57 protein-coding genes, 1 tRNA gene and 1 pseudogene (1 of these 59 cut by a window edge) are annotated in these 56,443 nt (G+C 50.8%); 37 read left to right on the top strand and 22 right to left on the bottom strand.

From position 1 onward, the window contains the following. Both gcvH and gcvP read left to right on the top strand, forming a co-directional pair. A protein-coding gene (gene gcvH, locus HMPREF3119_RS08185) for a glycine cleavage system protein GcvH (RefSeq protein WP_004238339.1) crosses the window boundary here: on the top strand, positions 1–232 show its 3' portion. It extends 164 nt beyond the left edge of the window; only the last 232 of its 396 coding nucleotides appear in the window; its start codon lies beyond the left edge, outside the window; its stop codon occupies positions 230–232. Positions 233–316: 84 nt separating this feature from the next. Then, on the top strand, positions 317–3,193 hold the full coding sequence (gcvP, locus tag HMPREF3119_RS08180; protein ID WP_070579286.1) for an aminomethyl-transferring glycine dehydrogenase: 2,877 nt from the start codon (positions 317–319) through the stop codon (positions 3,191–3,193). A 53-nt stretch (positions 3,194–3,246) separates the two neighbouring features. Here the strand turns inward: gcvP and HMPREF3119_RS08175 are convergent, their stop codons facing one another. Together HMPREF3119_RS08175 and ygfZ are read right to left on the bottom strand one after the other, a co-directional pair. Further along, a complete protein-coding gene (locus HMPREF3119_RS08175; protein ID WP_032098838.1) occupies positions 3,247–3,852 on the bottom strand; it encodes an HD domain-containing protein in 606 nt (201 codons plus the stop codon). A 79-nt stretch (positions 3,853–3,931) separates the two neighbouring features. Next, positions 3,932–4,915, bottom strand: coding sequence for a tRNA-modifying protein YgfZ (gene ygfZ / locus HMPREF3119_RS08170; RefSeq protein WP_070579283.1), 984 nt, complete (start codon positions 4,913–4,915; stop codon positions 3,932–3,934). A 276-nt stretch (positions 4,916–5,191) separates the two neighbouring features. Between ygfZ and sdhE the strand changes: the two genes are divergently transcribed. Both sdhE and HMPREF3119_RS08160 read left to right on the top strand, forming a co-directional pair. Next, positions 5,192–5,479 (top strand): FAD assembly factor SdhE, encoded by a 288-nt coding sequence (gene sdhE, locus HMPREF3119_RS08165; RefSeq protein ID WP_004240904.1) that lies wholly within the window; start codon positions 5,192–5,194, stop codon positions 5,477–5,479. Between the two features lie 151 nt (positions 5,480–5,630). Then, positions 5,631–6,038 (top strand): protein YgfX, encoded by a 408-nt coding sequence (locus HMPREF3119_RS08160; RefSeq protein WP_004240903.1) that lies wholly within the window; start codon positions 5,631–5,633, stop codon positions 6,036–6,038. A gap of 5 nt (positions 6,039–6,043) precedes the next feature. Here the strand turns inward: HMPREF3119_RS08160 and fldB are convergent, their stop codons facing one another. Further along, entirely contained in the window at positions 6,044–6,562 is a 519-nt protein-coding gene (gene fldB, locus HMPREF3119_RS08155; RefSeq protein WP_004238332.1) for a flavodoxin FldB, read from the bottom strand. A gap of 133 nt (positions 6,563–6,695) precedes the next feature. Here fldB and xerD point away from each other — a divergent pair, with 133 nt between their 5' ends. The 12 genes from xerD to HMPREF3119_RS08100 all read left to right on the top strand — a co-directional run bounded on the left by xerD (position 6,696) and on the right by HMPREF3119_RS08100 (position 20,357). Continuing rightward, positions 6,696–7,610, top strand: a complete 915-nt coding sequence (gene xerD / locus HMPREF3119_RS08150; protein ID WP_004240901.1) for a site-specific tyrosine recombinase XerD — start codon at positions 6,696–6,698, stop codon at positions 7,608–7,610. A 12-nt stretch (positions 7,611–7,622) separates the two neighbouring features. After that, positions 7,623–8,315: a bifunctional protein-disulfide isomerase/oxidoreductase DsbC gene (gene dsbC / locus HMPREF3119_RS08145; protein WP_004238330.1), complete on the top strand. Its 693-nt coding sequence runs from the start codon at positions 7,623–7,625 to the stop codon at positions 8,313–8,315. A 22-nt stretch (positions 8,316–8,337) separates the two neighbouring features. After that, positions 8,338–10,071: a single-stranded-DNA-specific exonuclease RecJ gene (recJ, locus tag HMPREF3119_RS08140; protein WP_070579280.1), complete on the top strand. Its 1,734-nt coding sequence runs from the start codon at positions 8,338–8,340 to the stop codon at positions 10,069–10,071. Between the two features lie 104 nt (positions 10,072–10,175). Beyond that, positions 10,176–11,274, top strand: a protein-coding gene (prfB, locus tag HMPREF3119_RS08135; protein ID WP_139144841.1) for a peptide chain release factor 2 whose coding sequence is annotated in 2 segments (ribosomal slippage) — positions 10,176–10,250 and positions 10,252–11,274 — 1,098 coding nt in all. Because the reading frame shifts where the segments join, the coding sequence is not laid out codon by codon here. A 9-nt stretch (positions 11,275–11,283) separates the two neighbouring features. Beyond that, positions 11,284–12,801: a lysine--tRNA ligase gene (gene lysS / locus HMPREF3119_RS08130; RefSeq protein ID WP_070579275.1), complete on the top strand. Its 1,518-nt coding sequence runs from the start codon at positions 11,284–11,286 to the stop codon at positions 12,799–12,801. A gap of 104 nt (positions 12,802–12,905) precedes the next feature. Continuing rightward, positions 12,906–12,979, top strand: a tRNA-Gly gene (locus HMPREF3119_RS08125). Positions 12,980–13,606: 627 nt separating this feature from the next. Further along, the gene (gene speFL / locus HMPREF3119_RS19115; RefSeq protein WP_107678959.1) at positions 13,607–13,714 is read left to right on the top strand and encodes a leader peptide SpeFL; all 108 of its coding nucleotides are present in this window, start codon (positions 13,607–13,609) and stop codon (positions 13,712–13,714) included. Between the two features lie 379 nt (positions 13,715–14,093). Continuing rightward, complete coding sequence (gene speF, locus HMPREF3119_RS08120) at positions 14,094–16,256, top strand: ornithine decarboxylase SpeF (protein ID WP_070579272.1); 2,163 nt, start codon at positions 14,094–14,096, stop codon at positions 16,254–16,256. 63 nt (positions 16,257–16,319) lie between these two features. Continuing rightward, positions 16,320–17,648, top strand: coding sequence for a putrescine-ornithine antiporter (gene potE, locus HMPREF3119_RS08115; protein ID WP_032098853.1), 1,329 nt, complete (start codon positions 16,320–16,322; stop codon positions 17,646–17,648). Between the two features lie 134 nt (positions 17,649–17,782). Further along, positions 17,783–18,403, top strand: a complete 621-nt coding sequence (locus HMPREF3119_RS08110; RefSeq protein WP_225806388.1) for an acrylate utilization transcriptional regulator AcuR — start codon at positions 17,783–17,785, stop codon at positions 18,401–18,403. A gap of 84 nt (positions 18,404–18,487) precedes the next feature. Then, a complete protein-coding gene (locus tag HMPREF3119_RS08105) occupies positions 18,488–19,909 on the top strand; it encodes a DKNYY domain-containing protein (RefSeq protein ID WP_070579270.1) in 1,422 nt (473 codons plus the stop codon). A gap of 181 nt (positions 19,910–20,090) precedes the next feature. Continuing rightward, on the top strand, positions 20,091–20,357 hold the full coding sequence (locus tag HMPREF3119_RS08100) for a DUF2798 domain-containing protein (protein WP_004238319.1): 267 nt from the start codon (positions 20,091–20,093) through the stop codon (positions 20,355–20,357). On the opposite strand, the gene HMPREF3119_RS08095 is transcribed toward HMPREF3119_RS08100, so the two are convergent. From HMPREF3119_RS08095 to HMPREF3119_RS08080, 4 genes are all read right to left on the bottom strand, one after another. Next, entirely contained in the window at positions 20,358–21,053 is a 696-nt protein-coding gene (locus HMPREF3119_RS08095; protein ID WP_070579267.1) for an ArsR/SmtB family transcription factor, read from the bottom strand. Positions 21,054–21,067: 14 nt separating this feature from the next. Further along, a complete protein-coding gene (locus HMPREF3119_RS08090; protein ID WP_004240892.1) occupies positions 21,068–21,376 on the bottom strand; it encodes an antibiotic biosynthesis monooxygenase family protein in 309 nt (102 codons plus the stop codon). Positions 21,377–21,455: 79 nt separating this feature from the next. Beyond that, the gene (locus HMPREF3119_RS08085) at positions 21,456–21,884 is read right to left on the bottom strand and encodes a DMT family transporter (protein ID WP_083297264.1); all 429 of its coding nucleotides are present in this window, start codon (positions 21,882–21,884) and stop codon (positions 21,456–21,458) included. Beyond that, a complete protein-coding gene (locus tag HMPREF3119_RS08080) occupies positions 21,884–22,336 on the bottom strand; it encodes a DMT family transporter (protein ID WP_032098830.1) in 453 nt (150 codons plus the stop codon). Before HMPREF3119_RS08080 ends, HMPREF3119_RS08085 begins: the two co-directional genes overlap by 1 nt. A 113-nt stretch (positions 22,337–22,449) precedes the next feature. On the opposite strand from HMPREF3119_RS08080, the gene HMPREF3119_RS08075 reads away from it, so the two are divergent. After that, on the top strand, positions 22,450–23,388 hold the full coding sequence (locus HMPREF3119_RS08075; protein WP_004238312.1) for a LysR family transcriptional regulator: 939 nt from the start codon (positions 22,450–22,452) through the stop codon (positions 23,386–23,388). Positions 23,389–23,462: 74 nt separating this feature from the next. Beyond that, positions 23,463–23,997: pseudogene (locus HMPREF3119_RS08070) on the top strand (glutathione S-transferase). 32 nt (positions 23,998–24,029) lie between these two features. Here HMPREF3119_RS08070 and HMPREF3119_RS08065 read toward each other — a convergent pair. Further along, positions 24,030–24,320: a putative quinol monooxygenase gene (locus tag HMPREF3119_RS08065; protein ID WP_004238308.1), complete on the bottom strand. Its 291-nt coding sequence runs from the start codon at positions 24,318–24,320 to the stop codon at positions 24,030–24,032. 133 nt (positions 24,321–24,453) lie between these two features. On the opposite strand from HMPREF3119_RS08065, the gene HMPREF3119_RS08060 reads away from it, so the two are divergent. Further along, on the top strand, positions 24,454–25,194 hold the full coding sequence (locus tag HMPREF3119_RS08060) for a cyclase family protein (protein WP_004238305.1): 741 nt from the start codon (positions 24,454–24,456) through the stop codon (positions 25,192–25,194). A 9-nt stretch (positions 25,195–25,203) separates the two neighbouring features. Here the strand turns inward: HMPREF3119_RS08060 and HMPREF3119_RS08055 are convergent, their stop codons facing one another. The 3 genes from HMPREF3119_RS08055 to HMPREF3119_RS08045 form a co-directional block, all read right to left on the bottom strand. Then, a complete protein-coding gene (locus HMPREF3119_RS08055; protein WP_004238304.1) occupies positions 25,204–25,578 on the bottom strand; it encodes a hypothetical protein in 375 nt (124 codons plus the stop codon). Positions 25,579–25,728: 150 nt separating this feature from the next. Further along, entirely contained in the window at positions 25,729–26,226 is a 498-nt protein-coding gene (locus HMPREF3119_RS08050; protein ID WP_228342918.1) for a hypothetical protein, read from the bottom strand. A 335-nt stretch (positions 26,227–26,561) separates the two neighbouring features. Continuing rightward, entirely contained in the window at positions 26,562–27,371 is an 810-nt protein-coding gene (locus tag HMPREF3119_RS08045) for a helix-turn-helix transcriptional regulator (RefSeq protein ID WP_004240888.1), read from the bottom strand. 661 nt (positions 27,372–28,032) lie between these two features. On the opposite strand from HMPREF3119_RS08045, the gene modA reads away from it, so the two are divergent. From modA to HMPREF3119_RS08020, 5 genes are all read left to right on the top strand, one after another. Further along, positions 28,033–28,776: a molybdate ABC transporter substrate-binding protein gene (modA, locus tag HMPREF3119_RS08040; RefSeq protein WP_370531222.1), complete on the top strand. Its 744-nt coding sequence runs from the start codon at positions 28,033–28,035 to the stop codon at positions 28,774–28,776. A 14-nt stretch (positions 28,777–28,790) separates the two neighbouring features. After that, the gene (locus HMPREF3119_RS08035) at positions 28,791–29,579 is read left to right on the top strand and encodes an ABC transporter permease (RefSeq protein WP_004238298.1); all 789 of its coding nucleotides are present in this window, start codon (positions 28,791–28,793) and stop codon (positions 29,577–29,579) included. Then, on the top strand, positions 29,566–30,189 hold the full coding sequence (locus HMPREF3119_RS08030) for an ABC transporter ATP-binding protein (protein ID WP_004238296.1): 624 nt from the start codon (positions 29,566–29,568) through the stop codon (positions 30,187–30,189). Before HMPREF3119_RS08035 ends, HMPREF3119_RS08030 begins: the two co-directional genes overlap by 14 nt. A 420-nt stretch (positions 30,190–30,609) precedes the next feature. Then, positions 30,610–31,323, top strand: coding sequence for a bactofilin family protein (locus HMPREF3119_RS08025; protein WP_004240884.1), 714 nt, complete (start codon positions 30,610–30,612; stop codon positions 31,321–31,323). Between the two features lie 71 nt (positions 31,324–31,394). Then, a complete protein-coding gene (locus HMPREF3119_RS08020; protein ID WP_070579262.1) occupies positions 31,395–31,949 on the top strand; it encodes a GNAT family N-acetyltransferase in 555 nt (184 codons plus the stop codon). Here HMPREF3119_RS08020 and HMPREF3119_RS08015 read toward each other — a convergent pair. Beyond that, positions 31,940–32,296, bottom strand: a complete 357-nt coding sequence (locus HMPREF3119_RS08015) for a nitrous oxide-stimulated promoter family protein (RefSeq protein WP_004240881.1) — start codon at positions 32,294–32,296, stop codon at positions 31,940–31,942. The genes HMPREF3119_RS08020 and HMPREF3119_RS08015 overlap by 10 nt on opposite strands. A gap of 119 nt (positions 32,297–32,415) precedes the next feature. On the opposite strand from HMPREF3119_RS08015, the gene HMPREF3119_RS08010 reads away from it, so the two are divergent. Then, positions 32,416–32,667, top strand: a complete 252-nt coding sequence (locus HMPREF3119_RS08010) for a DinI family protein (RefSeq protein ID WP_004238291.1) — start codon at positions 32,416–32,418, stop codon at positions 32,665–32,667. 75 nt (positions 32,668–32,742) lie between these two features. Here the strand turns inward: HMPREF3119_RS08010 and HMPREF3119_RS08005 are convergent, their stop codons facing one another. Further along, entirely contained in the window at positions 32,743–32,991 is a 249-nt protein-coding gene (locus tag HMPREF3119_RS08005; protein ID WP_004240880.1) for a YecH family metal-binding protein, read from the bottom strand. Positions 32,992–33,134: 143 nt separating this feature from the next. Beyond that, a complete protein-coding gene (locus HMPREF3119_RS08000; protein ID WP_004238289.1) occupies positions 33,135–33,347 on the bottom strand; it encodes a DUF465 domain-containing protein in 213 nt (70 codons plus the stop codon). Between the two features lie 323 nt (positions 33,348–33,670). Here HMPREF3119_RS08000 and eco point away from each other — a divergent pair, with 323 nt between their 5' ends. Beyond that, positions 33,671–34,195: a serine protease inhibitor ecotin gene (gene eco / locus HMPREF3119_RS07995; protein WP_004240879.1), complete on the top strand. Its 525-nt coding sequence runs from the start codon at positions 33,671–33,673 to the stop codon at positions 34,193–34,195. Positions 34,196–34,333: 138 nt separating this feature from the next. After that, complete coding sequence (psiE, locus tag HMPREF3119_RS07990) at positions 34,334–34,735, top strand: phosphate-starvation-inducible protein PsiE (protein WP_004238582.1); 402 nt, start codon at positions 34,334–34,336, stop codon at positions 34,733–34,735. 49 nt (positions 34,736–34,784) lie between these two features. Here the strand turns inward: psiE and HMPREF3119_RS07985 are convergent, their stop codons facing one another. Next, positions 34,785–35,222: a universal stress protein gene (locus tag HMPREF3119_RS07985; protein WP_004238583.1), complete on the bottom strand. Its 438-nt coding sequence runs from the start codon at positions 35,220–35,222 to the stop codon at positions 34,785–34,787. A gap of 447 nt (positions 35,223–35,669) precedes the next feature. On the opposite strand from HMPREF3119_RS07985, the gene HMPREF3119_RS07980 reads away from it, so the two are divergent. After that, positions 35,670–36,617 (top strand): cation diffusion facilitator family transporter, encoded by a 948-nt coding sequence (locus tag HMPREF3119_RS07980; RefSeq protein WP_070579259.1) that lies wholly within the window; start codon positions 35,670–35,672, stop codon positions 36,615–36,617. A 130-nt stretch (positions 36,618–36,747) separates the two neighbouring features. Beyond that, positions 36,748–37,620 (top strand): GNAT family N-acetyltransferase, encoded by an 873-nt coding sequence (locus tag HMPREF3119_RS07975; protein WP_046024880.1) that lies wholly within the window; start codon positions 36,748–36,750, stop codon positions 37,618–37,620. 38 nt (positions 37,621–37,658) lie between these two features. Here HMPREF3119_RS07975 and HMPREF3119_RS07970 read toward each other — a convergent pair whose 3' ends face one another. After that, positions 37,659–37,859 carry a hypothetical protein gene (locus tag HMPREF3119_RS07970; protein ID WP_032098823.1) on the bottom strand — a complete coding sequence of 67 codons (201 nt, stop codon included), beginning with the start codon at positions 37,857–37,859 and terminating at the stop codon, positions 37,659–37,661. Positions 37,860–38,086: 227 nt separating this feature from the next. After that, positions 38,087–39,064 carry a glyoxylate/hydroxypyruvate reductase GhrB gene (gene ghrB / locus HMPREF3119_RS07965; protein WP_015422905.1) on the bottom strand — a complete coding sequence of 326 codons (978 nt, stop codon included), beginning with the start codon at positions 39,062–39,064 and terminating at the stop codon, positions 38,087–38,089. Positions 39,065–39,172: 108 nt separating this feature from the next. On the opposite strand from ghrB, the gene HMPREF3119_RS07960 reads away from it, so the two are divergent. Together HMPREF3119_RS07960 and HMPREF3119_RS07955 are read left to right on the top strand one after the other, a co-directional pair. After that, positions 39,173–40,477 (top strand): uracil/xanthine transporter, encoded by a 1,305-nt coding sequence (locus HMPREF3119_RS07960; protein ID WP_004238591.1) that lies wholly within the window; start codon positions 39,173–39,175, stop codon positions 40,475–40,477. Between the two features lie 94 nt (positions 40,478–40,571). Continuing rightward, positions 40,572–41,069, top strand: coding sequence for a hypothetical protein (locus HMPREF3119_RS07955; RefSeq protein WP_032098821.1), 498 nt, complete (start codon positions 40,572–40,574; stop codon positions 41,067–41,069). Between the two features lie 211 nt (positions 41,070–41,280). On the opposite strand, the gene HMPREF3119_RS07950 is transcribed toward HMPREF3119_RS07955, so the two are convergent. The 4 genes from HMPREF3119_RS07950 to ebgR form a co-directional block, all read right to left on the bottom strand. Then, a complete protein-coding gene (locus HMPREF3119_RS07950; RefSeq protein WP_004238594.1) occupies positions 41,281–42,747 on the bottom strand; it encodes an amino acid permease in 1,467 nt (488 codons plus the stop codon). 16 nt (positions 42,748–42,763) lie between these two features. Beyond that, complete coding sequence (locus HMPREF3119_RS07945; protein ID WP_070579256.1) at positions 42,764–43,213, bottom strand: beta-galactosidase subunit beta; 450 nt, start codon at positions 43,211–43,213, stop codon at positions 42,764–42,766. Further along, a complete protein-coding gene (gene ebgA, locus HMPREF3119_RS07940; protein ID WP_070579253.1) occupies positions 43,210–46,272 on the bottom strand; it encodes a beta-galactosidase subunit alpha in 3,063 nt (1,020 codons plus the stop codon). Before ebgA ends, HMPREF3119_RS07945 begins: the two co-directional genes overlap by 4 nt. Before the next feature lie 265 nt (positions 46,273–46,537). Then, entirely contained in the window at positions 46,538–47,527 is a 990-nt protein-coding gene (gene ebgR, locus HMPREF3119_RS07935) for a transcriptional regulator EbgR (protein WP_036416830.1), read from the bottom strand. Positions 47,528–47,769: 242 nt separating this feature from the next. Here ebgR and galE point away from each other — a divergent pair, with 242 nt between their 5' ends. From galE to HMPREF3119_RS07915, 4 genes are all read left to right on the top strand, one after another. Beyond that, positions 47,770–48,786, top strand: a complete 1,017-nt coding sequence (galE, locus tag HMPREF3119_RS07930; protein WP_004242315.1) for a UDP-glucose 4-epimerase GalE — start codon at positions 47,770–47,772, stop codon at positions 48,784–48,786. A gap of 73 nt (positions 48,787–48,859) precedes the next feature. Further along, a complete protein-coding gene (locus tag HMPREF3119_RS07925) occupies positions 48,860–49,912 on the top strand; it encodes a UDP-glucose--hexose-1-phosphate uridylyltransferase (protein WP_070579249.1) in 1,053 nt (350 codons plus the stop codon). A 13-nt stretch (positions 49,913–49,925) separates the two neighbouring features. Further along, the gene (gene galK, locus HMPREF3119_RS07920; protein WP_004904314.1) at positions 49,926–51,080 is read left to right on the top strand and encodes a galactokinase; all 1,155 of its coding nucleotides are present in this window, start codon (positions 49,926–49,928) and stop codon (positions 51,078–51,080) included. An 11-nt stretch (positions 51,081–51,091) separates the two neighbouring features. Continuing rightward, entirely contained in the window at positions 51,092–52,162 is a 1,071-nt protein-coding gene (locus HMPREF3119_RS07915; protein WP_070579246.1) for a galactose-1-epimerase, read from the top strand. A gap of 51 nt (positions 52,163–52,213) precedes the next feature. Here HMPREF3119_RS07915 and HMPREF3119_RS07910 read toward each other — a convergent pair whose 3' ends face one another. Then, positions 52,214–52,546 carry a tRNA-binding protein gene (locus HMPREF3119_RS07910; RefSeq protein WP_004242310.1) on the bottom strand — a complete coding sequence of 111 codons (333 nt, stop codon included), beginning with the start codon at positions 52,544–52,546 and terminating at the stop codon, positions 52,214–52,216. A 98-nt stretch (positions 52,547–52,644) separates the two neighbouring features. On the opposite strand from HMPREF3119_RS07910, the gene HMPREF3119_RS07905 reads away from it, so the two are divergent. Both HMPREF3119_RS07905 and HMPREF3119_RS07900 read left to right on the top strand, forming a co-directional pair. Further along, the gene (locus HMPREF3119_RS07905; protein WP_004904318.1) at positions 52,645–53,649 is read left to right on the top strand and encodes a substrate-binding domain-containing protein; all 1,005 of its coding nucleotides are present in this window, start codon (positions 52,645–52,647) and stop codon (positions 53,647–53,649) included. Between the two features lie 292 nt (positions 53,650–53,941). Continuing rightward, a complete protein-coding gene (locus HMPREF3119_RS07900) occupies positions 53,942–56,023 on the top strand; it encodes a TonB-dependent receptor domain-containing protein (protein ID WP_070579243.1) in 2,082 nt (693 codons plus the stop codon). Positions 56,024–56,443 lie beyond the last annotated feature (420 nt).

Below are 56,443 nucleotides of genomic sequence, written 5' to 3'. Positions count from 1 at the left end.
TGAGGCATTCGGTACCGTTGAGTCGGTAAAAGCGGCATCTGACCTGTATGCGCCGGTGACCGGCACCGTTATCGCCGTGAACGAAGCACTGGAAGACAGCCCGGAACTGGTAAACAGCGAGCCGTATGAAGGCGGCTGGATGATCCGTATTAAAATCACGGATCCGGATGAGTTTGCCGGTCTGATGGACGCAGCCAAATACGCAGAACTGCAGGCTGAAGAAGAAGACTGACGGATTGCGGAACCCTGTTTGTAAGTAAACAGGGTTTTTTTTCGGGTTTTTATTGAATCAGACAATGTCAGGAACCGGAGAACAATGACTCAAACTTTAACGCAGCTTGAAAACCGGGGTGAATTTGTCCGCCGTCATATCGGCGCATCCCCTGAACAACAGCAGCATATGCTGAAAACGGTCGGTGCGGCATCACTTGAAGATCTCACCCGCCATATTGTCCCTGATGATATTCAGCTGGATATCCCGCCTGCCGTGGGCGAAGGGGCAACCGAACAGGATGCGCTGGCAGAACTGAAAATCATTGCCGGGCTGAATCAGCAATTTACCTCTTACATCGGCCAGGGCTATGCACCGACCATTCTGCCGCCGGTAATTTTACGCAATCTGCTGGAAAATCCGGGCTGGTATACCGCGTACACGCCGTATCAGCCGGAAATCTCCCAGGGCCGCCTGGAAGCACTGCTGAATTTCCAGCAGGTGACTATCGACCTGACCGGTCTGGAGCTGGCATCCGCCTCACTGCTGGATGAAGCGACCGCTGCGGCGGAAGCGATGGCGATGGCAAAACGCGTCAGCAAAAAGAAAAATGCCAACCGCTTTTTCATTGCGGATGATGTGCATCCGCAAACCCTGGATGTGATCCGCACCCGCGCTGAATATTTCGGTTTTGAACTGATAATCGATAGTGCGGAAAAAGCCCTTGATTACGATGATGTGTTCGGTGTGCTGTTGCAGCAGACCGGCACCGGCGGGCAGATCCATGACTACCGTGACCTACTGGCACAGTTACATCAGCGTCAGGTGATCACCAGTGTGGCAGCCGATATTATGGCGCTGGTTCTGCTGGAAGCACCGGGTAAACAGGGCGCGGATATCGTCTTCGGCTCAGCCCAGCGTTTTGGTGTGCCGATGGGCTACGGCGGCCCTCATGCTGCCTTCTTTGCCTGCCGTGATGCTTACAAACGTGCGATGCCGGGCCGTCTTATCGGGGTATCCATTGATGCCGCCGGTAACCGTGCTCTGCGTCTGGCGCTGCAAACCCGCGAACAGCATATCCGCCGTGAAAAAGCGAACTCCAATATCTGTACCTCTCAGGTTCTGCTGGCAAATATCGCCGGGATGTATGCGGTCTACCACGGGCCGGAAGGTCTGAAACGGATTGCCGGCCGCATTCACCGCCTGACCGATATTCTGGCGAAAGCGCTGACAGATGCAGGTCTGCGTCTGCGTAACACCACCTGGTTTGATACTCTGACGATTGAAGTGCAGGACAAAGCTGCCGTTCTGGCCCGTGCCAAAGCGGCGCGTATCAACCTGCGTACCGATCTGCCGGGTGCCGTTGCGGTCACCCTGAGCGAAACCACGCAGCGTGAATGCCTGGAAAATCTGTACGCGGTACTGACCGGACAGGAAGCACAGTGGGATATTGATGCACTCGATGCACAGGTTGCCGCTTCTTCTGAATCCATTCCTGCCGCGCTGCGCCGCGAAGGGGAGATTCTGAAGCATCCGAACTTCCGCCGCTATCACAGCGAAACGGATATGATGCGCTATCTGCACAGTCTGGCCCGCAAAGACCTGGCGCTGGATCAGGCGATGATCCCGCTCGGCTCCTGCACCATGAAACTGAATGCGGCTGCGGAGATGATCCCGATAACCTGGCCGGAATTCGGTAATATGCATCCGTTCTGCCCGCCGGAGCAGGCTCAGGGCTATCATGTGATGATAGAACAGCTCTCCCGCTGGCTGGTGCTGCTGACCGGTTATGACGCCATGTGCATGCAGCCGAACTCCGGCGCACAGGGGGAATACGCCGGGCTGGTGACTATCCGCCGCTATCAGGAAAGCAAAGGTGAAGGGCACCGCACTATCTGTCTGATCCCGCAGTCTGCTCACGGCACTAACCCGGCCTCAGCCAATATGGCGGGAATGGAAGTCGTGGTGGTGGCCTGTGATGAAGACGGTAACATTGATCTGGCGGATTTACGGGCGAAAGCAGAACAGCACAGTGAAAATCTGTCCTGTGTGATGATCACCTATCCGTCCACCCACGGGGTGTATGAAGAGGGTGTGCGTGAAGTCTGTGATATCATTCATGAATTCGGCGGCCAGGTGTATCTGGACGGCGCGAACATGAACGCACAGGTCGGTGTGACTACACCGGGCTTCATCGGCGCGGATGTTTCTCACCTTAACCTGCACAAAACCTTCAGTATTCCGCACGGCGGCGGCGGACCGGGCATGGGGCCGATTGGTGTGAAAAAACACCTCGCACCGTTTGTGCCGGGACACACCATCGTTACCTCTGAGCTGCTGACCTCTCAGGGCGCAGTATCCGCCGCACCGTTCGGCAGTGCCTCCATTCTGCCGATCAGCTGGATGTATATCCGCATGATGGGTGCTCAGGGACTACGTCAGGCCAGCCAGGTGGCGATCCTCAATGCCAACTATATCGCAGCACGGCTGAAATCCGCTTACGATGTGCTTTATACCGGCCGTAACGGCTATGTGGCGCATGAATGTATTCTGGATATCCGTCCGCTGAAAGCGAAGTTTGGTATTACGGAGATGGATATTGCCAAGCGTCTGATTGACTACGGTTTCCATGCACCGACTATGTCTTTCCCGGTCGGCGGCACACTGATGGTTGAGCCGACAGAGTCCGAAAGCCAGACGGAGCTGGATCGCTTTATTGATGCGATGCTGGGTATCCGTGCGGAAATGGAGCGGGTCGGCAGTGGTGAGTGGACAGCGGAAGATAACCCTCTGGTGAATGCCCCGCATATCCAGACTGAACTGGCAGCGGAGTGGTCACACCCGTACAGCCGTGAAGTGGCGGTATTCCCGACTCAATCCACCCGTGACAACAAATACTGGCCGACGGTTAAACGGCTGGATGATGTCTACGGTGACCGTCACCTTCAGTGCTCCTGTGCACCGATGAGTGATTACGAGTAAACGGTAAACGATAAAGAAAAGGCCGGTTGTGGTAACACAACCGGCCTTTTTTATCAGTGCAGCCAGCCTTTCTGCTTCGCGGTATCCAGTTCGGCACGTAACCACGCCCAGAATGCCGGATGCACATCCGCAATAAATTTCGTGCGGTCAATTACCTGTTCCAGTGAAATATTGTTTTCCACCCAGCTCTGACCATTGTTGTGCAGATTCATCAGCACCGGCATCACGCGGTCGATCATATTGGCGATACGGGCTTCGCGGGTCTCTGCGGCGTCATACTCATTCCACAGCGCCTGAAACTCATCCGCCTGCGGCTGCGGCAGCAGGCCGAAAATCCGTTTTGCGGCAGCCACTTCTTTTTCCGCAATCGCTTCGCGGGCGGCCAGATCAAAGACCAGCACGTCCCCGGCGTCAATTTCCACCACATCATGCAGCAGTGCCATTTTCAGGATCCGCAGCATATCCGCATCTTCAACATACGGCGCAAACGCCATTGCTGTCATGGCAAAATGCCAGCTGTGTTCAGCGGAGTTTTCCTGACGTTCATTGTTCAGCAGGCGGGTTTTGCGGTAAACGCTTTTGAGCTTATCCAGCTCCATAACAAAGGTGATTAACTGAGAAAAAGGAATGACTTCCTGTGCGGGAACAGCTGATGACATAACAACCTCAATACGGATTTATACAGAATACCTCCGGGCGCAGAGACAGGGTATCTCTGCGCCCGGGGATGACGGGAAATCAGGCTTCTTCAGTAAAGGAGTACGGCAGCGGGAAAAGGCTCAGGCGGCTTTCTTCATCTTCACGGATACGGAAGACAGCATCTTCCTCCGTATCATTATTCATCACAATCTGCACCAGAACGCGGTCATCGCTCAGGCGGACAGCCGCGAGAATGGTACCGGTGCGGCGCCAGTTTTCACCCAGTTGGCGTTCAGCATCATCACCGGCGACCGGCACATGGCGGCTGTGACCAATCAGTGTGAACATGGCGCGTTTGTTGGCACCGCGGAATTTGGCGCGGGCGACCATTTCCTGGCCGGTATAACAGCCTTTCTTAAAGCAGATACCCCGGGGAAGGGATTGCAGATTTGTTGCCTGCGGCAGAAATTCACCGACGGTTGCCGCATCAATTACGGCGTAACCAGCTTCAATATCCAGTGCGGTCCACTGAGTGTCAGACGCGTCCGGCAGAGACAGGGCATCAGATAAAGCACCGGCCTGTTCAGCGGTTTGGATCAGAATAAAACGCCCCTGCGGCAGCGGCAGATACAGCAGCGTGGTGTCATCGCTGCTGACAACCTGAGTGTCCGCATCCGGAACTGTGCTGAAATGTGCCAGTAAGACTTCTGCCGCACCGTGACCGGCGATCCCGGTCAGGACAGCACTATCATCAGCGGCAATCGTCACTTTGGAAAATACCGCGTATTTTTTCAGTTCCGCGAGCTGGGTATCCAGCGCACTGCGGCGGATAAGGTAGGCGTAACCGTCTTTATAATGAAACAGACGCAGATCACTCCACATCTTCCCTTTGGCATCACAATGGGCACACAGCACATGCTGATCATCAGCCATAGCGTCGATATCAGCGGTGACCTGTCCCTGAAGATACTTCTGACTATCCGGGCCGGTGATGGTCACCAGCGCCAGATCGCTGAGGGAAATGCGTGTCAGGGGGAGAGAATCACTCAGTTGCGGGAGTAATGTATTTGTTTCTGTGTTCATGATGTTTTACCTGTCCGGAGAGCTGTGCAATGTATGGTAAAAGAGATAACAGACATTGCAAGAGAATATTATTGACCCTTTGTGTGATGCGGTACGTGCGGAGTGACAATGAAATCCTCAGTTGCGGATTTCATTTATTTTTCCGCCTGAGACGCATTTTTCTCCGGCATGTGCGGCAGACGATTTTCTTTATTGTCAGGGCTTGGTAGGCTACGCTGGTATCATCAGTTATGTTTACCGGTCTGATAAACCGCTTCTTATAAAAAGGATATACCGGTGTTAGATATTGAAAATAAAGCCCGCATCCACTGGGCCTGCCGTCGCGGCATGCGGGAGCTGGATATTGCGATTATGCCGTTTTTTCAGCATGAATATGACACGCTGACCGATGCTCAGAAACAGGATTTTGTGCAGTTGCTGAACTGCCCGGACCCGGATCTGTTTAACTGGCTGATGAATAAAGGCCGTCCGGATGATGAGGCGCTGTATCAGATAATCCGGCTGATTCAGGAACGTAATCAGGCACGGATGGCAGCACAGAACGCAGCGTATTATCCGGACTGAGCGGCAGAAAAAGTCATAACCGGTCACAGTTATTTCATAGGAAACCGGGAAGGAATGCCGTATATTTTCCGGCTGACGGACGCGGGATAACCGGGTTCTCAGCCGGACAGCGGGTGCTGTCATTATGTCAGGATACAGAGGGGGCAGACCGGTGGTTTTATGGAAATCAGTATTACGTGTCTCATTTAATACTCAGGTCTTCTCAACACTGATTTACGGTGTGCTGGCGCTGAGTGTATTATTTGCGCCCTGGCCCGGCAGAACCTCATTTATCTGGCTGCCGCTGACATTGCTGCTGATCGCAGGCTGGGGGCGGACACAGTATAAAATCAGCAAACGCGCCGGTCCCGCCAGTCTGCAGAATCAAAACCGGATTTTATGGCGTAAAAGCGAGTGGGAGATCACTAAACCGCCATATATTACCCGGCTGGGTATCCGTCTGCATCTGCGCTCACTGACCTCCGGGCGGCAGAAATACCTGTGGATAGCCTCTGACAGTGTCCCGAAAGAGGCATGGAGCAGCCTTAATCAGCTGCTTTTACAGTACCCGGATATCTGATCGGCCTACAGCAGTTCCTGAACTTCCTCAAGTACCTGCATACACCATGTGGCGATGCGCTCTTCGCTTTCGTCATACTGATTGACATCATCAAGTGCCAGGCCGACAAAGTGTTTGCCGTCCGGGGTCAGGGCTTTCGGGCTGGTGAAGGTATAACCGTCCACCGGCCAGTAACCGGCAAATTTTACCCCGGATGATTGCAGCTGCTGATGCAGATAGCCCAGTGCGTCCAGGAACCAGTCGCTGTAATCCACCTGATCACCCATGCCGTACATAGCGACAATTTTTCCCGATAAATCAAGCTGCGGCAGTTGCTCCCACACCGCCAGCCAGTCTTCCTGGATTTCACCGAAATCCCAGGTCGGAATGCCGAGGATCAGCACCGGGTAGCTTTCCATCAGTTGCAGATCTGTCTCTTTCACATCATGGAGTTCAACGAGATCATCACCTAAAATATCACGGATTTTTTCAGCTGCCATTTCGGTATAGCAGGTGCTGGAACCATAAAAAAGACCAATTTTCATCTGTTTATTCTGCTGTGTATCGGGTAAAAAATGAAAGCCCGCCGCCTCTGTGCGCTGCTTTCATCACAGGATTACGGTATTGTAACAGAAGATAAGTTAATTCTGACACGGGAATTCAAACGGGAGGTCAGCGGTGAAGGACGCCGTACAACACAGCGAAAGTGATGCACTGACAGAGCAGTTTCTTGATACTATCTGGCTGGAACAGAATTTATCGGAAAACACCCTGGCATCCTATCGCCTGGATTTACAGGCACTGGCGGACTGGCTGGCGCCGCAGGATCTGGACTGGTTATCGCTGACCACCCTTGATTTGCAGGCTTTTCTGGCCGGCCGGCTGGATCGCGGTTACAAAGCTACCAGTTCGGCGCGGATGCTCAGCTCGCTGCGCCGGTTTTTCCAGTATTGCTACCGTGAAAAACTGCGGACGGATGACCCGACTATTCAGCTGGCGGCACCCAAACTGCCCGCCCGGCTGCCGAAAGATTTGAGCGAAAGCCAGGTGGATGACCTGCTTGCGGCTCCGGATGTTACCGATCCGCTTGAACTGCGCGATAAAGCCATGCTGGAAGTGCTTTATGCCTGCGGACTGCGCGTGACAGAGCTGGTGTCACTGTCGCTGCCGGATGTCAGTCTGCGCCAGGGCGTGATCCGTGTGATCGGTAAAGGTAATAAAGAGCGTCTGGTGCCGATGGGGGAAGAAGCGGTGTACTGGCTGGAGGTTTATCTGGCACAGGCCAGACCGTCACTGCTGAACGGACAGGCTGCGGACGTGCTGTTCCCGAGCAAACTCGGGCGGCAGATGACGCGGCAGACATTCTGGCACCGCATCAAACACTATGCGGTCGTAGCCGGGATTGCGACTGAAAAACTCTCGCCCCATGTGCTGCGCCATGCCTTTGCCACGCATCTGCTCAATCACGGGGCGGATCTGCGGGTGGTGCAGATGCTGCTGGGGCACAGTGATTTATCCACCACACAAATTTATACCCATGTCGCGACGGAGCGGTTACGCACGCTGCACCAGCAGCACCATCCGCGCGGCTGATAAGGAAACAGTATGCTGAAAATTGTATCATCCGCACTGGCGCTTCTGCTTGTGTTCAGTCACGGCGCGGTTGCCGGTGAAAGCGAAATCAAAGCGGCACTGGGCAAAATGGATATGACCGCCACCATGATCCGCCCGTCACCGGTGCCGGGTGTCTCGGCGGTAGCCACCCCGCAGGGTGTTTTTTATATCAGCGATGACGGCCGTTATCTGCTGCAGGGGCCGATGTTTGATATGAGCGGCAAAACCCCGAAAAATATCACCAATAATGTGCTGCTGGATGAGCTGAACAGCCTGGAAAATGAGATGATCATTTATAAATCTCAGCGCGGCAGCCACGTTATTACTGTCTTTACGGATATCACCTGTCCGTACTGCCTGAAGTTACATAATGAAAATAAGGCGCTGAATGATAAAGGCATTACGGTCCGTTATCTGGCGTTTCCGCGCAAAGGGCCGGATTCAGCTGTCGGCCGGGAAATGCAGTCAGTCTGGTGTAACGGGTTCAAAACCAAAGCGCTGGATAACGCGTTCCGTAATGAACCTATCCCGCAGATAGACAGCTGTAACATTGATATCAGTAAACACTATAATCTCGGCCTGAAATTCGGCATCACCGGCACTCCGGCGATTGTCCTTGAGGACGGAACGCTGATTGCCGGTTACCTGTCAGCGGATAAAATTGCTGAATTAGTAAATAAATAATTAATAGTATAATCAGGTTGTTATGATAAAAACAGAACTCCGCCGCCGTGATGCGGGGGATTATACAGCACTGCTTTCTCCCGATCGCCCCGAACTGTTATGCCGTCTGTATGCTGCCAGAGGAATTACCTCTGCGGAGCAACTGGAGCGCGGTGCACGCGGGCTGCTTAATTACGGTCAGCTTAACGGCATTGACCAGGCCGTTGTACTGCTGAAAGAAGCACTGCACCAGAATCAGCGGATTGTGATTGTCGGCGATTTTGATGCTGACGGCGCAACCAGCACTGCACTATCAGTCCGCGCACTGCGCCGGATGGGGTTCCGGCAGGTGGATTTCCTTGTCCCCAACCGTTTTGAGGACGGCTACGGGCTCAGCGCTCAGGTGACAGAGCAGGCCCGCCGCAAAGGGGCGGAACTGATTATGACAGTGGATAACGGCATTTCCTCCCATGACGGCGTGGCTGCCGCTCATGCTGCCGGGATCCGCGTGATTGTGACTGACCACCATCTGCCGGGAGAGATTCTGCCGCCGGCGGAAGCGATTATTAACCCGAACCTGGCAGACTGCGGATTTCTCTCCAAATCCCTCGCCGGTGTCGGCGTAACCTTTTATCTGATGTCCGCGCTGCGGGCATCACTGCGGGCGGACGACTGGTTCGCACAACAGAATATTGCCGAGCCGAACCTGGCTGAACTGCTTGACCTGGTCGCACTGGGCACAGTGGCAGACGTGGTGCCGCTTGATCAGAACAACCGTATCCTTGTGCATCAGGGGCTGAACCGCATCCGTGCCGGACGCTGCTGTGCCGGGATCACCGCGCTGCTGGAGATCTCCAAACGGCAGGCTCCCGCACTGGTGGCGAGTGACCTGGGTTTTGCGCTCGGGCCGCGTCTGAATGCGGCGGGCAGACTGGATGATATGTCAGTCGGTGTTGAACTGCTGCTGACGGATGATATGGCGAAAGCACGCATGCTGGCACATGAACTGGATGGCCTGAACCAGACCCGGCGCGAAATAGAGCAGGGAATGCAGCAGGAGGCCCTGACACTGTTCAGCAAAATTGAGCACAGCACCACGGAAATACCGTCAGGGATAGCTCTGTATCACCCTGAATGGCATCAGGGCGTGGTCGGTATTCTCGCCTCGCGTATCAAAGAGCGTTATCACCGTCCGGTGATTGCCTTTGCTCCTTGCGGTGATGGTCTGCTGAAAGGCTCCGGGCGCTCGGTAAGCGGCCTGCATCTGCGGGATGTGCTCGAGCGGCTTGATACGCTCAATCCGGGAATGATGGCCGCATTCGGCGGCCATGCGATGGCGGCCGGGCTTTCTCTGCCGGAATCGTATTTCCCTGATTTTCAGCATAAATTTGCCGCGCTGGTGGATGATATGATTGACCCCGGCTTGCTGCACGGGGTTATCTGGAGCGACGGCGTGCTGTCACCGCAGGATATGACACTGGAAACCGCTGGTTTGCTGCGTGAAGGCGGGCCGTGGGGGCAGGGGTTCCCGGAGCCGTTGTTTGACGGCACATTCCGGCTGCTGCAACAGCGCATCGTCGGCGAAAAACATCTGAAAGTGATGATTGAACCGGAAGGCGGCGGTCCGCTGCTCGACGGAATCGCCTTTAATGTGGATGTAAATTACTGGCCGGACAACAGTGTGCAGCGGGTTCGTCTCGCGTATAAACTGGATGTGAATGAGTTTCGCGGACAGCGCAGTGTGCAGTTACTGATAGAACATATCTGGCAGGATTAATTTTAGTCCGAAAGGGTTTTGCGGTGCTGTCATGATGAGCGGATTTTCGCTACAATGTGCAGTTCTCACATTATTACCTGACAATCAACAAAAGATAAAAAGACATGTTTGAAATTAACCCGGTAAAAAATCAGATCCAGGATTTGACTGAGCGTACTTCGGTGCTTCGGGGGTATCTTTGACTACGATGCCAAGAAAGAGCGCTTAGAAGAAGTTAACGCCGAGCTGGAACAGCCTGACGTCTGGAACGAACCTGAACGTGCCCAGGCACTCGGTAAGGAACGCGCCTCTCTGGAAGCCATCGTGGAAACCATTGATGACCTTGACCAGGGGCTTGAGGATGTCAGCGGTCTGCTGGAACTCGCCGTCGAAGCGGATGACGAAGAGACCTTTAACGAAGCGGTTGAAGAGCTGAAGGGACTGGAAGACAAACTCGGTCAGCTGGAATTCCGCCGGATGTTCTCCGGTGAATATGACAGCGCTGATTGCTACCTTGATCTCCAGGCCGGTTCCGGTGGTACAGAAGCTCAGGACTGGGCAAGCATGCTGCTGCGTATGTATCTGCGCTGGGCAGAAAGCCGCGGCTTTAAAACCGAAATTATTGAAGAATCTGACGGCGACGTGGCCGGTCTGAAATCGGCAACGGTTAAGATCATGGGCGAATACGCCTACGGCTGGCTGCGCACCGAAACCGGCGTTCACCGCCTGGTGCGCAAGAGCCCGTTTGACTCCGGCGGCCGCCGCCATACCTCGTTCAGTTCCGCGTTTATCTATCCGGAAGTGGACGATGACATTGATATTGAAATCAATCCGGCGGATATCCGTATTGACGTTTACCGCGCCTCCGGTGCCGGTGGTCAGCACGTGAACAAAACGGAATCTGCGGTGCGTCTTACCCATATTCCGACCGGTATCGTCACACAATGTCAGAATGACCGCTCGCAGCATAAGAATAAAGATCAGGCTTTCCGTCAGATGAAAGCAAAACTTTATGAATATGAAATGCAGAAGAAAAACGCCGATAAACAAGAAATGGAAGATAACAAATCCGACATCGGCTGGGGCAGTCAGATCCGTTCTTATGTACTTGATGATTCCCGTATTAAAGATCTCCGTACCGGTGTGGAAACCCGCAATACGCAGGCTGTATTAGACGGCGATTTGGATAAATGTATTGAGGCCAGCTTAAAAGCGGGTTTATAAGGATTAAAAATGTCACAAGATCAACACAGTGCTGAGCAGGCACCTGATTTAAATAACGAATTAAAAACACGCCGTGAAAAACTGGCACAGTTGCGTGAGAAAGAAGCCGTTGCATTCCCGAATGATTTCCGCCGTGACGCGGTATCCGGTGAGCTGCATGAAAAATATGGTGAAAAAAGCGCGGAAGAGCTGGAAGCCCTGAATATCGAAGTGGCGATTGCCGGCCGTATGATGACCCGCCGTATCATGGGTAAAGCCTCTTTTGCCACCTTACAGGACACTGCGGGCCGTATTCAGATTTACGTTTCCCGTGATGATCTGGCTGAAGGTGTGTACAACGAATCCTTTAAAAAATGGGATCTGGGCGATATCCTCGCGGCACGCGGTAAGTTATTTAAAACTAAAACCGGTGAGCTGACTGTTCACTGTACCGAAGTCCGCCTGCTGACCAAAGCACTGCGTCCGTTACCGGATAAATTCCACGGTCTGAGTGACCAGGAAACCCGTTACCGCCAGCGTTATCTGGATCTGATTGCCAACGATGAATCCCGTCATACCTTTGCGGTGCGTTCACGTATTCTGGCTGAAATCCGTAAATTCATGGTGAACAAAGGGTTTATGGAAGTTGAAACCCCGATGATGCAGGTGATTCCGGGCGGGGCAAGTGCGCGTCCGTTTGTTACCCATCATAATGCGCTGGATATCGATATGTATCTGCGTATTGCGCCGGAGCTGTATCTGAAGCGTCTGGTGGTCGGTGGTTTTGAGCGCGTGTTTGAAATCAACCGCAATTTCCGTAACGAAGGGGTTTCCCCGCGTCACAACCCGGAATTCACCATGATGGAACTTTATATGGCGTATGCCGATTATAAAGACCTGATTGTACTGACCGAAGAGCTGTTCCGCACCATCGCTCAGGATGTGCTGGGTAACTCGGTCGTGAAATACGGTGACCAGGAATTCGATTTCGGCAAACCGTTTGCCAAACTCACCATGAAAGAAGCAATCTGCAAATATCGTCCGGAAACCAACATGGCTGATCTGGATGATATGGATAAAGCAGTTGCTATCGCGAAATCCCTGAACATCAAAATTGAAAAATCATGGGGTCTGGGCCGCGTACAGTGTGAAATCTTCGAGGAAGTGGCAGAAAGCCATCTGATCCAGCCGACATTCATCATTGAATATCCGGCAGAAGTCTCTCCGCTGGCGCGTCGTAATGACGACAATCCGTTTATTACTGACCGCTTTGAATTCTTTATCGGCGGCCGCGAAATCGGTAACGGTTTCTCCGAGCTGAACGATGCGGAAGATCAGGCAGAACGTTTTGCCGAGCAGGTCCGCCAGAAAGACGCTGGTGATGACGAAGCGATGTTCTATGACGAAGACTATGTTGTCGCGCTGGAGCACGGTCTGCCGCCGACAGCGGGTCTGGGTATCGGGATCGACCGCATGGTCATGCTGTTTACTGACAGCCATACCATCCGTGACGTTATCCTGTTCCCTGCGATGCGTCCGGGCAAATAATTGCTGCAGTAAATGAACACGGAGCCTCACAAATTTGTGGGGCTTTTTTTTCACTATCCTCTTGATAAACAAGATGACCGGCGTATAATCTCACACATCCTGACGCGGGCGTAGTTCAATGGCAGAACGAGAGCTTCCCAAGCTCTATACGAGGGTTCGATTCCCTTCGCCCGCTCCAATTTTCTTCGTTAACTTCCTGTGTTATCAAATATTCCGGCAACTGAATCTCTCCGGTGCATCTCATCCCGTATGTCTGAAACTCTGATTCAGCCACACATGTGTCTGTGTCAGCATAATGGCGCTTGTCATTGCGCTCCGGCTTCGTACTGTTTTATATATTTACCGGCCCGGAGAAATATTGTGACTGAAATGAATAATTATTCAAAAATAATACTTTATTAATTTTACGAGTTTCCCGGTCATAAAATAGTATTTTTTATAACTTACTGTTATTGCACCTTAATTTAAAATTAAACTATTAGTGCGATTTGATTAAATATATATGTCGTGATTATATTTTATTATCTTATAAATAATGATTATAGACCAGGTCACTATATTATCAGAGGATTAGTTATTATCTATAATATAGACGTAGTAACTATATTAAATATGTATTTGTTTTTTTAATTTGCGCCAATAATATACACAACACAGTATTAACAAAATGTATTTTTATACTAACTGATATTGGTTAAATATATTTTTAGGATTATTATTTTGATGTATATCACGGTATAGTATTTATACTTGGTTATATTAATAATTGTTCGTCAGATAGTCTTAATTTTAAACAGGTGCAAAAATGGAAAACAATAACCGATTTTGGCCGCATATAAGACGTGTTACACACCTTATGATGTTCTCACATCGTTCGTGTTTTGATTTTAATCGTTTTAATGCACAAAGGTAGTCCCTCTACTGACATCCATGACGTTGTCTGCATATTGCCATCGTATGGATCGTCGACCTCTTTCTCATTATATCCCGCATTTATGTGTGGATATGCTGAATTCTGATTGATAATTCATACTCTGGTTTTCATGCATATCAATATGCAGGTAAACAGCTTTCGTCATTCCCGGTTGCGGTAAAAAAAGCCCTTGCTGAGATAGTGAAAACTGTCAGTCCTGAATATTGTTTTGGCATACGTAATGGCATAAAGAGAAATGTGATTTTTTAACTCAATAGTATATTGAGGGAACAAGCTCGCATTTATGAAAATAAATAACTGAAATATTTTTTCTGAATATTTCAGCGGGAATTTTTTGCCAAAAATAAAAGGTATGAAAATGAAAAGTTATAAAATCGCTGTCAGCTATGATATGTCTGACTATATTTCAACACACCGGGAATGTGTGGATATCCTGAATACAGATTTTACGGATGTTGCTGTCATCGTTATTTCACTTGATGATATCCGCGACGGAAAGCTGGATTTTATTGAGCAGCACAGTTTTGAACAGCCGGTTTTTGCTGTAATCAGTGATCACGAAGTCATTCCGGCAGATGTCATTACACGGTTAACCGGCGTGATTGATTTAAATAAAAAGAACGGTGAATTATACAGTAAGCAACTGGAAACAGCGGCGCTGAAATATGAAGAAAGTCTGTTACCGCCATTTTTCGGCAGTATGAAAAAATATGTTGAGCAGGGCAATTCAGCTTTTGATTGTCCCGGACATCAGGGCGGGGAGTTTTTCCGCCGTCACCCGCTGGGTAACCAGTTTGCTGAATATTTCGGCGAAAATTTATTCCGTTCTGATTTATGTAATGCGGATGTCTCCATGGGGGATCTGCTGATTCATGAAGGGGCTCCGTGCGCGGCACAACAGCATGCGGCGAAAGTTTTTAACGCGGATAAAACCTATTTCGTCCTTAATGGTACGTCGTCTTCAAATAAAGTGGTGCTTAATGCCTTATTGGCGCCGGGTGACCTGGTATTATTCGATCGTAACAACCACAAATCAAATCATCACGGCGCATTAATACAGGCGGGGGCAATACCGGTTTATCTGGAAGCTGCGCGCAACCCGTTCGGATTTATCGGCGGGATTGATGCTCATTGTTTTGAAGAGGATTATCTTCGCAGCTTAATTAAAGAAGTCGCACCTGAACGAACCGGCGAAAAACGTCCGTTCCGTCTGGCGGTTATTCAACTGGGTACGTATGACGGAACAATTTATAACGCACGCCAGGTTGTCGATAAAATCGGTCATTTATGTGACTACATTTTATTTGATTCTGCCTGGGTTGGTTATGAACAGTTTATTCCGATGATGAAGGATTGTTCTCCGCTTTTGCTGGAGCTGAATGAAAATGATCCCGGAATTCTGGTCACACAATCTGTTCATAAACAACAGGCCGGTTTCTCTCAGACATCTCAGATCCATAAAAAAGACAGTCATATTAAAGGCCAGAGCCGTTATGTGAATCATAAGCGTCTGAATAATGCCTTTATGATGCATGCCTCCACCAGCCCGTTCTATCCGCTGTTTGCCGCGCTGGATGTGAACGCCAAAATGCATGAAGGGAAATCAGGTAAGCGTTTATGGATGGATTGCGTGAAAACCGGGATTGAAACCCGTAAGTTGCTGCTGAAATCCTGTAAACATATCCGCCCGTTCATTCCGGAAACTATTGATGGCCGTTCATGGGGCGATTTTGAGACTGATGTGATTGCCAATGATCTCCGGTTCTTCAATTTTGTGCCGGGTGAGCGCTGGCATGCCTTTGAGGGATATGAAGAAAATCAGTATTTTGTTGACCCGTGCAAATTACTGCTGACAACGCCGGGTATTAATGCCAAAACCGGTAATTATGAAGCGTTCGGTGTGCCGGCAACGATTCTGGCTAACTATCTGCGTGAAAATAATATCATTCCTGAAAAATGCGATCTCAACTCCATTCTGTTCCTGCTGACACCTGCTGAAAGCATGGCAAAAATGCAGCATCTGGTGGCTCAGATTGCCCGTTTTGAGCAATTACTGGAACAGGATGCTCCGCTGAAAGAGGTACTGCCGTCTGTATATCATGCGCATGAAGCCCGTTATCAGGGGTATACCATCCGTCAGTTATGTCAGGAAATGCATGATATGTATGTGAAGTTTAATGTGAAACAACTCCAGAAAGAGATGTTCCGCAAATCACACTTCCCGCAGGTCAGCATGTTACCGCAGGCAGCGAATATTGCGTTTGTACGCGGCAACGCGGAATTGGTTGCGGTGGATCAGATTGAAGGCCGTATTGCGGCTGAAGGTGCTCTGCCTTATCCGCCGGGGGTTCTGTGTGTGGTTCCGGGGGAAATCTGGGGCGGCTCCGTGCAGCAATATTTTCTGGCGCTCGAGGAGGGGATTAACCTCTTCCCGGGATTCTCACCGGAATTACAGGGTGTGTATATCCGCTGTGATGAAGATGGCCGTCAGCGGGCATACGGCTATGTAATTAAACACTGAGTTCGTTAATTCGTGCATGGCGGAGCGCGGATGAGCGTGCTCCGTCAGCCGGGGAGAAATATGATGAGTGCTTCAAAGAATAAAATGAGCGTATTACAGCTCACTATATTAACCGCAGTGAATATGATGGGATCCGGCATCATTATGCTGCCGACAAAACTGGCGGAAGTGGGGACGGTTTCTATTCTGTCATGGCTTGTGACCGCCGTCGGTTCTATGGCTCTGGCTTATGCATTTGCCAAGTGCGGTATGTACAGCCGCCGCAGCGGCGGGATGGGAGGTTACGCGGAATACGCATTCGGTAAATCCGGTAACTTTATGGCGAATTATACCTATGGTGTTTCTCTGCTGATTGCAAACGTTGCGATCGCGATTTCAGCCGTCGGTTATGGGGCTGAACTGATGGATGCGGCGATGACGCCGCTGGGTATCTGTATTGCCACAATTGTTGTGTTGTGGATTTGTACGGTGGCAAACTTCGGCGGTGCACGGATCACCGGACGGATCAGCAGTGTGACTGTCTGGGGGGTCATTATTCCGGTTGTTGGTATTTCGGTTATCGGCTGGTGGTGGTTCAGTCCTGAACTGTATGTTAATTCCTGGAACCCGCATAATTTTCCGCTTTTTGAGGCGGTCGGTTCCTCTATTGCGATGACATTATGGGCATTTTTAGGAATGGAGTCAGCCTGTGCTAACAGTGAGGCGGTTGATAATCCTGAGAAAAATGTGCCGATAGCAGTATTGGGCGGAACATTAGGCGCAGCGGTTATTTATATCGTATCAACAAACGTCATTGCCGGTATTGTACCGAATATGGATCTGGCAAACTCTACTGCACCGTTTGGCCTGGCATTCTCACAAATGTTTACGCCGGGTGTGGGTAAGGTTGTTATGGCGCTGATGATTATGTCCTGCTGCGGTTCATTATTAGGCTGGCAGTTCACCATTGCGCAGGTATTTAAATCATCATCCGATTCCGGTTATTTCCCGAAAATCTTTTCTGCTGTTACCAAAGCGGATGCCCCGGTAAAAGGTATGCTGGTTATTGTTATTATTCAGTCTGCACTGTCGCTGATGACCATCAGTCCGTCACTGAATAAACAGTTCAATGTGCTGGTTAACCTGGCGGTTGTTACTAATATTATCCCTTATATCCTTTCCATGGCTGCCATGATTATTCTGCAGAAAGTCGCCAATGTGGATCCTAAGAAAGCACGGACAGGCAATGTGATTGCATTTATCGGTGCTGTTTATAGTTTCTATGCGCTGTATTCATCCGGTGAAGATGCTGTGATGTGGGGGGCGCTTGCCACCTTCCTCGGCTGGACACTGTATGGTTTTGTTTCCCCGCGGTTTGAAATGAAACAAAACCAGGACGTAATGATGAAATAACGAACACTCTCCGGTGGGTTCCTCCCGTGCAGTAACGGCGGGAGGATTTTTTCCTGCAGCGAAACAGCCGGAATGTATACGAACAGCAATCTGTATATTCCGCATAACAGAGATAAAACGTAATGACAGCAATAATGACAAAGCCGAAACGGGGACGACCGCCGAAAAACCATGATGCAGGTACCGATGTAAAAGAAATATTGATCCGCAGCGGTACGGAGGTGTTTACCGAAACAGGATATATGACGTCAGATATCAGCAGAATATTAACAAAAGCAGGTATTCCGAAGGGATCTTTTTATTATTACTTTGGCAGTAAAGAAAATTTCGGTGTGAAAGTGATACGTCATTATGACCGCTGTTTTTCTCATCTGCTGGATAAATGTCTGTCTGATACCACATTGCCGCCACCGGAAAGATTACTGACATTTTGCAGGATTGCCAAATCCGGAATGGAAAAATATCACTGGCAGCGCGGGTGTCTGATCGGCAATCTCGGGCAGGAAGTTATCAGTCTGCCGGCCGGGTATTGTGAATTACTCAATGACATTATTACCGGCTGGCAAAAGAAAGTGGAGAATTGTCTTCTGGAAGCACAGGCGCAAAATCTTATTTCCGGAAATACTGACTGCAGGCAGATGGCGGCTTTTTTCTGGGCGGGCTGGGAAGGGGCGGTCATGCGTGCCAAACTGACCCGTAATGGTGAACCGCTGGATCTGTTTATTACAATTTTTATGAAGCAGATACTGGTATAACAGCCGGAAAGATGATGATTCCGGGCTGAAAAATGGTTTTCTCTGATAGCAGACGGCAATGCTTTCGGATACTATTTCCATCCTATGAAAGCCCGCAAACGCCTTGTTCTTATCATTATGTCCGGCATTATGCTGGTCTCCGTCCTGTTTATATCCGGGATCATTCTGGCCATGGATAAAACACCGTATTACGATATTGACCGGAACGGGAAATCATTCGGGCACTCCGTTTTTACATTGTATGACGGTCGGGTGTATGCCGCTGCTCCGTCTGACGGGTATTTTTTAATCCCCGGTGCGGACCCGGACAGTTTCAGATTATTGCCTGACAATAACAACCACAATGGCCGGCAATTTGCAGCCGATAAATATCACGCCTGGTGCGGTAATCTTCCCGTCGCGGATTTTAATCCTCAGACGGCGGTTACTATCGGGAATGGCTATTTTACGGATGGTAAAAATACGGTTTTCTGTGCCCCTTATACGCGGATAAATAATGAACTGACCGGCCTGCAAAAGCTGTATCAGCAATGGCGTTACGGCTGGGGACTGAGTGATAAGCCTCTGACTTACTATTATCCGCAGCAACAGTTGCCACCGTCTGCCACACCTTACCGGATATCAGCGGATTCCGGGCTTGTCAGTAACGGAGAACAGGTTTTCTTTGACGGTAAATTAATGCCGGCGGCAAACCCGGAGACATTGCGTCCTGTGGCTGTCCGGCAGAATGATAAATCAGTGCGTGAGAGCCGGGTATTTTATCACGACGGGGAACATGTTTATTATCAGCGCCATTTATTACCGCTGAAAGATACAGAATCACTGTATGGTTTTTACCTCGGTAATTTATTTCAGGAAGCCTATTTATTTGATCCGCAAACCGGTCAGGCGGCCATGAATAATGTCATGTTCCCGCCGGAATATGCGCCTTACCGCGTGATCAGTTACTATGGTCAGCATGTAAATCAGGGATTGTTTTTATCCCGGAATGGCGTTTACTTTTATGACCGGAAAAAAGAAAAAATCCGCCGCGCCGGTGATAATCCGCCATTGCAGGATAGTTGCCGGGAAATATCACCGCTGATTTTCACCTGCGGCAATGAAACCCGGTATTTGCAGGGTTCAGAATCATGGGGCGGCCGGAAATCACCGGGTCTTATTTCCCGCAGTACTATACTTTATCGTCTCGGTGATAATACAACGGATAACTGGGAAAAAATCGGCGATATTACTTCTCACCATTACGGGGAGGTCTGGCAGAAAGGCGGACAATATTATTATTTTGACCGGCTGGGCGCATCACAGCTTATGCGCGGACCGATCTATTTAATTCCGGATAATATGACGGTACGCGCGCTGCTGAGTGATGACCTCCGGGTTGATGACCTCCGGAAAATGGCGCATGACGGGCGTTTGCAGGATATTTCTGGTACAGAAATGCTGAAGGCCACTACCCGTTATAAAGAGAGTATGTTCAGTTTCCTGAATTTTTCTGATGATGACTGAGTAACCGCAATTATTTTTCTTATTGAGAATAAATTGCATTTGACAAACACATTCAGATTCATAGAATAGCGCCATCAAAGGTCAATTCTCTGACCCGTAAGCGTTTACGTTAATCAACGCATGTAACTTTGTGCATTACAACAGTTATGTGTTGTTGTGTCGTCACTATACGGAGTCGTCTATGTCTTTTCAGGACAAAAACTATATTTTAGGTTTTCCGAAGCTGCCTCAGCGCGCGTTAATCTTCCTGGTGCCTTTTTTCTTATCGCTGGTTATGAGTGGTATTGTTTCGTTTATCAGTACCGTCAAAGCGCTGGGATTCTCCTGGCTGCTGGTTTCTCCGTGGCTGACGTCATGGGGTATATCCTGGGCCATTGCATTCCCGACCGTCTTATTTGTTCTGCCGTTCGCCCGTAAATTATCGTTATTACTGGTCAGAAGTTCATAATTACGGGATCTGAATCCCTAACCATTGCCGGAATTGTTTTTTTCCTTTTCCGGTAATTGTCACTTCACGGTAGCCCGGTGTGCGGGTCAGCCAGCCCTGTTGCTCACAGTGAGTGAAGAGGGCGGCGCCCAGATAGCCACCGAGGTGAAACCGGCGTTCACTCCAGTCCAGACAGCCGCAGCAGAAAACCCGTTTTACCGTGTGAGCGGCAGGCAGCCCGAGTGTGGTCAGTGCAGATTCTCCCACCGTTGTCAGCATAGTACCGTCAGCGGTTATCCACCCTTTTTCCTGCATCGCATCATACACAGCCACCGCCGTTTCCCCGGCCAGATGGTCATAACAGGTTCTGGCCTGCCGTAAATGCGGCGGGGCGGAGGATTTGCGGATGGCGGCTGTTACCGGAATACCGGTGAGATTCATCATTTTTTCGATGATTTCGGCCACGTTTAATCCGGCCAGCTGATAATAGCGGTGACGCCCCTGCGGAATACAGATGATCAGCTTTCCGGCGACCAGTTTTGCCAGATGGGCGCTGGCGGTGGAGGCACTGATATCCGCGGCAATGCTCAGTTCAGTTGCTGTCCAGGCTCTGCCGTCCATCAGGGCGCAGAGCATGCGGATACGGGACGGATCAGCCAGTGCCGCAGCCACACCGGCAAGCGCGGTTTCTAACTCAGGTGCGTGTTTTTCTGACATATCAGCTCCGCCGGTTATTCCTGCCCGAAGTCATATTCACGGGTGATTTCAGCAATACGGATGCGGTAAAAAGAGAAAATATCCGCTTTACCTTCTTCCTGAGCCTGCCGGTGCTGCAGGTTTTGTTTCCATTTCAGCAGAGAGGCTTCGTCTTCCCATAATGAGAGCGACAATAATTTACCGGGTGTGCTCAGGCTGGCAAAACGTTCAATGGAGATAAAGCCCTCTGCGTCACTGAGCAGCGGGCGTAATCCGGCAGCGATATCCAGATAGCGGGATTGTTTGTTTTCCGGCATAGTTACTTCAAAAATTACAGCAAACATGGGATTCTCCTTATGCAGTCCGGCTAATCATATCGGAAGCACAGAGAAAACACTTCGCTGAGTAACGAAATAAGAAAAATTACTTCCGGTAGCGGACAGCGATAGCCAGCAGGATTAAGATGACACCGGTTATCTGCATCAGCAGATGTGACGGCATGCCGTGCTGTATGATATCGATAATAAAGCCGGATAATACCTGGCCGCAGATAGCCAGAATGGTGGTCAGTGTGGCGCCGAGCAGCGGCAGAATATAACTGTTTATCACCACGAAACAGGCACCGATAATACCGCCGGTGAATGTAATCAGCGGAATACTGTTCAGTGTGATGGGGAACTGCGGCAGGTAAAACAGTACAACCACACTCAGAAAGATAAAACCGGCAATATGATTAACCAGCGAGGCATAAAACGCATTGCTGCTCTGAGATAATCTGCCGTTAATACTGCGGCTGAAAATAATACAAATGCCATTTGTCAGCGCGATAGTAATATAAAACAGTAACATCATTATTTTCCTGCAATGATCAAAATACAGCCGCTGAATAACAGCAGCAGTGTCAGCCCGTCGCGGCTTGTCACTTTGCGCCGTGTCAGTCCCATCAGACCAAAATGGTCGATAATCAGCCCGGTCACTATCTGCCCCGCAAGCATCAGTACAATCGAGCCGGAGAGTGACAGCGGGCTGTTAACGGTGATCGCCGCCAGCAGTACGGTAAACGCACCGGGTATCCCGCCGAGATAGCACCACAGCGGCATTTTTGTACCGGCGTGGCGTGGCGGCAGGTGCTTTTTCACTGTCAGCCAGATAATCAGGGCAACAATGGCACCGATGCCGTGTGTCAGCCAGGAGGCGTGCAGCGGAGAAGTAAAGGTGGATAAATAGCTGTTGCTCATAATCATCAGGGTGAGTAATACCCCGGAAAGTAAGGCTATCAGCGGTAACAGGATCTCTTTTTTCATCGTTATTTTCACTTTATTGCGGACGGAGAGAGTATAGAGATTGCCGGGGCCCGGAATAAACGCTATAAACGGAAAAACAGAGTTTCCTGTGAGTTGACAATAAAGGAGCTGAGATGGATTTTTCACTTTTACCGGTGTTTATTGCGATCACCGAGCAGGGAAGCCTGACAAAAGCAGCAGAATATCTGCATATGACCAAATCGGCGGTCAGTAAAAAACTGGCGGCGCTGGAGACTCAAACCGGCATCCGGCTGGTCACCCGTTCCACGCGCCATTTACAACTGACTGAAGCCGGACAGCTTTATTACACCTATCTGAAAAAAGCCCATCAGGCGGTGCTGGACGGGCAGGATGCGTTGTCACATTACAGCCGTGAGGTTGACGGCACACTGAAAATCAGTGCGCCGGCGGTGTTCGGCAGTCTGCATCTGGCTAAATTAATACCTGAATTTTTACAGCGCTGGCCGTCATTACAGGCGGAAATGGTATTTGATGACAAACTGACGGATTTGGTCGGGGAAGGGTTTGATCTGGCTGTCAGGATCGGTGAATTACAGGATTCCTCTCTGATTGCCCGCGTGTTATCTCCCTGCCGCAGCGTGTTGTGTGCGTCTCCCGCCTATCTGGCACAACATGGTACACCTCAGAATCTGACTGACCTGAAATCTCATAATTGCCTGTTTTACAGCTATTTTCAGGCCGGTCAGTCATGGACATTTCTGCACCGGGGAGACGTGGTGCGTTTTACCCCGCAGGGCACTCTGCGTGCCAACAACAGTCTGGCGCTGCATCAGGCTGTTTTACAGGGAACGGGGATCTGCCAGCTGCCGCAGTTTATCGCGGCACCGGATATCCGCGCCGGGCGGCTGATCCCGCTGCTGCCGGAATACCTGCTGCCACGGCATCACATCTATGCGGTTTATCCGGATCGTGAATATCTGCCGAAAAAAGTCTCCGCATTTTTACATTTTTTGCAGGATACGCTGGGTACGGAAGGGCACTATCAGAAAGAATATGAACAGGATTTATCCTTTTTTAAGGCAGCGGAATAAAAACCGGATACATTGGATAAGGCAATCAGCCTGCTGTTTATATCATTTATTTTAATTTCACTGAGAGGGGTTATATGTCTCTGCAATTGTGGATCGCCAATAAAAATTACTCTTCCTGGTCGCTGAGACCCTGGTTTTTACTGAAAGCCCTGAATATTCCGTTTGATGAACAGCTGGCCACCTTTGTACCGGGCGGCAGCAGTTATGAGAAATTTCTCCGCTTTTCCCCGTCCGGGCTGGTGCCGTGCCTGGGCGCGCTCTGCCGCGGCAGAAATGCATTCCGGGTTTACCACGCTGCGCCGTGAGTGCCCGCTGAACTGCTCGGAAAGCCGCCCGGCCGCAGAGATGACACCGGAATTACAGAAAGAGTGTCAGCGTCTGGATAAGATCTGGTGTGAGGGATTAACCCGGTTCGGTGGCCCGTGGCTGGCAGGGGAAAATATCAGTGCGGCGGATGCTTTTTATGTGCCGGTGGCCCTGCGGGCACGGACTTATCAGCTGCCGTTTTCAGCGGCGGCACAGACATGGATTGACCGGATCCTGGCGCATCCTGCCATCATTGAGTGGTGTGAGGCGGCAGCGAAAGAAGCGAAAATCGACCACGACTGAATCAGGAAGGGCGGGGATATCCGCCCTGATTATTACTTAACGGCGCTGTCCATCAGGATAAAACGCGGTTCGGCACGCTGATATTTATTAATGGCGGGTACCAGGCGGCGGAAGTGCTCACTGGCACAATGGGCATCCAGCGCGGCCTGATCCGGCCAGGTTTCGATAAAAACAAAATGCCCCGGGTCTTTCTGATCGACAAACAGATCATAACTGATACACAGCGGCTCACGGCGGGTGGCGGCAACCAGTTCTTCATACATCGGCATCAGGATCTCAACGGCATCCGGCTGCATAAAATCTTCAGCAATCACTTTTAACATTGTGTTCCCCTTGTCCGGTGCGGACAACAACATGAAATATCTGCAAATGACTTCCCCGGCAAGCCGTGTAAATTCTGACTGATAACCAGAGCATAAATCACAACAACTACCGGTATAACATTGAGGGGGCAGAATGTCATTATCATTAACTGAAGCCGTGAATCTGTTGAAATCCAAAAAATGGATTGACCTGACACATGCATTTAATGCGGATTCACCGCACTTTTTTATGTTTGAACCGGCGGAGTTTAAAACACTGTTTGATTACCGTGACGGCTTTTTTGCCCAGCAGTTCACGTTTCCCGGCCAGTACGGCACCCATATTGATGCGCCGTGCCATTTTGTACAGGGGCGGCGCTTTGTGCATGATCTGGAACTGAAAGAGCTGGTGTTGCCGCTGGTGGTGATTGATCAGTCCGCCAGAGCACAGAAAGATGCAGATTTTGCGCTATCCGCAGACGATGTACTGGCTTTTGAACAGATTCACGGACGTATTGAAAGCGGCAGTTTCGTGGCATTGCGCACGGACTGGAGCAAACGCTGGCCGTCACAGGCACTGATGGATAATAAAGATGCGGAAGGCAACAACCATATTCCGGGCTGGGGAATGGACGCACTGGAATTTCTGTTTCGTGAGCGCGGGATCAGCGCCGTGGGGCATGAAACCTTTGATACCGATTCGGCGCAGGATTTCCGCAAAAATAGTGCACTCCGGGCGGAATATTTTGTATTGGATCAGGATGCGTATCAGATAGAGCTGCTGACCAATCTCGATAAAGTCCCGGCCAAAGGTGCGGTGATTTTTAATATCGTGGCAAAGCCGGACAATGCAGGCGGGTTCCCGGTCCGGTCATTTGCCATTTTGCCGGATTAATGCGGCGTATCAGCGGAGATTAAACTGAGAGAAAGTCAGTTGGTTATTCACATAGAGCAACTGATTGATTTCGGTGGCAATCAGTGATTTCAGGTCACTGTCAGATAATGACGCCGGCAGTGACTGCCACAGCCGGGACAAAATAAATTCCTGCTGTTCGCCGTATTCATCATAGTGGGACAGGATTTGTAAGAGTGAGTCTCTGGTGATTTGTCCGGTATGTTTTGTTTTTTTCAGATCACAAATCACCGGAGCCAGTAAACTTACACAGATATCCCGGTATTCCTGACTTTCGGCAGGGAATGTCTCCAGTGTCTGCCATAACAACCGGCGTTCATCGGTAAACACAGGTGTGACAGCAGTCGTTTCAGTGTGACGGTACATAAATATCAATCCTCTTGAGGTTGTCAGGCAAATGCCGTTCGTGTGTTATTTCCCGTCGTAGTCACTATTTTATTTTTATCTGTTATTGCTATATGCAGTCAGATAAAAGGGATATTGCTATCCCTTTATCCGGTATATTTGCCGGTGCTGTCAGCACCAGTGTATTTTATCTGTCGTCAGACAGATATTGCGGCTGTTCAGCCACTGATACAGCCGGTCATCATCATTGTTGTTTTTCAGCTGCAAAATCAGCTGTACGGCAGTACGGAAATAGTCCGGAATGCGGTTGTCCTGCAAGGACTTATGATGATAAATAACATCACGGAACAGATTAACAAAATGACGCAGCGTGAACGAAATTTCTCCCCGGAGAGTGTGAATATTATGCTCTGTCCGGGAAAGATCCTGTGCGGACTCCGCGAAACTGTTTTTGATATCTGACAGCTCTGACTGCTCCGTCTGCGGATAATATGCACTGTACAGCGCATGCAGGGCAGCCAGCTGACGGTTTATTATTCTGCGTCGATTATATTCTTCTTCCAGATCCCACAGCTCACGGTGTGTGTCTTTTATCCAGTATTCATACGTTTCGTTTAATAATCCGTCAATCCAGTAACGGGACGCAGATAATATAATTGTGTCAGACAAACAGGCATCCCAGTTATCAGGGTAAGTCTGTATTGTCTGTCTGATCATGGTCAGGTCATGATACTGAAAAGGAATATTCCATTTCTTTCTGCGGCGGAACCAATCTGTTGTTTTTAAGTTGTCTGCCTGCTGACGTGTAAGATATTCAGATAATAAATCATTTTCTTTACAGGCGTCTTCTGAGTTATATATTCGATCATCTGACAGATAAAGATGATACATCGTTTTATTAAGCATAAATCCCTCTGGCGAATAAAAGTGAAGCAAAGGAACGCAGCTTAACAGACCCGTTTTTTTCCGGTATTATTTTTGTTTTCTGTTTTTATCACAATTCGTCAGTTTATATGATTACCCCGGGCTTTGCTGGGCGTAAATCCGAAACGCTTACGGTAGCTCTGGGTAAAATACGACTGACTTGAGAACCCTGCTTCCATTGAGACATCAACGATACTCATCTGGGTATTAAGCAGAAGCTGATGGGAAAATAACAACCGCCGTTCGCTTATCCATGCCCGCGGAGATGTACCGTATACCGAGCCGAACAGCTCTTTGAATGTTGTCAGGCCCATACCAAATTCTCTGGAAAATTCATTTAACTTCCAGTCTTTCAGATAGTGCTTTTCCATGAAGCTCTGCAAACGTTCTGCCTGGCGGTTACTCAGCTGACGCAATACCGACATCAGACGTGTGCCTTCTTCACTCAGGGCGATAATTAATAATAATTCCTCCAGCTTCAGCTTTATCAGCGGTGATGGCGCATTATTACAATAAGCATCATAAAACCCGCTGATACTGTTTTTCAGCATAGCGGACTGCGGAAAATAAATGAGTCCGGATGTCGGATCAGTAACACGGTGAAGGTGGCTGAGAGTATCAGAAAAACGGTGAAGAAAATCCCGCAGAAAATGGTTGTTCAGCGGAACCCATAATAAGTTAATTTCGCCGGAAATATGCTGGTATGCATAGCTTCCCTGATTGGAGAAAATAACTTCATTGTCATTAAGTGTGTATGAGTTTATGCAATCCTGCCATTTCATTTTTCCGGACATCAGAAGGTAAAGACCTTTTTCCTGTTGTTCGGTAATATTGAAAATATCGGGCTCAACAATAACAGATTGTATCTCTTTATTATTGTCAGATGTCAAAGTACGTGAGTTCATGGGCATCTCAGAGTGAACAATATGGCTTAATTTTCGGAAATTAAATAACAGGGACAGTGCCAAACCATCCGGTATAAATAATTATATAACTAATATCGGGCTTTTCTACTTGATAATTAGTTTTTATGACATTAACGGCTTTATTTATTGGTTTGGGTGCTATTTTATTTACATGATGAATAACTTCACTGAATAACAAGTAATGTCATTATGAATTATGTTTCTAAAATGATGCTGTTTTGTTGTTATTATGTTTTTTGCGGGTGGGGTGTATATACAGTTCATTATCATTGAATCTGTTTTATTGATGGATATATTGAGCGGATATTAATTAATACTGTTGTTACCGGCGAAGGGCAGAGTATTACTCTGCAAAAATGTAATGATTGTTTCTGTTATGATTATTGATGTTATCACTTTTAATTTTATGTTTTTATTATGCTGCATATAGCTGATTAAAATTTTCCTGGTGAATATATAATTTATATATTATTTGTATCGCGGATTATTTCCGGCGGGTAACGCCACCGGACATGACAGATGATACGCCGTTTCGTGATGACTGTCCCTTGCACCACTCACCGTTTTTAATCATTATATAAAAAAATATATAACGAGTGAGGTTACTATGTCGTCCCGTCGTCTGATGCTCTCCGCATTACTGTTCTGTTGTTCCGTACCGGCCGCGGTGGCCGCTGAGTTACATATGTATGCCGGCGCCGGTCTGCGCCCGCCGGTTGAAAAGGTGATCAGCCAGTTTGAAAGAGAGACCGGTAATACGGTAACGGTGGAATATGGCGGTTCCGGACAGATCCTGACCCGGTTTGAACTGACAAAGCAGGGTGATCTGTTTTTCCCGGGATCAGCGGATTACGTGGAAAAGCTGCGGAAAGAAAAACAGGTGACAGACAGTTATCCGATTGTCCGGCATATTCCGGTGATTGCAGTACGCAAAGATAAAGCAGACGGAATTAACAGTATTGCAGATCTTGCCGCAAGTAATCTGCGTATCGGCATGGGGGACCCGAAAGCCATTGCGCTGGGCCGCAGCGGTGAAGTTTTACTGGATGCCAGCGGTTACGGTGATGCACTGCGGGAAAAAGTCATTGTCCGGGCGGCAACGATTAAACACCTGTCGATGTATCTGCTTAACGGTGAGGTGGATGCTGCGGTTATCGGCCGCGCCGATGCCATGAAAAACCACGATAAACTGATTATTCTGCCGTCACCGGAAGGCAGCCCGGAAGAGGTGGCTACGCTGGCGGTACTCAGCACCAGTGCATCCCCGGCAGAAGCAAAACAACTGGCGGAGTATTTTTCCTCTCCGGAAGGGATCAAAGCCTTCACCGATTATGGTTTTCTGCCGGTCAGACCGGCTGATGCGCACTGATTCCGGTATTACCGATGTATCCGGTGATGAAATGGGCGCTGGTGCCCCTGTTACTGTTGTTGTGTCTGATTACCGGGTCTCTGCTGGCGTTACTGTTTCAGGTAACGCCGGCGTTGCTGACTAAGCTGATTACTGACCCTGAGTTTCATTTTGCGGTGCTGATGTCGCTGGCAACCTCACTGACATCGCTGGTACTGGCATTTCTGATTGCCGTACCGGCCGCCTGGGTGATGGTGCGGGGGGATTTCCCCGGCAAGCGGGTGGCGGATGCGCTGTTTGATGTCCCGCTGGTCACGCCGCCGCTGGTGATTGGTATCGGGTTGTTACTGCTGCTGGGCAGTCAGGGCCCGCTGGCCGGAATTTTCCCGCAGTTGGGGCGCTGGCTGTTTTCCCCGGTGGGTGTGATTATTGCCCAGACCTATGTCGCGTCAGCGGTTCTGTACCGTTCGGCGCAGGGGGCGTTTGCCTCGGTGGATCCGGCATATGTCCGCACGGCAATGAATCTCGGGCTGACCCCCGGAAAAACCCTGCTGCTGGCGGAAATTCCGTTGTGTCTGCAGGGATTGCTGAGCGGCGGGATCCTCGCCTACTCCCGGGCGCTGGGGGAGTTCGGTGCCACACTGATGCTGGCCGGTGCCACCCGCTTTAAAACCGAAACTCTGCCAATGGCAATTTATCTTAATATTGCCAGCGGTGATTTTTCACTCGCGCTCGGCTGCGCGCTGATCCTGATGGCACTGGCGATTGTTTTGCTGGTCGCATTGCACCGGCTGAAAAGGCAACCTTCACATGCTGCACGTTGAACATCTGAGTGCGGGGATCCTGCAGGATCTCTCGCTGACACTGCCGCGCGCACAATGTACCGCGATCTGCGGCCCTTCCGGCAGCGGAAAAACCACATTACTGAACTGCATTGCCGGTTATCTGCCTTATCAGGGCTCCATCCGGCTCGGGGATGTTCCCCTGGATCCGCTGCCGGTCTGGAAACGCCCCTGCCGTTATCTTAATCAGCGGCTGTGGCTGTTTCCGTGGCTGACGGTTCTGGGCAATTTACGGCTGGCACAGTATGCCGCCGGGTTAAAGCGGGACAAATCACAGGCTCTGGCACTGCTGGATAAAATGCAGGTGGCACATCTGGCGGCGCGTTTTCCGCATCAGATTTCCGGCGGGGAACAGCAGCGGGTGGCACTGGCCCGCGCACTGATCTCACCGCCGGCACTGCTGTTGCTGGACGAACCGTTTTCCGGGCTGGATTGGGCGACCCGCAGGCAGTTATGGCCGCAGATTAATCTGCTGAAAGAAGAAGGGATCACCACGATTCTGGTCACGCATGAACCAGAAGAGGCAGAGGCGCTGGCACAATACCGCTTAGCGGCAGAAGGCGGAAAAATCCGGGGGACTAAAGGGGCCTGAGAGGGATAAAATCCTGTCGTAATTGTGATATTTTTATTCTGCCCTCTTCAGTTAAGGTAGACCCCTGAGAGGGCGGTGACGGATTGTAATGAAGGGATGCTGTCACAGGGTACACGGAGTGTATCCGGCTATAGTCACCGCTTTCTCTATTTCCCTGATTACATACTGATACTGGTCTTAATCCGCCCTTTACCGGCGCGGCGGCTGCGTACAATATGCAAAAGTATCTTCCGTAACGTAAAAATACCATCACAAAGGTCTGCCATGCTTAATATTATGCTGACATCCCTTTGGTTTTTATGGGGATTGTTACTGTATGCAGTGATAGCCGGGCACGCATCGTGGCCTGTTTATTTAACAGGTATCGCCGCCGTTATCTGTGCTATTACGATTCTCCCGGAAAGGAAAAGGAAAAACGTCATGTTCGGTAAGAAAAAACAAGCAGATACCCCTGAAACGGAGCCGGTTGCGGCACCGTTGCAAAAAACCAGAGAAGAAAGAGAAGAAGAAGAACGAAAAGCGGCTGAACTCAGTGCTCAGGCAAATGAAATTACCCAGCTGCTGTCAGCACGCGGTGAAGAGAAACAGCGTCCGCTGGCGTCTCTTGAATCCCGCCAGCCGACGGTGATCAGCAAAGAAACCCGCCTGACCGGTGATGTTGAAATCAGCGGTAATCTGCAAATCTGGGGTAAAATTAAGGGACAAATCAAAGCCCGTTCCGGCTCGGTCAGCATTATGCAGTCCGGTGTGGTGGAAGGGGATATTTTTGCCGAAACCCTGCTGATTGACGGCGTGCTGACCGGCACCTGTACCGTCGAACAGCTGGAAATTCTTGAGCACGGTGAGCTTAACGGCGTCTGCCGCGCCTCTAATTTCTCTATCCGCAAAGGCGGTACCTTTATCGGCCAGTCAGAGCCGTATGCCCCTGCCGGTAAAGTGGCTGCCGCAGCACAGGCTCCTCAGTCCCGCCCGGAAAATAATAAGCCGGCAGCAGTGACTGAGCTGAAGCAGTCTGAAAAATCAGACGCAGCGGCGGAAAAATCACAGGAATCCGCGCCGAAATCGTCGTCACAGAACGGTAACGGAAAAAACAAAGAGCCGCAGAAAGTCCCGTCTGTCTTTAAGCGCGTGTAACCGCGCCGCCCTCACGTAAATCCGTTATACTCCTCCGGTATATTTCATGACTGAATGAACCGGAGGATTATATGCTTACTCTTGATACCCCGCGTCTGCACCTGCGTCCCTGGACACCGGATGATTATGCACCGTTCCGTGCACTGAATGCGGATCCGGACGTTATGCGCTTTTTTCCGGCCTGCCTGAGTGCGGCAGAAAGTGATGCGATGGCGGATGAAATTACCCGTCGTTTTGAACGGCAGAAAGCATTCGGGCTGTGGGTGGCGGAAGAAAAAAGCAACAGGGAATTTACCGGGTTTGTTGGTCTTAATATCCCGTCCGCGCCGTTTGATTTCAGTCCGTGTACTGAAATCGGCTGGCGTCTGGCGAAACGCTTTCACGGTAAAGGTTATGCAACCGAAGCGGCAAACGCGGTGCTGCACCATGCCTTTATGACGCTGAATATGCCGGAGATTGTCGCGTTTACCGCGAAGGTAAATCTGCCTTCTGAACGGGTGATGGTGAAAACGGGAATGCGGTATCAGCGGGAGTTTCTGCATCCGTCACTGGAACAGGGGCATCCGTTACAGACGCATGTGCTGTATAAGATCACACAGGCGGAATACCGCGCGCGTCAGTCCTGATTATTGCGGGGCGTGCGGCGGCGCTGCGGCAGAGGCGGTACCGGCTTTTTGTCATCAATAAGGTGACGGACAGCCAGGATCGGATGATGCCACAGCATACGCGGCCCGGCCCAGCGCATAATCACTTTCATCTCTTCCCGCGGTTTTGGCTGATAACAGTGCACCGGGCACTGTTTGCAGGCTGGTTTGTCTTCACCGTAACGGCATTTTTCCAGCCGTTTCACTGCATACGCCAGCAGATCGCGGTAATGTTCCGGAGTATCTGCCGGTGCCGGATGGCGCTGTTCATACAGTTCCACCATACGGGTAACGGTTTTTATTTCCCGTAAAATACGTTTGCCGGCCATCGGAAACTCCTCTTTCATGCAGTAAAGCCCATAAATTTAAATACTGTGCTTAAAATTTGCTTTCTTTTTATTTAAAAATAAAATACTGTATATGTATACAGTTTACGGAGAGCAACACCATGCGTATTGAAATTCTGTTAGATAAACGAAATGCAGTGCCTGCGCATCTTATTCAGTCCCTTGAAGTCCAGTTAAAACGCCGGATCCTGCCGTTATATCCGGATATGCAGTTCCGTATTGCGCAAAGCAGCCAGACCACGATTAATATTTCCGGCGTGAAATCCCCCGACGATAAACAGTCGCTGATGGATACTATTCAGACCATCTGGGAAGATGACAGCTGGATGGATGATGACAACGCGCAATCATGATTTTCTTCCTGTTACAGGAAACGCTATCTCCCGGTTTTTGTGCCTTCAGGGGAGATAGCGGTCTTTTTTCGCTGTTCAGTGATTACAGATTTTCTCAGCCGATGTGCTGAATCCCTCTTCAGTACCGATAAACTTCCCGCGTGCCGCCAGAAAACTGACCAGCGCTTTTGCATCCATATTCTCTGCCGAGCAGGTATGGAAACGGGTATCTTCGCCGAACGTGGCGTGAATATCGGCGATAAGTGATTCTGTGGTGTAATTCTTCCCGCTTTCAATAATCATATTCATGACCTCGTGGCCATGGACAGAGGCTTTCTCAGACATAATAACTCCGGTCGGATAGTAAAGATGTAATTATTATGCATCTTTTGATGTGCAATAGATTGCGTCAGGTCAGATTATGGTGCGAAAGGGAAGGAGACATAAGATAACGCCCGCGAAAGGGCGTTATCTGACAGGGGAGAAACTTACTGACACTCCGTTAAAATGCGCTGCATCTCATCTTTTACGTGCAGTTTTTCTTTTTTCAGCCGGACGACATTGTCGTTATAGCCTGCGCCGTTCGGGCCTTCAAGCTCGGCAATTTCATTATTTAACTGATGATGTTTCAGATACAGTGCGGCAAAACGAGGATTTGAATCTTTAAGCTGTGCTATAAGGGCTTGCTGATCAAGTGGCATAGAACCTCCTGTTTGACGGGGAATACAGCTTTTTCAGTATAACAAATGTACGCCGGAATGCATGGGGCGTATCGTTATATCCGTGATCAAAATGGCATAAATACATCGTGATTTATTGATGGTGATGATGGCATCCGGCAGAGTTATTGGTTTAACACACTGGCAGTGGTGATTTATCTGAGATTATCTGCCATTTTGTAAGAATATTCTGTGTTTTACTCTGGCGGTGAACTAAAGATTATTATAATGTTCTTAATAGTCAGCATGAAGATTATGAGACGATTTCATAATCAAATGTACTTATAAAACAAGGTAATTATTTGATGAAAAAATTGATCCTTCCTGTTATGGCCATGTTCGCTGCCGCAGGCGCTTATGCTGAAGAAGCAAAAACCACTGATATGGAGCCGCTGAAGATTGTGAAAACTGACAACGGCATGAGTGAGTTGAAACACTTCCCGCAGGCTGCGTCAGATCAGGTTCGCCATGTGATTGCCGTAGAGCCGAAAGCCGATGAAGGGCAGTACAAAATTGAGCTGGTGATCGGTAAAAAACAGATGGTGGACTGTAACCACCAGTGGTTCGGCGGTACGCTGACACAGAAAACCGTTGATGGTTTCGGCTATGACTATTATGAGACCGGCGACTTAACCGGGCCGATGTCCACCATGATGGGCTGCCTCAATAATGAAAAACGCGAAGCGTTTGTCAGCGCTAACCTGGGTGACGAAGCATTCGTCCGTTACAACAGCCGCCTGCCGGTTGTGGTGTACGCCCCGAAAGATGTGGAAGTAAAATACCGTATCTGGAGCACGGATAATCAGCTGCTGGATGCACCGGCCAAATAATCCGTTAATATCTGATACATAAAACACGGCGCCTGCCGTGTTTTTTGTTTTTTATTCGGTTCTGTCATCATTTCGTCGTACACTTAAACCCATACTGTTTACGGGCGTAATTGTCGTCTATCACTGAGGCTATTGATTATGGAATTTCAGCCATCCCGCCAGATAGCAACTGTGCTGCAATGGGTTCTGAATATTGCACTGCTGATTTTAGGTGTGCTGCTGATTGTATTTATGGGAAAGGAAACACTGACGCTGATTAATCTGCTGTTTTCCGCGCAGGAGAAAACAACCTATCTGTTATTAGACAGTATCGTGACCTATTTCCTCTATTTTGAATTTATTGCCTTAATTGTGAAATATTTTTCGTCGGGCTACCATTTCCCTCTGCGCTATTTTATCTATATCGGCATTACGGCGATGGTGCGTTTAATTATTGTCGATCATTCAGATGCCAATGCGACATTCCTGCATACCCTGTCAATACTGGCGCTGACCGTGGCATTATATCTGGCAAATACCGATAAGCTTAAACGCAGCTGAAATAACATGCCCCGCTGTGACGCGGGGCAGAATAAACAGACTGACGGGATCAGCGGATAACCATCACCGAGGTTTTGGCGTGACGGACAATCGTTGCGGCGGTAGAGCCGAGCAGGAATGTTGCCGCACCCGGGCGGTGAGAGCCCATCAGGATCAGGTCGGCGTTAATATCTTTGGCATAAGAGAGAATTTCGTTTTTGGCTGATCCGATAGCCGCGTGCAGGGTGTACTGACTTTCCGGCACAGCAATTCCTTTAATAATTTCTTTCAGTGCGGCAAGCGCCAGCTCAATGCGCTCTCCGGATTCCCGCATACTGACCGGCATTGAGGCGTATTCCACCCCGAAGAACATTTCCACGTTAGGGATAACGGTAAAGAAGTGGATCTTCGGATTATCAATTTTCGCCAGTGCTTCCACATGGGGCAGCATTTTGTCTGTCAGGTCATCTTCAAGAATATCAATCGGAACCAGAATCGTGTTGTACATACAGCCTCCTGTTAACTGAAATCAGTAACAGTATGACAAAAAATGACAGCGTGTGCTGTGATCATGACGGCAGCTTATTTAATTTGTGAAATGAAAATAACTATCGTTTATTTTTATTATTAACAATAATAAAAAAGAGGGAATGAATTAAAGAGAATAATGATAACGTCATCAGTGACGGGGAATGAAAGAAGCCGTTTTAAAAGCGATAAGAATAATGATTCTCAGTTATAAAAATCAAATAAAATCATAAAATTGGAGACGTGAAAAAAATATTGTGGCATACTGCGGGCGCTGAATTAATATTCTGATTTAACCTTATTAATTGTAATTCTTTATTTCCTGTTCAGAAAGAACGGCATTAATCCGTTTGCTGAACTATAATGATCACGATCCACAGCATGTATTTGCTTTGTATTAACCACAAAAATAATGTGGAATTAAATTATGTCCAATATACCTGCACAGGCGGATGAAACCGCAGAAAACAGCGCGAATATCAGCCGTGAGATAAAATTCGCGGCCGCGAAAAAAAGTACCTGGGTCAGCGTCTGGGTGAATACCCTGTTGTCTGCATGGCAGATAGTGGCGGGTATTTTCTCGCACTCACAGGGGCTGATTGCTGACGGGGTTCATACTCTGTCTGACCTTATCGCTGATTTTGTAGTGCTGATTGCCAACCGCGGCAGCCGTAAAGCGCCGGATGAAGAACACCCTTACGGCCATTTCCGCTATGAGAATGTGGCATCACTGGTTCTGGGCGTGCTGCTGCTGGTCGTCAGCGGCGGGATGCTGTGGACCGCCGGTTCACGGATTATGTCGCCGGAAACGATTCCCGAAGTGCACTCGCTGGCGTTGTATGTCGCGCTGCTGGCACTGCTGGCGAAAGAGGGCCTGTTCCGCTATATGCTGCATGTGGCGCGCAAAGTGAAATCCAATATGCTGGAAGCCAATGCCTGGCATGCCCGTTCGGATGCGGCATCATCGCTGGTGGTGGCCATCGGTATTTCCGGCAGTCTGATGGGATATAAAATCCTGGATCCGATCGCAGCGCTGGTGGTCGGGCTGTTTATTCTGCGCATGGGAGTGAAATTTACCCTGCAATCTCTCCAGGATTTAATGGATCGCGGCGCGGATGAAGAAACCATCGCCAAAATCACGCAGTCTGTGATGGATACCCCGGGGGTGGAAGGGGTTCATGATCTGAAAACCCGTAAGTCCGGCGATTATCTGCTGGTGGATGTCCATATTGAAATTGATGAAAACCTGACGGTTAAAGAAGGGCATGATATCGCTATTGCAGCGGAAATGAATATCCGCCGTGACCCGCAGGTGCTGAGTGTGATGACGCATATTGATCCCGCCCAGTCCGTCCGGGCCGGGCTGACAACCTGATTATTATCTTCTGACAGAATTACCGTGGCGGGGATGAACCTGCCACGGTGGTTCTGTTATTAGTTGCACCTGTACCCGGTTTAATTAGAATAGCGGACATAATTACATTAATGGGCAGAACACTGCGGGTATGATGAAATTCCGGGGATGGGAAAAATGCAGCTTCAGTGACTATGAAGCCTGCTGTGAAAAGTTCGGTTATAACGCCGAAACTTCACCGCACTATATTAAGTTTGCCATGAAGCAGGGCGTTGAACCGGATTTCTACGCTTACACAAAAAAAGGCGTTATTGAAGGTGCTGTCTGCACAGATAACGGCTGGCTGGCAAACGACAATAATAACCCCGCAAACCGCCTGAAGTGGATGTATTTCCCCCGCTACTCCATCCTGCTGCCTTTTAATAAAAATATTAAATGTTTTCTGCCGTTTAAAACCAAATCCCTGAGTACAGAATGCCGTCAGTTTTATAACAGCTCATTTTCGCTGTTTTCCCGGCGTCATGTGGCCGTTTCAAAAGATCTGTCTGCTTTTTCTTCCAAAACCAGAGCCACCCGGAAAAAAGAGATCCGTAAATTTATGGCTGATGGCGGGACATTTGAAAATGTCAGCACGGCCGGACCGGATTTTTTATTTGAAACCTACTTCCGGTTATATGCCGACCGGCGGGGGCATGAGGTGGAGAACGATCCGGTTATCCGCGCACTTTTTCATCATTGCTATAATAACTTTTTCGGGGAAATTGCGTTTTTGGACGGTAAAGCAGTGGGTATTCAGTTATTGCTTTCCACACCGTCAAAGCGGGGAACATTTATTGATTTTCTGAACATCGGCTACGATATGAATTTACGCAAATATTCTATCGGCACGATGCTGATGTGGCGCAATCTCTGCCTGACAGCAGAATTGCCCGCACCGGTGACCTATTCTTACGGCATGATGTCCGGGGAGTATAAAGCCCGCTGGTGTGACCCGGTCAGTATTGGTCGTTCCATTACCTTCTGACGGAAAATACAGACGGCTTTACATACCCGTCTGTGTTTTTATAAAGAACTGCGGGAAAGGCGGACAAACCGGCCCTGTTTATCCCGGTGCAGAGAATAGAGCGCTTTTTTATCCCGCGCGGATAACCAGATTTCATCCTGTCCCTGATCCTGCGTCCGGTAAAGATAATAACCGGCATTATTCAGGTAATTTTTCAGTGGTGCACAATCCCGTACATCATGAAAAACAACGCTGCTCATTTCAGAAACCGACCCTTCTGCGGGATATATTCAAACTGATAATTCTCTGAGATCCGCGGCGCATTCCGTATTCCGGAATAGTGTGCTACAGATAGAACTATATCAGCGATGAATACTATCGTATTTATCTGATAATTATGGAAATTAACATTTATCCGGGAAGGGCGGAAATAGCAGAGACAGCAGATTATCCGTCAGAGATAACCTGCTGTGTACAGACGGGATAATTACTGTTGCTGAGCCTGCGGATTGACGCAATTCTGACTGACATCCCCTTTCAGGGCACGCAGTACATTATCCGCAGCACAGGCAGCCATCGCATAGCGGGTTTCATGGGTGGCGGAGCCGATATGCGGCATCAGTACTACATTATCCAGTGACAGCAGCGGTGAATCCGGCGGCAGCGGCTCCTGTTCAAAAACATCCAGCCCGGCGGCGAGGATCGTTTTATCTTTCAGCGCCTGTGCCAGTGCGGCTTCGTCGATCACGGCACCGCGCCCGATATTGACCAGAATGGCACTGCGTTTCATTTTTTCAAACTGTTCGCGGCCGAATAAATGGCGGGTTTCCGCCGTCAGCGGCAGGGTGATACAGACAAAATCTGACTCTGCCAACAGGGCATTCAGTGAACGGTATTCCGCCTGATACGCTTTTTCGGTTTTTTCATGGCGGGAGCGGGCATTGTAGAGCACTTTCATGCCGAACCCGCAGTGCGCCCGGCGCGCCAGTGCATCACCGATGCGGCCCATGCCGGCAATTCCCATCGTTTTATGGTGGACGTCACAGCCGTACCAGTCCGGCGTGATACTTTCTGTCCACTCGCCGCGTTTCACCCGCTCTGAACTGATAATCATTTTTCGTGCGGTCGCCAGCACCAGCGCCATCGTGGCATCGGCAACGGTTTCTGTCAGGACATCCGGGGTATGCATCAGCACCACATTCCGTGCACTGAGGGCAGAGACATCAAAATTGTCATAACCGACGGTGATGGTGGAAGCCACCCGCAGTTTCGGGGCCATCGCCAGGAAACGGGCATCAATTTTCCCGCCGGAGCCGAGGATAGCATCCGCTCCGGCCAGCAGCGGTTTTACTGACGGGTCAATGTCCGGATCAATTTCCGCCACGCGGTGAACATCGCACTCAGCGGACAAACGGGTGAGGATATCGTCAGGAATATCGCGGTAAACAAGAACGGATGGTTTCATCATGACCTCTCTGAGTGAAAAACTCACAAAATAATCTCTCTTTGATAGTATGATCATTATCACTATATTAAAAATAAATCTGACACTGCATCCAAAAGGCGTTACCCCATGATAAAAATGCAAAAAAGCCACTGGCTGTCCGGCTTTCAGTGGTATTTCTTTATTTTCTGCAATACGGTACTGATCCCGCCGACACTGCAATCTGCGTTTCATCTTTCTGACGCCGCCACACTGACTATCACACAATACAGTTTTATCGCCACCGCGCTCGGCAGCCTGGTGCAGGTGTTTACCGGCCACCAGCGTGCGATTATGGAAGGGCCGACCGGCCTGTGGTGGGCTACCATTCTGGGGATCGCTGTGGCGGAAGCCTCTTTCGGGACTTCTGCGGGTGTGACCGGCGCAAACCTTGCTATCGGGATTGCCTGTGCGGGACTTATCACGCTGGTGATTGGCTTTACCGGTGCAGGAGCCCGTATCGCCCGGATTTTTAACCCGGCGGTGATGGCAGTGTTTATGTTTATGATAGGCGCGCAGCTGGTCTCCATTTTCCTGAAAGGGATGCTGGGACTGCCGTTCGGTATCATGCCGCCGGATGCCACCGTGAATTACCCGGTCTTTTTCCTGGCGCTGGTAACGCTGATCCTGGTGCTGGGCGTGATTGTGTATGCCCCGGTGTCCGTGGCCAAATATGCGCTGCTGATTGGCGTGTTGCTGGGCTGGGGAGCTTACGTGCTGCTGTTTTCCCCGCCGGGACGGGATGTGGCATCCGCATCATGGGAATTTCTGCCGCTCGGCAGCACTGACGGGTTTGAATTCCGCTGGGGTGTGATTATCACCTGTATCCTGACCGGGCTTCTGAATATCAGTAATACCTTCGGTGCCATCCGTTCGACGGATGTGTTTTACATGGATAAATTACAGGAAAATAACGTCCTGTTCCGGCGCAGTTTTATTGTCACCGGCTCGGTGACACTGCTGACCGCGCCGCTGGCAGTGGTGCCGTTTGCACCGTTTGTCTCCTCGGTGGGATTAATCACTCAGACCAATGACAGCAGCCGGACATCCCTGGTGGTCGGCAGTGTGCTGTTTCTGCTGATGGGGCTGATCCCGCCGGTGACACTTTTCTTCAGCGGATTGCCGCTCGCCATCGGCAGTGCCGTGATGCTGGCAACTTACCTGCCGCTGATGTTCTCCTCGCTGGCTTTCGTGGATAAAATTTCCCTGAATGCACGTAATATTTACCGGCTGGCGATCCCGCTGTTTGTCGGCATTTTCCTGATCAATCCGCCTGCCGTCTTTATCAGCGACCTGCCGGTGCTGCTGCGCCCGATGCTGGGGAACGGCATGCTGGTGGCAATTTTGCTGGCGGTGTTGTCAGAAAGCCTGGTGCGCTGGGATAAGGTAAAGTAGGGCAATACTGCGGCATTTTTCCGGATGCGCGGGAAACTGTGATAGACTTTGTGTCTGTTCCGGCTCCGGAAAATGCACTGACAAAAGGATATTTATGACGCACAAACTCTGGCTGGCAACCGCACTGCTCCCGATTTTGCTCAGCGGTTGTGCCGCGCCTCTGCCACCGGCGCAGACACAGGAAAACTGCCCGGATTTCACCGGTGTTTATCAGCTGCCGCTGCAGGGGGAATCACAGAGTATTGCCCTGACGCTGCTGGATAAATCCACCAATCAGTATGGTGTGGGCGTGAAGGACAAAAACGGCGTTGATCATTTCACCTCGCGTCCGTATCAGGGCGATATGGTGCGGATGGATAAAAAAGAGATGAACGGCCAGCTGGCATGCAGTGTGATGATTGACCAGGTGGGGCTGATTAAGCAGGTTGAAAAAGGCGGCCCGATGCCGGGCTTCCCGGGGATTGCCCGCAACGATGATATTAAAATGGCCACCGGCTATGCGTTGTTTATTTTCAGCCCGCAGGGAATTGATTTTATTAATCTGATCAAAACTTCCGACACAGTGCCGATGGAGTTGCAGCCACCCCGTTGATAGTATGAAGGCGGATTGTGACGCCGGTGATTCCGGCGATAACCGGTAAAAATGAAAAGTCGCTGTGAATACGTCCCTGTAAGCTCAGGCTCGCCATCCGTGGCTCGCATGCTTTTCATTTCTTTACCGGCCATCACCCTGTTACATAAAGTCAGCAATTCATAAATGCAAAAAGCCACCGGACGGTGGCTTTTCAGTATCTGCAGGATAATCAGATATTATCGACGGATTCTTCGCCGCGTGCCAGCGCGGTTTGCGCGGTCGGGGCATCGGCGATTTTCCGCTCTTCTGCGGTCAGGGTTTTCTCATAACGGCTGTATTTCCACCAGGCGTAGCCCAGGAAAATCAGGATCCCGCTGACGTTATAGAACAGAATGGTCGCAATGTTGGCACCGGTCGGGAAAGTGGAGGCCAGGAAGCCGATAGTGAAAATCACAATCAGCAGGGAGACCACCGCAATCCCCGTGGTGCGTGAACCCATGCGGAAGTCACGCGGGATATGATCCAGTTTGCGGCGCAGATTCAGGTACGCCAGCATAATAAACAGCGGCGGCAGCATAGAAGCGGCGGCAGTCATGTTGATGACGGTGTTCATCAGATCCTGAACGGTATCGGAACCGAGGGTCGGGATAAACATCAGCGGGATCACAATCAGGAACTGGATCCAGGCGGCACGTGCCGGAACGCCGTGTTTGTTCAGCTCGACTGTTTTGGCACCAAAGACACCTTTCGGGATCTCCGCGAAGAAGATTTTAACCGGTGCCGCGGTCCACATCAGCAGGGAGCCGAACATGGCGGTGAAAGAGACCACGCCGACAAAGCGGTTCATCAGGATCTCCGGCAGACCGAAATAGGTGGATAACCCTTCAAAGACCTGGACAGAGCCGCCGGTAAACTTCAGTGCTTCACGCGGTACAAACACGTTGATCACCACGGAGGAGACGGAATAGAGCAGACCGATGAATAATCCGGCAATAATAATCACCTTCACGAATGCTTTACTGCCGCCTTTGACGTCATTGACATACACGGCAACAGATTCCGCACCTCCGGCCGCCATAAAGATCCACGCGGTGATCCCGAGGAATGCCCAGTTAAAGTTCGGCGTCATGGCTTCCACGGTAATCGGATCCGCAGGCTGAATTCCCCCCACCAGCGCAACGCCGGCCAGCGCGATATACGAGAAGGTCAGCAGCAGCATCATCGAGGAGGTGACAGAGGTCATCGGCCCCAGCAGTTTTGCCCCGTTGGTGGACACATAGGTGGAGAAGGCAAACAGCACCGTACTGAGCAGTGCGGTGGTGACCGGCGTGAAGATATACTCATAGCCGAGGAAGGCGTAAGAGGCATAGGCGATAACACGCGGCAGCAGCGAGGTGAAGAAAAACAGGTTCACAAACCAGTAGGTATAGGCGGCCAGAAAAGCCCAGCGGCCGCCGAGAGCACTGCGCACCCAGGCGTAAACACCGGCTTCGGAGTTTTTATTCAGGGAGACGAACTCCGCGATAATCAGACAGAACGGAATAAAGTAGAAAATCGTGGCGATAAAGAACATCGGTGCGGAGGCCAGTCCGAGCTCGATATTATTATTAATGACGTTGTTAAAACTGTATACAGCGGCAAAGGTCATGGACAGCAGTCCGAACTTGCCGATGGTATTACGCGCGGATGTGGACATAGCGTTCTCCGTGGGTCTATTTATTCAGGAAATAACCGTCTTCAATGGTCACGGTAAGCACCACTTTGCGGACATCGCCTGAGCAGGTGAACCGGTATGCCTCGTGATTTTCACACACCAGCACATTGCCGGCTTTGCAGAGCAGGGTTTCCCCTTTGCCGCGCAGGGTTTCGCGGTCAGTTTCATCACTGTAAGCATTCACCGGGGTCAGGGCGGATTTGTCGGCATACTCCACGTTTTCCTCCCCCTCCAGCCAGTAATGCACCTGAAAATAACGGCGTTTACCGAGGAAATCCGGCTGTGGCTCTGTTTTAGTCTGCAGGCGGTATATCAGTGAATCACCGACAGAATAGGTCACATCAGGATGAATGGACGGCAGGTTATTGATGGCCTCAATACAACGCTGCCATTTTTTTCCCTGACGGAAAAAACGCTGAAAATCCGTTAAATCAGTAAACAGGATCATGCCCGGCCTCCTGAGTGTGTTTCGCCTGAAAAATGCAGTGTTGCCAGTGTTTCCGCACGGCAGTCGCCTTCGGTAAACGGCAGCAGTGTGAATCCGAAACGGAACGGCCGGAAATAGACACGGTAACTGTCGAGGACTTCACTGCCCCAGGAGTTAGAGCCCAGCCCGGTCAGGGCGTGATCAAGGTTCAGAGTGATATGGCCGTCCGGCTGCCATTCATGCTGATGCCGGGCGCGGTGGAGTTCTTCCCCCCGGCACGGCCAGCAGCTGAAATTGATCGGCTGATCAGGACGCACAAACAGGCCGCTGCCGTGATTGTCCGTCAGCGCCAGCCAGCGGGTGTCCTGATGGTTGCCGTTGTTCTGCGGGAACGGATAATTGACAAACAGGTCACTGACCGGCGACTGATAACGGCCGATGAGATTGGCTTTGCAGCTGTCGGCGTAGTTCTCGCCCGGCCCGCGGCCGTAGTATTCCGCGTGGTCAAAGCGGGCATCGATGCCCATATCCATGCCGATGCACGGGATCACATGCGGATAATCGCCGTACGGCTCACCGCTGAGAGTCACCGCAACATGGCCGTCCGGTGCAATGGTGTAGCGGTAAGTGCAGCGCATGCCGAAATCAAACACCGGCGGGGCAACCACGGAGTTCACCGTGACAATCACATGGCCGTTTTCCTGTGCTGTTTCCATGCCACGGAAATGTTCCTGCATGATTTGCAGGTGTGCCGGATGCCATAAACCTTCATATTCCTGTTTATGGTTATCAATCATCGGTTTAAAGAAACGCATCCGTGGTGCGGCGGCGAGCAGGGATTGCCCGCGGTTTTCCCAGTGGATTAATTTACCGTCGGTTTTTGAGAAGGTGAGGGTGAAATCACAGCCGTGAATATGCATTTCCAGCCGCTCGTCACAGACTGCCAGCGGCGTGGCATCATGGCGGATAAACGGCAGCACCGGCGCAGATGCCGCCGCCAGCGGGAACTGATAAACCGCGATTTCATGTCCGGCAGCACTGTAGCGGGTGGCATTCAGACGGGTGATGATGATATTGACAAACATTTCGCGGCCATCGGCAGCCGGTAAGTTCAGGGCAACGCGGGCGCTTTCGCGGGGAGCGAGTTCAGGCAGCGATAAAATTTCACTGTGAATAATATCGCCGTCAGCAATATATTCCGCACGGATCTGACATTCCGCCAGCGTACTGAACCAGAAACGGTTTTCAATGGTGATTTCGCCGCTGCTTGCATCAAAATCGCGCACTTTTACCGGTGCGATAACTTGTTTATATTCTTTCAGCCCGGCGGACGGGGTTTGATCCGGGAAAATCAGGCCATCCATGCAGAAGTTATAGTTGTTCGGGTAATCGCCGTAGTCACCGCCGTATTTATAGAACGGACGCCCCTGTTCATCCTGTGCCAGAATGCCGTGGTCACACCATTCCCAGACAAAATGTCCCTGAATGGCGTCATGACGGTCAAACACAGCCTGATATTCACTCAGTCCGCCCGGCCCGTTGCCCATGGCGTGGGCATATTCACAGATAATGCGCGGTTTCGGGTGCGGATATTCACCGAATTCATTCATCATCTGCACACGGGAATACATGGTGCTGATGATATCCACCACATCGGCATCACGGTCTTCTTCATAGTGGATCAGGCGGGTGTCATCAATGGCTTTTGCGGCATCATACATAGCACGGATATTACAGCCGTAACCGGATTCATTACCGAGCGACCACATAATCACGGACGGATGATTTTTCTGTGTATGCACCTGGCGGCGGATGCGGTCGACATACACCGGCTCCCAGGACGGATCATCGGTGATCTGACTGAGATTACCGACGTTGGCAAAACCGTGGGTTTCCACATCGGTTTCTGCCATCACAAACAGGCCGTAAATATCGCACAGCTCGTAAAAGCGCGGATCGTTCGGGTAGTGCGCGGTACGGACAGCATTGATATTGTGCTGCTTCATCAGCCGCAGATCCTGCTCCATCCGGCGGATGCCGACAGCACGGCCTTTGTGTTCATCATTATCGTGGCGGTTGACGCCGTGTAATTTCACATAATGATTATTGATATAAAACAGGCCGTTGCGGACTTTAATATCGCGGAATCCCACCCGCTGCGGGATCACACTGAGCAGATTGCCGTTGCTGTCCGACAGGCGGACCAGCAGGTGATACAGATACGGATCTTCCGCACTCCAGCAGCGCGGGGAAGCGATATCTGCGGTGAATGCGATGGTATGATCGTCAGCAGTCAGTACTTTTTTCTGTGAAAAACAGACGGTGCTGCCATTATATAAGACAGCCTCAATCTGCACTCCTTCTGCAGAACCGGCAATTTCCGCAGAGGCGGTCAGCAGGGCGCTGCGGTAATCCGGCGCAAAATCGGTGCGGACAGTCAGATCACGGATATGTACCGGCGGTTGTGCAATCAGATACACATCGCGGAAAATCCCCGCCATCCACCACATATCCTGGTCTTCAATATAGGTACTGTCCGCCCACTGCATGACGCGGACAGATAACAGGTTTTCCCCGGTGCTGACAAATTCGGTGATATCAAATTCAGCGGTCAGGCGGCTGCCTTTGCTGAACCCGGCATAGTGGCCGTTCACATAGACTTCAAAATAGGTTTCAACGCCGTCAAATTTAATAATGACCTGTTGTTGTGACCAGTTTTCATCCAGCGTAAACGTGCGCTGATAGGCACCGGTCGGGTTATCTGACGGAACAAACGGCACATCAATCGGGAACGGCCAGCCCTCATCGGTATACTGGAGCTGTCCGTGGCCTTCCATCTGCCACATATTCGGGACAGTGATGGATGACCATTCTGTCATTGGCGTGTGATAAAACGCCTCCGGCACACGCAGCGGATGATCAAAATAGCGGAACTGCCATTGCCCGCTGAGCAGTTTAAAGCCCTGACTCAGCTCACGCTGATAAGTGCGTGCGGCGGTGTCGTTATCATAGGCAAAGAAATAGGCACGCGGCGGCAGGCGGTTTTCATGCAGCAGGGTGTAGTTTTCCCAGTTATTCACAGAAGCTCCTTCTTTATAGTCAGCAATCACTGCGGGCTATCGGATGAGATCAATCATTAACGGGATATTAGTAAAAGTTTTACTAAAAACTATAGAGTAAAACTAAGATGTTTAACCTGATCACATAATCCGTACAACAGCGGCACAATCTTGTGAGCTGAAACGCTAAATTGTGTAAAAGGCAGTCATCTTTGCAGAAGGTAAATTTTACTGAAAGAAAAACGGCTGCCTTTCCGGCAGCCGTCAGAATCTTACGGAGGGGGTATTACTTCGTGGTGCCGCGCAGAATAAGGCGGGAGGCGGCAAAGACCTGAAGCGGCTCCTGCCGCTCATCACGCAGACGTTCAAACAGCAGATTCACGCCCTGGCTGCCCATCACCTCAGAGTGGATGCGGACGGTCGACAGTGACGGAATGGTAAACTTGGCGGTCGGGATATCATTGACACTGATAAGAGCGATATCCTCCGGGATAGCGATATGCTGTTCATGCAGGGCGCGCAGCACGCCGATAGCAATGGAGTCAGAAGCGACAAACAGGGCCTTCGGGTAGCTCTCTCCGGCCAGCATCTGTTTTGCCAGAGCATAACCGGACGCGCTGGAGAAATCCCCGCGATAGATATCTTCCCCGCGCACCACACCGCGCAGTGAGCCGTATTCAGTAAACGCGACTTCGCGGATATCCGCCGCCGCCGGGGAATCCTGCCCGCCGATAAAACCTATCCGGTCATAACCTTGTGCAATAAAGAAATCAGTTACGGATTGCGCAATGTACGCGAGGTCAATATCCACCGCGTCATAATCACTCTGGCGATCGCTGAAATCGACAAAGCAGACGGCAGAGCAGAGTGCCTGTACTTCTGTCAGTACCGCGCGGGCACCGTGTCCGATCAGCAGTACGCCGTCCGGGCGGGAGACCGTCTCCGGCAGATTGTTTTCATAAGCGTGCGTCAGCTCAATACCCAGCCGTTCGCTCTGTAACTCAATGCCGTGGCGGATGGAGAGATAATAAGGATCATTAATTTCCGCTGTTTTCGGATAGCTGTAAACCGCCAGGAAATGCAGCCGCTGTGCCTGACGTTTGCCCGTGGTGTGACGGCGCTGCGCGGAAACGGTGTATTCCAGTTTCTCGGCGATTTCCAGGATACGCAGCTTGGTTTCTTCTTTCACACTGAGTGTCGGGTCGTCATTCAGCACCCGCGACACGGTCGCGAGTGAGACACCGGCTTGCCGGGCGATATCTTTTAGCGTGGCCATTTTTTTGTTCTTTCTCCTCCGGCCGGGAACTGCGGCAGGGCAACAGGCGTAATTCAGGCAGTGACAGCTACTTATAGTAACACAGAAACTTTTAGTAAAAACCATTCAGTGCATCAGTGTAAACGTTTACACAAATCAGATCAGTATCACAGACTCAAAAACTATTCATGGTTAGAATCTTCCCCGTCCTCACGTTATACTTTGGTTTTCTCTGAATACATTACAAAGCCTGAGAGGTATATGTGGAAATTCTTGTCACCGGCGGTATGGGCTATATCGGCAGCCATACCTGCGTACAGCTGATGAATGCAGGCATGACACCGGTTATTGTGGATAATCTGTGTAATGCCAATGCCAAAGTTCTGGCGCGGATCACTGCAATTACCGGAAAAGAACCTGTTTTTTATCAGGGGGATATCCGTGATGAAGCCTTTCTTGACAGCGTATTTGCCAAACACCGTATTGATGCGGTGATTCACTTTGCGGGCCTGAAAGCCGTGGGTGAATCCGTGGAAAAACCGGTTGAATATTATGATAACAATATCAACGGCACGCTGGTTCTGCTGCGCAGCATGAAGCGGGCGCAGGTGAAACGGATTATTTTCAGCTCTTCCGCCACTGTTTACGGCGATCCGGCCAGTGTGCCGATCACCGAAGAATCCGCTATCGGTAACACCACAAACCCTTACGGCACCAGTAAATACATGGTTGAGCGCATTCTGAATGATGTGCTGATCGCAGATAATGACTGGTCTGTATCACTGCTGCGTTATTTCAACCCGGTCGGGGCGCATCCGACAGGCACGATGGGTGAGGATCCTAAAGGTATCCCGAATAACCTGACGCCATATATCACTCAGGTTGCTATCGGCCGCCGTGAAAAAGTCAGTATCTATGGAAACGATTACCCTACACCTGACGGTACCGGGGTGCGTGATTACATCCATGTGATGGATCTGGCGGACGGCCATGTTGCGGCACTGAAAACCGTGGCACAGTCCTCCGGGCTGCATATCTATAACCTGGGCACCGGCAAAGGCACCAGTGTGCTGGAAATGATTGCTGCGTTCAGTAAAGCTGCCGGTAAACCGATCCCGTATGCTGTCTGTGACCGCCGTCCGGGGGATATCGCCGAGTGCTGGTCCAGCCCGGATAAAGCGGCCCGCGATATGCAGTGGCGTGCCGTCCGTACTGTTGATGATATGGCGCAGGATGCCTGGCGCTGGCAGCAGCAGAACCCGGAAGGTTACGCAGACTGACGAAATACGAAAACCGGTAACGCCTGAGGACAATCATCGCTAACCCGTTTCATCGTCAGAGAGAATTGTGTCTATGATGACTTTTGATCCGTCTGATTGCCCTCACCGCCGCTATAACCCGTTAACGGGACAGTGGATTTTAGTCTCTCCTCACCGGGCAAAACGCCCGTGGCAGGGGAGAGATGAAGTCGCTGATGTGGCGGATTTACCGCCTTATGACCCGGACTGTTTTTTGTGTCCGGGAAATACCCGGGTAAGCGGCGATATTAATCCTGCTTACACCGGCACTTATGTTTTTCAGAATGATTTCTCCGCGCTGAGACCGCAGCCCTTCACACAGCCGGAAAACACCAGTCCGTTATTTCAGACTCAGGCCGTCAGCGGGCTGAGCCGCGTGCTCTGTTTTTCTCCCGACCACAGCAAAACTCTGCCGGAACTGCCGGTGGCACAAATCCGTGCCGTCATTGATACCTGGCAGGCGCAGGCACAGGAACTCGGGGAAAAATACCTCTGGGTGCAGCTGTTTGAGAATAAAGGGGAACTGATGGGCTGCTCACAGCCGCATCCGCACGGTCAGATCTGGGCCGGTGATTTTCTGCCTGATGCCCTGAGCCGCAAAGACGGACTGCTGCGCGACTATTCCCGGCAGCACGGCAGTAATCTGCTGCTGGATTACGCGCAGGCGGAGCTGAAAGACGGCAGCCGTATTGTGACGGAAACGGAGCACTGGCTGGCAGTGGTGCCGTACTGGGCGGCGTGGCCGTTTGAAACCATGCTGCTGCCGAAACACCGCGTGATCACCCGGATGGAAGCCATGACAGATGCGGAGCGGGATGACCTCGCACTGGCACTGAAAAAACTCACCAGCCGCTACGATAACCTGTTCCGCTGTGCCTTCCCGTACTCGATGGGCTGGCATTTTGCGCCGTATTTTCAGCAGGGCGAACCGCTGGATCACTGGCAGTTACATGCACTCTATTATCCGCCGCTGCTGCGTTCCGCGACAGTGCGCAAATTTATGGTCGGCTATGAAATGCTGGCGGAAAGCCAGCGTGACCTGACACCGGAGCAGGCTGCAGAGCGGCTGCGTGTAGTCAGCGACCACCATTTTAAAACCCCTTTATAATCTGAGGTTTCCGATGAAAACAGTTATCAGCAAGGCACTACATGCCTTTGAACAGTGCTTCGGCGCATCCCCTGACATGCTGATCCGGGCACCGGGCCGCGTGAATCTGATTGGCGAACACACAGATTATAACGACGGTTTTGTTCTGCCGTGTGCCATTGATTTCGGCACTGTGGCGGCCGCATCGCGGCGTGATGATCAGAAGGTCTGCGTGGTGGCAGCGGATTATGATAATGATCGCGATGAGTTTGATCTCTCACAGCCGATCGAATACCGCGATAATAAATTGTGGGCGAATTATATCCGCGGCGTGATCAAATACCTGGCGGAGCGCGGTTTTGTGTTCGGCGGGATGAATATTGCTGTCAGCGGCAATGTGCCGCAGGGCGCGGGTCTGAGCAGTTCCGCCTCGCTGGAGGTGGTGATCGGCCAGACTGTCAAAGCCCTGTATGATTTACCCGTCAGCCGTGAAGTCATTGCCCTGAACGGGCAGCAGGCGGAGAACCAGTTTGTCGGCTGTAACTGCGGCATTATGGATCAGCTGATTTCAGCCTGTGGTGAAGACGGGCACGCATTGCTGATCGACTGCCGCAGCCTGGAAACCCGCGCGGTTGCCATGCCGGAAAACAGTGTGGTGATGATTATTAACTCCAACAAAAAACGCGGCCTGGTGGACAGCGAATACAACACCCGGCGGCGTCAGTGTGAGGCGGCAGCGGAGTTCTTCGGCGTTCCGGCGCTGCGGGATGTGACTATGCAGCAGTTCGCCGCCCGTGCCCATGAGCTGGATGCGGTGACCGCGAAACGGGCCCGTCATGTGATCAGCGAAAATATCCGCACCCTGGCAGCGGCGGAAGCTCTGAAAGACGGGGATTTACCGCGTCTCAGTCAGCTGATGGCGGAATCCCATCACTCCATGCGTGATGACTTTGAAATCACGGTCCCTGAAATTGATGCGCTGGTTATGATTATCGGTGATGTTATCGGCGCGGAAGGCGGAGTCCGCATGACCGGCGGCGGCTTCGGCGGTTGTGTGGTCGCACTGGTGAAACCGGAACATGTCGCGCCGGTTACAGACGCGATTAACGCACACTATACGGCGATCTCCGGGCTGACAGCGGATATTTATGTCTGCCGCGCCAGTGAGGGCGCCGGTGTGATCCGCTGACCGGAGGTAATATGACACATATGCAGCAGCGCCCCTATGAGCGGGCGCTGGCAACAGAGCCTGCCGCAGACGGCAGACCGGCGGAGGTAGTGGTTCTGACCAACCGCAACGGCATGCGCATCAGTATTGCCGATACCGGCGCGACCTGGCTCAGCTGTGAGCTGCCGCTGGCAGATGGTATGCGGGATGTGGTGTGCGGTGTGGCGGACAGCGCCGGATTTGCCCGTCAGACCGCCTATTTCGGCGCGACGGTCGGGCGCTTTGCCAACCGGATTGCGGGTGGAGGTTTCACCCTGAACGGACAGTTTTATCCGCTCGCCTGCAATGAAGGCACCACCTGTCTGCATGGCGGAACGGATAACTTCAGCCACCGGCGCTGGCAGATCCGCCGCCGCTCAGCGGATTCCGTGACATTCTCCCTGCAATCCCCGGATGGCGACCAGGGCTTTCCCGGTAATCTCAGCGCAGAAGTCACTTATCAGCTGACGCCGGAAAACGAAGTCCGCCTGACTTACCGGACACAAACAGACAAAGCCTGTCCGGTCAGCCTGACTAATCACGCTTACTTTAACCTTGCCGGTGAAAACAGCGGCGTGAAGGTGACAGAAGGGGAAATGCAGATCCGGGCGGACAAACGGCTGGGGCTGAATGCAGATAACTTGCCGGACGGGACGCTCTGCCCGGTAGCCGGCACTGTGTTTGATTTGCGCGCCCGCAGGCCGCTGTCACAGGGTTTTATGTCTGAGGCGGCACAGCAGCAGGCAAAAGGCTTTGATCACGCCTTTGTACCGGATCCGGCATTGTGTGACGGTAAACAGATTATCGCGGCGTACTGGTCACCGGCGGGGGATGTGTGCCTGGAAGTGGCGACCACCATGCCCTGCATACAGCTTTATACCGGCAATTATCTCGGCGGTCAGCCGGGAAAACACGGCGATTATCAGGATTATGCCGGGCTGGCGCTGGAAACCCAGTATTTCCCGGACGGGCCGAATCACCCGCACTGGCCGGATGCAGTCAGGGGAATTTCAGCGGCGGGGGAACAGCGGGAGAGTGTAACAGTATACCGGTTTGTGTTTTAGACAGTGGCTCACAACGGTGAGCCACTCAGGCCGTTGACAAACTTTGCTTTATCAGACAATACGGACACCGGCAGGCATTACACGTTCCGGGGTCAGCAGGACGCTTTCTGAGCCGTCATCGGTTTCGGCGCACAGCAGCATACATTCAGAGGTTTCGCCGCGCATTTTGGCTTTTTGCAGATTGCACAGCACCACGACCTGCTTATGCAGTAACTCTTCCTCTGTATAATACGGCACGAGACTGGTGACGGTCTGAAGTGAGCGGTCACCTACATTTATCTGAACAATATAGAGTTTATCGGCATTTTCGTGACGTTTAACATCCGTGATCCGGCCGGTGCGGATCTCCAGTTTAGCGAAATCAGGGTAAGCGACAGTTTCCATAGTAAAATCCGATAAAATTTTAGTAAAAGATAATAAAAATTAGCAGAGTTACACCGGATGGCAAGTACCGGGATCACAAAACAATAACGGAGCGGTAAATGGCAACCATTAAAGATGTTGCGAAACTGGCGGGGGTATCAGTGGCAACGGTCTCGCGGGTTATCAATCAGTCACCGAAAGCCGGTGCGGAATCCATCCGTGCGGTTCAGGCGGCCATGAAGGAGCTGGCTTACCGCCCGAATGCGGCGGCGCGGGCGCTGGTCAGCCAGAGCAGTGATATTGTCGGCGTACTGGTGGGGGATGTGTCCGATCCGTTTTTCGGTTCATTGGTCAAAGCCGCAGATGAGGTGGCGCATCAGCACGGAAAACATCTTTTAATCGGCAATGGCTACCACCGGCAGGAGGATGAGCGGCGCGGTATCGAATTACTGATGAACAGCCGCTGTGATGCCTGTGTGATCCATGCCAAGGCACTGAGTGATGAAGAGCTGCGCGGCTATGCAGCGGAGATGCCGTCGATGGTATTTATCAACCGTATGATCCCGGGGCTGGAAAACCGCTGTGTTGCTCTGGATAACCGGCGCGGGACTCAGCTTGCCACACAATATCTGCTGAAACAGGGGCACCGCCATATTGCCTGTTTATCGTCATCACACACGATTGAAGACAGCGCTCAGAGGCTGGCGGGCTACAGAGACGCTCTGACAGAAGCCGGTTGTGAGCTTCCTGAGGCCTATATTGCCGTTGGTGAACCGGTGGCAGAAGGCGGGGAAGCGGCAATGAGCGCTGTTTTGTCCCTTTCACTGCCGGTGACGGCGGTGGTGGCATACAACGATTTTATGGCGGCGGGGGCGCTGTCGGTGATTGAGGCAAACGGGTTACGTGCGCCGGAAGATATTTCTGTTATCGGCTTTGATGACAGCATGATCGCACGATATATCCAACCTCGTCTGACCACAATACGCTATCCTGTTGATATGATGGCTCAGACAGCAACACAGCTGGCACTGGCGCTGGCGTCCTCGCAGGCGCTGCCGTTTTGTCCGCCGTGTTACACACCGACTCTGGTTCTCCGCCACTCGGTGATGAGCAGATTTTCCTGACGAGAATGTGTTAATTTTATTTATTAGTTATCCCTCACTATTTACTTTGGTACTTTGTTAGAAGGCTGCAAATTCACCTGAATTTGCAGCATTTTTTTTATCCTGCGATTTTCATTCCCGCCGTTTACTCTCCAGCTGTACTTTCCGGTTTAACGATGTCACAGCAATTTATTATCACCGTGATAATAATTTTCATTTGCGATCATATTCTCAATAGCATATATCAATGATAGGATTAATCATTCTCATTTAATATTTCAAATAAAAAATATCAATCCAGTCAGGGAATAATATGAACGCCTCATTCAAACGCTCACTGCTTGCTGTTGCTGTTATGTCAGCGGCCACCGCCGCTTATGCTGAAAATAAAGATGACACCATCGTGGTTACCGCTTCCGGTTTTGCGCAGGAAATGCGCGATGCACCGGCGAGTATCACCGTTATCACCAAGGAACAGTTACAAAATAAACCGGCTGCCAACCTGATTGACATGGTGAAAGATGTGGAAGGTGTCAGTGTGATCGGCGGTAGCCTGAAGCCGGATATCAGCATCCGTGGTCTGTCCGGGGATTACACCCTGATTATGGTGGATGGTTGTCGTCAGAACAGCCGTGAGTCCCGCCCGAACGGCAGCGGCGGTTACGAAGCCGGGTTTATCCCGCCGGTGGAAGCCATTGAACGCATTGAAGTGATCCGCGGACCGATGTCCTCCCTGTATGGTTCCGATGCGATGGGTGGTGTGATTAACATCATCACTAAAGCAGTGGCAGACGAATGGCACGGCTCAATGGGTATGGGCGGTATCATTCAGGAAAGTAAAGATTACGGTAACTCCGCAAATACGGATTTCTATGTCTCCGGACCGCTGATTAAAGATAAGCTGGGGTTACAGGTGTACGGCGGGCTGAACTATCGCCGCGAAGACCACCTCCAGGAAGGTACACCGCGTAAAGACGACAAAAATATCACCGCCAAACTGGCCTTTACGCCGATCGAAGGGCAGAAATTCCTTGCGGAAGTCGGGCGCAGCACGCAGGAACATACATCTACCCCGGGGAAATCCATTGCTGATTCTGCCAACTTCGGGAATATTACCAATCAGGCTAAAGACAAGCTGGAAACTAATAACAACCGTAACCACTGGGCGTTAACCTGGAAAGGTGACTGGGATGAGATCAACAGCGAACTCAGTGTCTATCAGGAAAATACTATCCGGAAAACCCGTACCGGCACACGTGAGATGGGTAATGAAACATGGAATATGGCTTATGACCATCGTCAGCCGGAAATTACGAACACGGTTGTTGATGGAAAAGTCACTGCATTCCTGCCGTCTAATATCCTGACTCTGGGCGGACAATACCAGTACGCCAAACTGAAAGATGATTCCGTCACAGATTCTATCAGCGTTCCTGACGGGAAAGGCGGCACAAAATTACAACCTGTTTACGCCAGCGAATCGGTATCAGTGGATCAAAAAGCTCTGTTTGCAGAAGATGAATTCAGTGTAACTGACGACCTGACGCTGACCGGCGGTCTGCGTATGGATGACCACGAATTCTACGGTAAGCACTGGAACCCGCGTGCCTATGCTGTCTATAAACTGACAGATGAAATCACCATCAAAGGTGGCGTGGCGAAAGCCTTCCGTGCCCCGACACTGCGTGAACTCAGTCCGAACTTCGGGACGTCCACCCAGGGCGGTAACGCGGTGATGTACGGTAACCGCGACCTGAAACCGGAAACCAGCGTCACCGAAGAGCTGGGTATCTCTTATGACCACGAATCCGGATTTTTCGTCAGCGCAACCCTGTTTAACACCGAATTCAAAAACAAACTGACCAGCTACCAGGACGGCACAGAGAAAGATCCGATCACAGGTCTGAACAAATTTGTTTACGACAACGTGGGTAAAGCGAATATCCGTGGTGTGGAAATGGCTTCCCGTATTCCGGTGGCAGAAAAATGGAATCTGAACCTGAACTACACCTTCACCGATTCAGAACGTAAGAGTGACGACGAAAAACTCAACGGTAAATCCCTGAAAGGACAACCGCTGGAAATGACACCGCGTCATATGGCGAATGCCAGACTTGACTGGCAGTACCGCCCGGATATGAACTTCTACACTCAGGCAAACTACACCGGCAAACAGGTCTGGGCAGCACAGCGTAACGGGGCCAAACAGCCGCGTGAACGCAGCGGGATCACCACCCTCGACCTCGGGATGACATACCAGGTCATGCCAAATGCGCTGCTGAACTTCGCAGTACTGAACATCGCCAATGAGAAAGGGGATGATATCGAGACTAACGGGAACTGGCAGATCGATGAAGGGCGCCGGTATTGGGCTAATCTGAAACTGAATTTCTGATTACGCGTCATCCTTCGCCCTGTGGCGGCGTTGGCTTCGTTCGGCTCCCCCGGGCACATACTGGTGTATGCTCCCGGGGATATCCTCACTTTGCCGCCTTGCCACAGAGCGAATGATTTAGCGTAACGCGTCTCTTTGTTTTGTGGCGGCGTTGGCTGCTCTCAGGAAACCAGGTCAATATTCTGTTTACACAATACGTTATGTAGACGGCAGATGCTTCGCAGAAAAACGAAAAGCGTAGAGCGCCAGGGATGGCGCGATCCGAGCGAACAAGGATGTGACAGCGTCTTTTCGTTCTGCGTGGTATCAGCCGGATCACCGTGGCAGAATCAGGCCCCCGGAATCCTTCCCTTGCCGCCTTGCCACAGAACGGATGATTCAGCAGATTTCGCGAACAAGGATGTGTCAGCGTCTTTCCGC

Source organism: Morganella sp. HMSC11D09, assembly GCF_001807955.1.
In the GTDB taxonomy this organism is placed as follows: domain Bacteria; phylum Pseudomonadota; class Gammaproteobacteria; order Enterobacterales; family Enterobacteriaceae; genus Morganella; species Morganella morganii.
Note: the sequence above shows the minus strand (reverse complement) of the source record. Positions and strands in the feature narration are given on the sequence as shown.

What these genes read in the sequence shown, in the direction of transcription:
- HMPREF3119_RS07980 (WP_070579259.1), top strand. Translation starts at nt 35,670, where the DNA reads ATGTCCAATATACCTGCACAGGCGGATGAAACCGCAGAAAACAGCGCG.
- HMPREF3119_RS08080 (WP_032098830.1), bottom strand. Translation starts at nt 22,336, where the DNA reads ATGAAAAAAGAGATCCTGTTACCGCTGATAGCCTTACTTTCCGGGGTA.
- HMPREF3119_RS07975 (WP_046024880.1), top strand. Translation starts at nt 36,748, where the DNA reads ATGATGAAATTCCGGGGATGGGAAAAATGCAGCTTCAGTGACTATGAA.
- HMPREF3119_RS08035 (WP_004238298.1), top strand. Translation starts at nt 28,791, where the DNA reads ATGTATCCGGTGATGAAATGGGCGCTGGTGCCCCTGTTACTGTTGTTG.
- HMPREF3119_RS08105 (WP_070579270.1), top strand. Translation starts at nt 18,488, where the DNA reads ATGAAAGCCCGCAAACGCCTTGTTCTTATCATTATGTCCGGCATTATG.
- HMPREF3119_RS08060 (WP_004238305.1), top strand. Translation starts at nt 24,454, where the DNA reads ATGTCATTATCATTAACTGAAGCCGTGAATCTGTTGAAATCCAAAAAA.
- HMPREF3119_RS08025 (WP_004240884.1), top strand. Translation starts at nt 30,610, where the DNA reads ATGTTCGGTAAGAAAAAACAAGCAGATACCCCTGAAACGGAGCCGGTT.
- HMPREF3119_RS07925 (WP_070579249.1), top strand. Translation starts at nt 48,860, where the DNA reads ATGATGACTTTTGATCCGTCTGATTGCCCTCACCGCCGCTATAACCCG.
- HMPREF3119_RS08110 (WP_225806388.1), top strand. Translation starts at nt 17,783, where the DNA reads ATGACAAAGCCGAAACGGGGACGACCGCCGAAAAACCATGATGCAGGT.
- HMPREF3119_RS08005 (WP_004240880.1), bottom strand. Translation starts at nt 32,991, where the DNA reads ATGTCTGAGAAAGCCTCTGTCCATGGCCACGAGGTCATGAATATGATT.
- HMPREF3119_RS08000 (WP_004238289.1), bottom strand. Translation starts at nt 33,347, where the DNA reads ATGCCACTTGATCAGCAAGCCCTTATAGCACAGCTTAAAGATTCAAAT.
- HMPREF3119_RS07950 (WP_004238594.1), bottom strand. Translation starts at nt 42,747, where the DNA reads ATGTCCACATCCGCGCGTAATACCATCGGCAAGTTCGGACTGCTGTCC.
- potE (WP_032098853.1), top strand. Translation starts at nt 16,320, where the DNA reads ATGAGTGCTTCAAAGAATAAAATGAGCGTATTACAGCTCACTATATTA.
- recJ (WP_070579280.1), top strand. Translation starts at nt 8,338, where the DNA reads ATGATAAAAACAGAACTCCGCCGCCGTGATGCGGGGGATTATACAGCA.
- HMPREF3119_RS07915 (WP_070579246.1), top strand. Translation starts at nt 51,092, where the DNA reads ATGACACATATGCAGCAGCGCCCCTATGAGCGGGCGCTGGCAACAGAG.
- HMPREF3119_RS07970 (WP_032098823.1), bottom strand. Translation starts at nt 37,859, where the DNA reads ATGAGCAGCGTTGTTTTTCATGATGTACGGGATTGTGCACCACTGAAA.
- HMPREF3119_RS07910 (WP_004242310.1), bottom strand. Translation starts at nt 52,546, where the DNA reads ATGGAAACTGTCGCTTACCCTGATTTCGCTAAACTGGAGATCCGCACC.
- HMPREF3119_RS08090 (WP_004240892.1), bottom strand. Translation starts at nt 21,376, where the DNA reads ATGTTTGCTGTAATTTTTGAAGTAACTATGCCGGAAAACAAACAATCC.
- dsbC (WP_004238330.1), top strand. Translation starts at nt 7,623, where the DNA reads ATGCTGAAAATTGTATCATCCGCACTGGCGCTTCTGCTTGTGTTCAGT.
- ygfZ (WP_070579283.1), bottom strand. Translation starts at nt 4,915, where the DNA reads ATGAACACAGAAACAAATACATTACTCCCGCAACTGAGTGATTCTCTC.
- HMPREF3119_RS08075 (WP_004238312.1), top strand. Translation starts at nt 22,450, where the DNA reads ATGGATTTTTCACTTTTACCGGTGTTTATTGCGATCACCGAGCAGGGA.
- modA (WP_370531222.1), top strand. Translation starts at nt 28,033, where the DNA reads ATGCTCTCCGCATTACTGTTCTGTTGTTCCGTACCGGCCGCGGTGGCC.
- lysS (WP_070579275.1), top strand. Translation starts at nt 11,284, where the DNA reads ATGTCACAAGATCAACACAGTGCTGAGCAGGCACCTGATTTAAATAAC.
- HMPREF3119_RS08055 (WP_004238304.1), bottom strand. Translation starts at nt 25,578, where the DNA reads ATGTACCGTCACACTGAAACGACTGCTGTCACACCTGTGTTTACCGAT.
- ghrB (WP_015422905.1), bottom strand. Translation starts at nt 39,064, where the DNA reads ATGAAACCATCCGTTCTTGTTTACCGCGATATTCCTGACGATATCCTC.
- HMPREF3119_RS08085 (WP_083297264.1), bottom strand. Translation starts at nt 21,884, where the DNA reads ATGATGTTACTGTTTTATATTACTATCGCGCTGACAAATGGCATTTGT.
- HMPREF3119_RS07905 (WP_004904318.1), top strand. Translation starts at nt 52,645, where the DNA reads ATGGCAACCATTAAAGATGTTGCGAAACTGGCGGGGGTATCAGTGGCA.
- HMPREF3119_RS07960 (WP_004238591.1), top strand. Translation starts at nt 39,173, where the DNA reads ATGATAAAAATGCAAAAAAGCCACTGGCTGTCCGGCTTTCAGTGGTAT.
- HMPREF3119_RS07985 (WP_004238583.1), bottom strand. Translation starts at nt 35,222, where the DNA reads ATGTACAACACGATTCTGGTTCCGATTGATATTCTTGAAGATGACCTG.
- HMPREF3119_RS07900 (WP_070579243.1), top strand. Translation starts at nt 53,942, where the DNA reads ATGAACGCCTCATTCAAACGCTCACTGCTTGCTGTTGCTGTTATGTCA.
- HMPREF3119_RS08015 (WP_004240881.1), bottom strand. Translation starts at nt 32,296, where the DNA reads ATGGCCGGCAAACGTATTTTACGGGAAATAAAAACCGTTACCCGTATG.
- HMPREF3119_RS07955 (WP_032098821.1), top strand. Translation starts at nt 40,572, where the DNA reads ATGACGCACAAACTCTGGCTGGCAACCGCACTGCTCCCGATTTTGCTC.
- HMPREF3119_RS08020 (WP_070579262.1), top strand. Translation starts at nt 31,395, where the DNA reads ATGCTTACTCTTGATACCCCGCGTCTGCACCTGCGTCCCTGGACACCG.
- HMPREF3119_RS08065 (WP_004238308.1), bottom strand. Translation starts at nt 24,320, where the DNA reads ATGTTAAAAGTGATTGCTGAAGATTTTATGCAGCCGGATGCCGTTGAG.
- HMPREF3119_RS08175 (WP_032098838.1), bottom strand. Translation starts at nt 3,852, where the DNA reads ATGTCATCAGCTGTTCCCGCACAGGAAGTCATTCCTTTTTCTCAGTTA.
- fldB (WP_004238332.1), bottom strand. Translation starts at nt 6,562, where the DNA reads ATGAAAATTGGTCTTTTTTATGGTTCCAGCACCTGCTATACCGAAATG.
- psiE (WP_004238582.1), top strand. Translation starts at nt 34,334, where the DNA reads ATGGAATTTCAGCCATCCCGCCAGATAGCAACTGTGCTGCAATGGGTT.
- galK (WP_004904314.1), top strand. Translation starts at nt 49,926, where the DNA reads ATGAAAACAGTTATCAGCAAGGCACTACATGCCTTTGAACAGTGCTTC.
- speFL (WP_107678959.1), top strand. Translation starts at nt 13,607, where the DNA reads ATGGAAAACAATAACCGATTTTGGCCGCATATAAGACGTGTTACACAC.
- HMPREF3119_RS08100 (WP_004238319.1), top strand. Translation starts at nt 20,091, where the DNA reads ATGTCTTTTCAGGACAAAAACTATATTTTAGGTTTTCCGAAGCTGCCT.
- speF (WP_070579272.1), top strand. Translation starts at nt 14,094, where the DNA reads ATGAAAAGTTATAAAATCGCTGTCAGCTATGATATGTCTGACTATATT.
- HMPREF3119_RS08095 (WP_070579267.1), bottom strand. Translation starts at nt 21,053, where the DNA reads ATGTCAGAAAAACACGCACCTGAGTTAGAAACCGCGCTTGCCGGTGTG.
- ebgR (WP_036416830.1), bottom strand. Translation starts at nt 47,527, where the DNA reads ATGGCCACGCTAAAAGATATCGCCCGGCAAGCCGGTGTCTCACTCGCG.
- HMPREF3119_RS07945 (WP_070579256.1), bottom strand. Translation starts at nt 43,213, where the DNA reads ATGATCCTGTTTACTGATTTAACGGATTTTCAGCGTTTTTTCCGTCAG.
- gcvP (WP_070579286.1), top strand. Translation starts at nt 317, where the DNA reads ATGACTCAAACTTTAACGCAGCTTGAAAACCGGGGTGAATTTGTCCGC.
- HMPREF3119_RS08030 (WP_004238296.1), top strand. Translation starts at nt 29,566, where the DNA reads ATGCTGCACGTTGAACATCTGAGTGCGGGGATCCTGCAGGATCTCTCG.
- HMPREF3119_RS08010 (WP_004238291.1), top strand. Translation starts at nt 32,416, where the DNA reads ATGCGTATTGAAATTCTGTTAGATAAACGAAATGCAGTGCCTGCGCAT.
- eco (WP_004240879.1), top strand. Translation starts at nt 33,671, where the DNA reads ATGAAAAAATTGATCCTTCCTGTTATGGCCATGTTCGCTGCCGCAGGC.